Annotated in this window: 58 protein-coding genes (2 of these 58 cut by a window edge); 27 read left to right on the forward strand and 31 right to left on the reverse strand. The window is 59.2% G+C overall.

Annotation, left to right across the window (positions count from 1 at the left end):
• Together alaS and ASD46_RS09195 are read left to right on the forward strand one after the other, a co-directional pair.
• A protein-coding gene (gene alaS / locus ASD46_RS09190) for an alanine--tRNA ligase (RefSeq protein WP_025593920.1) crosses the window boundary here: on the forward strand, positions 1-84 show its end. The gene continues 2,580 nt to the left of window position 1, outside the view; 84 of the gene's 2,664 nt are visible here — the last part of the coding sequence; the start codon falls outside the window, past its left edge; the stop codon is at positions 82-84.
• A gap of 75 nt (positions 85-159) precedes the next feature.
• Entirely contained in the window at positions 160-543 is a 384-nt protein-coding gene (locus ASD46_RS09195; protein ID WP_013636406.1) for a VOC family protein, read from the forward strand.
• Positions 544-620: 77 nt separating this feature from the next.
• Here ASD46_RS09195 and ASD46_RS09200 read toward each other — a convergent pair whose 3' ends face one another.
• Both ASD46_RS09200 and ASD46_RS09205 read right to left on the reverse strand, forming a co-directional pair.
• Complete coding sequence (locus ASD46_RS09200) at positions 621-1,247, reverse strand: glutathione S-transferase family protein (RefSeq protein WP_003516054.1); 627 nt, start codon at positions 1,245-1,247, stop codon at positions 621-623.
• A 335-nt stretch (positions 1,248-1,582) separates the two neighbouring features.
• Positions 1,583-2,797, reverse strand: a complete 1,215-nt coding sequence (locus ASD46_RS09205; protein WP_003516051.1) for an NADP-dependent isocitrate dehydrogenase — start codon at positions 2,795-2,797, stop codon at positions 1,583-1,585.
• A gap of 216 nt (positions 2,798-3,013) precedes the next feature.
• Here ASD46_RS09205 and ASD46_RS09210 point away from each other — a divergent pair, with 216 nt between their 5' ends.
• The 7 genes from ASD46_RS09210 (at position 3,014) to ASD46_RS09240 (ending at position 9,640) form a co-directional block, all read left to right on the forward strand.
• Positions 3,014-3,544 carry a hypothetical protein gene (locus ASD46_RS09210; RefSeq protein WP_013636405.1) on the forward strand — a complete coding sequence of 177 codons (531 nt, stop codon included), beginning with the start codon at positions 3,014-3,016 and terminating at the stop codon, positions 3,542-3,544.
• A gap of 174 nt (positions 3,545-3,718) precedes the next feature.
• A complete protein-coding gene (locus ASD46_RS09215) occupies positions 3,719-4,561 on the forward strand; it encodes an RNA methyltransferase (RefSeq protein ID WP_003516049.1) in 843 nt (280 codons plus the stop codon).
• A complete protein-coding gene (gene murI / locus ASD46_RS09220) occupies positions 4,545-5,366 on the forward strand; it encodes a glutamate racemase (RefSeq protein WP_013636403.1) in 822 nt (273 codons plus the stop codon). Before ASD46_RS09215 ends, murI begins: the two co-directional genes overlap by 17 nt.
• Positions 5,367-5,746: 380 nt before the next feature.
• Complete coding sequence (locus tag ASD46_RS09225) at positions 5,747-5,986, forward strand: DUF1127 domain-containing protein (protein WP_025593918.1); 240 nt, start codon at positions 5,747-5,749, stop codon at positions 5,984-5,986.
• Positions 5,987-6,432: 446 nt separating this feature from the next.
• Positions 6,433-7,071 carry a LysE family translocator gene (locus ASD46_RS09230; protein WP_025593915.1) on the forward strand — a complete coding sequence of 213 codons (639 nt, stop codon included), beginning with the start codon at positions 6,433-6,435 and terminating at the stop codon, positions 7,069-7,071.
• Positions 7,072-7,108: 37 nt separating this feature from the next.
• Entirely contained in the window at positions 7,109-7,996 is an 888-nt protein-coding gene (locus ASD46_RS09235) for an EamA family transporter (protein ID WP_025593913.1), read from the forward strand.
• Positions 7,997-8,122: 126 nt separating this feature from the next.
• Complete coding sequence (locus ASD46_RS09240; RefSeq protein ID WP_025593912.1) at positions 8,123-9,640, forward strand: ATP-binding protein; 1,518 nt, start codon at positions 8,123-8,125, stop codon at positions 9,638-9,640.
• Positions 9,641-9,678: 38 nt separating this feature from the next.
• On the opposite strand, the gene ASD46_RS09245 is transcribed toward ASD46_RS09240, so the two are convergent.
• Positions 9,679-10,662, reverse strand: coding sequence for a TerC family protein (locus ASD46_RS09245; protein ID WP_003516041.1), 984 nt, complete (start codon positions 10,660-10,662; stop codon positions 9,679-9,681).
• A 451-nt stretch (positions 10,663-11,113) separates the two neighbouring features.
• Here ASD46_RS09245 and rpsD point away from each other — a divergent pair, with 451 nt between their 5' ends.
• The 5 genes from rpsD (at position 11,114) to ASD46_RS09270 (ending at position 15,407) form a co-directional block, all read left to right on the forward strand.
• Entirely contained in the window at positions 11,114-11,731 is a 618-nt protein-coding gene (gene rpsD, locus ASD46_RS09250) for a 30S ribosomal protein S4 (protein ID WP_003516040.1), read from the forward strand.
• Positions 11,732-11,800: 69 nt separating this feature from the next.
• A complete protein-coding gene (locus ASD46_RS09255) occupies positions 11,801-12,730 on the forward strand; it encodes a glutaminase (protein WP_003495341.1) in 930 nt (309 codons plus the stop codon).
• A 63-nt stretch (positions 12,731-12,793) separates the two neighbouring features.
• A complete protein-coding gene (gene ttcA / locus ASD46_RS09260) occupies positions 12,794-13,708 on the forward strand; it encodes a tRNA 2-thiocytidine(32) synthetase TtcA (protein ID WP_003516038.1) in 915 nt (304 codons plus the stop codon).
• 16 nt (positions 13,709-13,724) lie between these two features.
• A complete protein-coding gene (locus tag ASD46_RS09265; RefSeq protein ID WP_003516037.1) occupies positions 13,725-14,552 on the forward strand; it encodes an inositol monophosphatase family protein in 828 nt (275 codons plus the stop codon).
• Positions 14,553-14,582: 30 nt separating this feature from the next.
• On the forward strand, positions 14,583-15,407 hold the full coding sequence (locus ASD46_RS09270) for an inositol monophosphatase family protein (RefSeq protein ID WP_003516036.1): 825 nt from the start codon (positions 14,583-14,585) through the stop codon (positions 15,405-15,407).
• A gap of 74 nt (positions 15,408-15,481) precedes the next feature.
• Here ASD46_RS09270 and ASD46_RS09275 read toward each other — a convergent pair whose 3' ends face one another.
• From ASD46_RS09275 to ASD46_RS09285, 3 genes are all read right to left on the reverse strand, one after another.
• A complete protein-coding gene (locus ASD46_RS09275) occupies positions 15,482-16,690 on the reverse strand; it encodes a multidrug effflux MFS transporter (RefSeq protein WP_025593906.1) in 1,209 nt (402 codons plus the stop codon).
• A gap of 138 nt (positions 16,691-16,828) precedes the next feature.
• Positions 16,829-17,164: a Grx4 family monothiol glutaredoxin gene (gene grxD / locus ASD46_RS09280; RefSeq protein ID WP_003516034.1), complete on the reverse strand. Its 336-nt coding sequence runs from the start codon at positions 17,162-17,164 to the stop codon at positions 16,829-16,831.
• Positions 17,165-17,334: 170 nt separating this feature from the next.
• Positions 17,335-17,586: a hypothetical protein gene (locus ASD46_RS09285; protein ID WP_013636391.1), complete on the reverse strand. Its 252-nt coding sequence runs from the start codon at positions 17,584-17,586 to the stop codon at positions 17,335-17,337.
• 109 nt (positions 17,587-17,695) lie between these two features.
• Here ASD46_RS09285 and ASD46_RS09290 point away from each other — a divergent pair, with 109 nt between their 5' ends.
• Positions 17,696-18,844 (forward strand): hypothetical protein, encoded by a 1,149-nt coding sequence (locus ASD46_RS09290; RefSeq protein ID WP_025593903.1) that lies wholly within the window; start codon positions 17,696-17,698, stop codon positions 18,842-18,844.
• A 136-nt stretch (positions 18,845-18,980) separates the two neighbouring features.
• Here ASD46_RS09290 and ASD46_RS09295 read toward each other — a convergent pair whose 3' ends face one another.
• The 4 genes from ASD46_RS09295 to ASD46_RS09310 form a co-directional block, all read right to left on the reverse strand.
• Positions 18,981-19,214 carry a BolA family protein gene (locus tag ASD46_RS09295; RefSeq protein ID WP_003516012.1) on the reverse strand — a complete coding sequence of 78 codons (234 nt, stop codon included), beginning with the start codon at positions 19,212-19,214 and terminating at the stop codon, positions 18,981-18,983.
• 16 nt (positions 19,215-19,230) lie between these two features.
• The gene (purL, locus tag ASD46_RS09300; protein WP_025593900.1) at positions 19,231-21,465 is read right to left on the reverse strand and encodes a phosphoribosylformylglycinamidine synthase subunit PurL; all 2,235 of its coding nucleotides are present in this window, start codon (positions 21,463-21,465) and stop codon (positions 19,231-19,233) included.
• Positions 21,466-21,579: 114 nt separating this feature from the next.
• Positions 21,580-22,170 (reverse strand): acyloxyacyl hydrolase, encoded by a 591-nt coding sequence (locus tag ASD46_RS09305; RefSeq protein ID WP_025593899.1) that lies wholly within the window; start codon positions 22,168-22,170, stop codon positions 21,580-21,582.
• A 107-nt stretch (positions 22,171-22,277) separates the two neighbouring features.
• Positions 22,278-23,696 (reverse strand): PLP-dependent aminotransferase family protein, encoded by a 1,419-nt coding sequence (locus ASD46_RS09310; RefSeq protein ID WP_025593897.1) that lies wholly within the window; start codon positions 23,694-23,696, stop codon positions 22,278-22,280.
• A 93-nt stretch (positions 23,697-23,789) separates the two neighbouring features.
• Here ASD46_RS09310 and ASD46_RS09315 point away from each other — a divergent pair, with 93 nt between their 5' ends.
• Complete coding sequence (locus ASD46_RS09315; RefSeq protein WP_003516008.1) at positions 23,790-24,095, forward strand: DUF1127 domain-containing protein; 306 nt, start codon at positions 23,790-23,792, stop codon at positions 24,093-24,095.
• Positions 24,096-24,227: 132 nt separating this feature from the next.
• Here the strand turns inward: ASD46_RS09315 and ASD46_RS09320 are convergent, their stop codons facing one another.
• From ASD46_RS09320 to ASD46_RS09385, 14 genes are all read right to left on the reverse strand, one after another.
• The gene (locus tag ASD46_RS09320) at positions 24,228-24,635 is read right to left on the reverse strand and encodes a hypothetical protein (protein ID WP_019567095.1); all 408 of its coding nucleotides are present in this window, start codon (positions 24,633-24,635) and stop codon (positions 24,228-24,230) included.
• An 85-nt stretch (positions 24,636-24,720) separates the two neighbouring features.
• Positions 24,721-25,392: a phosphoribosylformylglycinamidine synthase subunit PurQ gene (purQ, locus tag ASD46_RS09325; protein ID WP_003516005.1), complete on the reverse strand. Its 672-nt coding sequence runs from the start codon at positions 25,390-25,392 to the stop codon at positions 24,721-24,723.
• A 19-nt stretch (positions 25,393-25,411) separates the two neighbouring features.
• On the reverse strand, positions 25,412-25,654 hold the full coding sequence (gene purS / locus ASD46_RS09330) for a phosphoribosylformylglycinamidine synthase subunit PurS (RefSeq protein ID WP_003495372.1): 243 nt from the start codon (positions 25,652-25,654) through the stop codon (positions 25,412-25,414).
• A gap of 55 nt (positions 25,655-25,709) precedes the next feature.
• Positions 25,710-26,474, reverse strand: coding sequence for a phosphoribosylaminoimidazolesuccinocarboxamide synthase (purC, locus tag ASD46_RS09335; protein WP_003516002.1), 765 nt, complete (start codon positions 26,472-26,474; stop codon positions 25,710-25,712).
• A 183-nt stretch (positions 26,475-26,657) separates the two neighbouring features.
• Complete coding sequence (locus ASD46_RS09340) at positions 26,658-27,221, reverse strand: alpha/beta hydrolase (protein WP_003516000.1); 564 nt, start codon at positions 27,219-27,221, stop codon at positions 26,658-26,660.
• A 69-nt stretch (positions 27,222-27,290) separates the two neighbouring features.
• Positions 27,291-28,598 (reverse strand): adenylosuccinate lyase, encoded by a 1,308-nt coding sequence (purB, locus tag ASD46_RS09345; RefSeq protein ID WP_025593893.1) that lies wholly within the window; start codon positions 28,596-28,598, stop codon positions 27,291-27,293.
• Positions 28,599-28,705: 107 nt separating this feature from the next.
• Positions 28,706-29,242, reverse strand: coding sequence for a hypothetical protein (locus ASD46_RS09350; RefSeq protein WP_025593892.1), 537 nt, complete (start codon positions 29,240-29,242; stop codon positions 28,706-28,708).
• A gap of 61 nt (positions 29,243-29,303) precedes the next feature.
• Positions 29,304-29,981 (reverse strand): ribulose-phosphate 3-epimerase, encoded by a 678-nt coding sequence (rpe, locus tag ASD46_RS09355; protein ID WP_003515995.1) that lies wholly within the window; start codon positions 29,979-29,981, stop codon positions 29,304-29,306.
• A 132-nt stretch (positions 29,982-30,113) separates the two neighbouring features.
• A complete protein-coding gene (locus ASD46_RS09360; RefSeq protein ID WP_003515993.1) occupies positions 30,114-31,241 on the reverse strand; it encodes a branched-chain amino acid ABC transporter substrate-binding protein in 1,128 nt (375 codons plus the stop codon).
• Between the two features lie 835 nt (positions 31,242-32,076).
• Entirely contained in the window at positions 32,077-32,496 is a 420-nt protein-coding gene (locus ASD46_RS09365) for an NUDIX domain-containing protein (RefSeq protein ID WP_003515990.1), read from the reverse strand.
• A 32-nt stretch (positions 32,497-32,528) separates the two neighbouring features.
• The gene (locus ASD46_RS09370; protein ID WP_019567097.1) at positions 32,529-34,043 is read right to left on the reverse strand and encodes a DEAD/DEAH box helicase; all 1,515 of its coding nucleotides are present in this window, start codon (positions 34,041-34,043) and stop codon (positions 32,529-32,531) included.
• 219 nt (positions 34,044-34,262) lie between these two features.
• The gene (locus ASD46_RS09375) at positions 34,263-35,579 is read right to left on the reverse strand and encodes a M23 family metallopeptidase (RefSeq protein WP_025593889.1); all 1,317 of its coding nucleotides are present in this window, start codon (positions 35,577-35,579) and stop codon (positions 34,263-34,265) included.
• A gap of 89 nt (positions 35,580-35,668) precedes the next feature.
• On the reverse strand, positions 35,669-36,499 hold the full coding sequence (locus ASD46_RS09380) for a ferritin-like domain-containing protein (RefSeq protein ID WP_025593888.1): 831 nt from the start codon (positions 36,497-36,499) through the stop codon (positions 35,669-35,671).
• A 14-nt stretch (positions 36,500-36,513) separates the two neighbouring features.
• A complete protein-coding gene (locus ASD46_RS09385) occupies positions 36,514-36,981 on the reverse strand; it encodes a peroxiredoxin (protein ID WP_025593886.1) in 468 nt (155 codons plus the stop codon).
• 118 nt (positions 36,982-37,099) lie between these two features.
• Here ASD46_RS09385 and ASD46_RS09390 point away from each other — a divergent pair, with 118 nt between their 5' ends.
• Complete coding sequence (locus tag ASD46_RS09390) at positions 37,100-40,483, forward strand: DUF3971 domain-containing protein (protein WP_035198544.1); 3,384 nt, start codon at positions 37,100-37,102, stop codon at positions 40,481-40,483.
• A gap of 45 nt (positions 40,484-40,528) precedes the next feature.
• On the opposite strand, the gene tyrS is transcribed toward ASD46_RS09390, so the two are convergent.
• Complete coding sequence (gene tyrS / locus ASD46_RS09395; RefSeq protein ID WP_003515978.1) at positions 40,529-41,782, reverse strand: tyrosine--tRNA ligase; 1,254 nt, start codon at positions 41,780-41,782, stop codon at positions 40,529-40,531.
• A gap of 151 nt (positions 41,783-41,933) precedes the next feature.
• Here tyrS and ASD46_RS09400 point away from each other — a divergent pair, with 151 nt between their 5' ends.
• Entirely contained in the window at positions 41,934-43,055 is a 1,122-nt protein-coding gene (locus ASD46_RS09400; RefSeq protein ID WP_035198543.1) for an anhydro-N-acetylmuramic acid kinase, read from the forward strand.
• A 114-nt stretch (positions 43,056-43,169) separates the two neighbouring features.
• On the opposite strand, the gene ASD46_RS09405 is transcribed toward ASD46_RS09400, so the two are convergent.
• Positions 43,170-43,847 carry an alpha/beta hydrolase gene (locus ASD46_RS09405; protein ID WP_003507952.1) on the reverse strand — a complete coding sequence of 226 codons (678 nt, stop codon included), beginning with the start codon at positions 43,845-43,847 and terminating at the stop codon, positions 43,170-43,172.
• Positions 43,848-44,058: 211 nt separating this feature from the next.
• Here ASD46_RS09405 and ASD46_RS09410 point away from each other — a divergent pair, with 211 nt between their 5' ends.
• From ASD46_RS09410 to sufA, 7 genes are all read left to right on the forward strand, one after another.
• Positions 44,059-45,228, forward strand: a complete 1,170-nt coding sequence (locus tag ASD46_RS09410; protein ID WP_025593882.1) for a cysteine desulfurase family protein — start codon at positions 44,059-44,061, stop codon at positions 45,226-45,228.
• Between the two features lie 200 nt (positions 45,229-45,428).
• Positions 45,429-46,898 (forward strand): Fe-S cluster assembly protein SufB, encoded by a 1,470-nt coding sequence (gene sufB / locus ASD46_RS09415; protein WP_003507956.1) that lies wholly within the window; start codon positions 45,429-45,431, stop codon positions 46,896-46,898.
• A 72-nt stretch (positions 46,899-46,970) separates the two neighbouring features.
• Positions 46,971-47,726: a Fe-S cluster assembly ATPase SufC gene (sufC, locus tag ASD46_RS09420; protein WP_003507958.1), complete on the forward strand. Its 756-nt coding sequence runs from the start codon at positions 46,971-46,973 to the stop codon at positions 47,724-47,726.
• Between the two features lie 24 nt (positions 47,727-47,750).
• On the forward strand, positions 47,751-49,022 hold the full coding sequence (sufD, locus tag ASD46_RS09425; protein WP_060642099.1) for a Fe-S cluster assembly protein SufD: 1,272 nt from the start codon (positions 47,751-47,753) through the stop codon (positions 49,020-49,022).
• Positions 49,015-50,265 carry a cysteine desulfurase gene (locus ASD46_RS09430; protein ID WP_025593877.1) on the forward strand — a complete coding sequence of 417 codons (1,251 nt, stop codon included), beginning with the start codon at positions 49,015-49,017 and terminating at the stop codon, positions 50,263-50,265. The genes sufD and ASD46_RS09430 overlap by 8 nt, the downstream gene beginning before the upstream one ends.
• Positions 50,266-50,288: 23 nt before the next feature.
• Entirely contained in the window at positions 50,289-50,672 is a 384-nt protein-coding gene (locus tag ASD46_RS09435; RefSeq protein ID WP_003515972.1) for an SUF system Fe-S cluster assembly protein, read from the forward strand.
• A 112-nt stretch (positions 50,673-50,784) separates the two neighbouring features.
• A complete protein-coding gene (gene sufA, locus ASD46_RS09440; RefSeq protein ID WP_003515971.1) occupies positions 50,785-51,174 on the forward strand; it encodes a Fe-S cluster assembly scaffold SufA in 390 nt (129 codons plus the stop codon).
• 21 nt (positions 51,175-51,195) lie between these two features.
• On the opposite strand, the gene ASD46_RS09445 is transcribed toward sufA, so the two are convergent.
• From ASD46_RS09445 to ASD46_RS09460, 4 genes are all read right to left on the reverse strand, one after another.
• Positions 51,196-51,477 carry a hypothetical protein gene (locus ASD46_RS09445; protein ID WP_019567106.1) on the reverse strand — a complete coding sequence of 94 codons (282 nt, stop codon included), beginning with the start codon at positions 51,475-51,477 and terminating at the stop codon, positions 51,196-51,198.
• Between the two features lie 62 nt (positions 51,478-51,539).
• Complete coding sequence (locus tag ASD46_RS09450; RefSeq protein WP_025593875.1) at positions 51,540-52,748, reverse strand: ABC transporter permease; 1,209 nt, start codon at positions 52,746-52,748, stop codon at positions 51,540-51,542.
• Complete coding sequence (locus tag ASD46_RS09455; RefSeq protein WP_025593874.1) at positions 52,738-53,457, reverse strand: ABC transporter ATP-binding protein; 720 nt, start codon at positions 53,455-53,457, stop codon at positions 52,738-52,740. Before ASD46_RS09455 ends, ASD46_RS09450 begins: the two co-directional genes overlap by 11 nt.
• Positions 53,458-53,471: 14 nt before the next feature.
• Positions 53,472-54,770 carry an efflux RND transporter periplasmic adaptor subunit gene (locus ASD46_RS09460; protein ID WP_035198968.1) on the reverse strand — a complete coding sequence of 433 codons (1,299 nt, stop codon included), beginning with the start codon at positions 54,768-54,770 and terminating at the stop codon, positions 53,472-53,474.
• 236 nt (positions 54,771-55,006) lie between these two features.
• Between ASD46_RS09460 and ASD46_RS27455 the strand changes: the two genes are divergently transcribed.
• Both ASD46_RS27455 and ASD46_RS09470 read left to right on the forward strand, forming a co-directional pair.
• A complete protein-coding gene (locus tag ASD46_RS27455) occupies positions 55,007-55,162 on the forward strand; it encodes a hypothetical protein (RefSeq protein WP_003515963.1) in 156 nt (51 codons plus the stop codon).
• Between the two features lie 64 nt (positions 55,163-55,226).
• Positions 55,227-55,976: a DUF429 domain-containing protein gene (locus tag ASD46_RS09470; RefSeq protein WP_060642096.1), complete on the forward strand. Its 750-nt coding sequence runs from the start codon at positions 55,227-55,229 to the stop codon at positions 55,974-55,976.
• Between the two features lie 148 nt (positions 55,977-56,124).
• On the opposite strand, the gene ASD46_RS09475 is transcribed toward ASD46_RS09470, so the two are convergent.
• A protein-coding gene (locus ASD46_RS09475) for a hypothetical protein (RefSeq protein ID WP_060642097.1) crosses the window boundary here: on the reverse strand, positions 56,125-56,427 show its 3' end. It continues 498 nt past the right edge of the window; 303 of the gene's 801 nt are visible here — the last part of the coding sequence; its start codon lies off the right edge, out of view; its stop codon occupies positions 56,125-56,127.

Here is a 56,427-nt window from a genome sequence, read left to right on the forward strand (position 1 = left end):
CCGGATATGGCGCAGGCCGGCGGCCCCGATGGCGCCAAGGCACAGGACGCCATCGACGCGGTGGCGGCAGCGCTCGCGGCCTGATCTGGATGAATTGAAAAAAGGCGGGGTTCTACCCCGCCTTTTTGATTCTGGATGTTGAATTCCGAAAGGAACGTGATGCGCTTTGTAAATCCCATCCCTTTCGTGTGCGATATCAACCGCTCCAGGGAGTTTTATCGTGACAGGCTCGGCCTGAAGGTTTTGGACGATTTCGGAAATTTCGTCCTCTTTGAAAGCGGCTTTGCAATCCATGAGGGGCGTTCGCTCGAACAGACGGTCTGGCGGACATCGCCGGACACGGACGAACCTTACGGCAGACGGAATCTGCTGCTCTATTTCGAACATGAGGATGTCGATGCGGCATTTCGGAATATTGCGCCGCATGTGGAGTTGATCCATCCCGTTGAGCGGCAGGCATGGGGACAGAGAGTGTTCCGTTTTTATGATCCGGACGGGCATGCAATCGAGATCGGCGAACCACTCGCCCAGTCCAACGAATAAGCCCGCTTCCTAAATCCGTTTTGTGACCCTTGCGAGAGCCGGTGCTCCGCTGTCAGGCGAAATGCCTGTCAGTTTCCTCAACCCGCCGCCTGCATATCCTTCGCTGCCGCTTCATCAAGCTGGGTGGCCCGCTTGAAGGCGGGGCGGTCGGTCAGATGCGCCATATAGTCCGTGAAGGCCGGACGTTTTTCGATTGTGCCGAACTGCAGGCCCCAGCCGACATGGGCACCTACATAGACATCCGCCGCAGTGAAGTGATCGCCGGCAATGAAGCGGTTTTCGCTGACGGCACGTTCGAGCGTGTTGATCGCATCCGCATAGCTGCCGCAGCCAGCCATACGCAGCTTTTCCTGCGGCACCTCGAAACCCATCGCCTTCATGCTGGTTGTCATTTCCAACGGACCGGCAGCAAAAAACATCCAGCGGTAATAAAGTCCGCGCGCTTTGGGCGTCGGCGCAAGGTTGGCGCCCGGAAAGGCATCCGCCAGATAGGCGCAGATCGCTGCCGCTTCGGTGACAATGGTGTCGCCGTGTTTGATGGCGGGCACCTTGGCCATCGGGTTGATCAGCCGATAGGCCGGCGATTTCATCGACGTCGAGAAGCCCAGTATCTCTGTCTTGTAGGGAACGCCCACTTCCTCGAGCATCCATCGCGCAATGCGTCCGCGCGACATGGGATTGGTGTAGAAGATCAATTCACTCATTGCTTTGCCTCCCCAAGCAAAATTGCAAAAGCATCATTGAAAACCCGCGCGCAGTTCGCGCTGACACGGTGCGTTTTTATAGTCCACAGCATTATCTGTTTTCCCGAAGGATCGCGCTGGTAACCACATGAATTTTTGACTGTGCCGGACAAGTTATGTGTCGTTTTATGCTGTTTCAGCTATATATTTTTATTTTTCTGACTGCGGCACGCTGTGGAATCGAAGTCTGCGCCTAGTGCAACATCTAAGCAAGATACTGTGAACAAAAAAAGAAACCCGGCGTTGCGGCCGGGTTTCCTTTTGTCGATATTTCAAACGGGCAGTGCCCCGTTCTTTTAAGCCGCCATCGCCGTCTTGAGGTTTTCATCGATCTTGTCGAGGAAGGCGGTGGTGGAGAGCCAGGGCTGGTCCGGACCGATGAGGAGCGCGAGGTCCTTGGTCATGAAGCCGCTTTCGACGGTGTCGACGCAGACGGTTTCGAGCGTTGCTGCGAACTTTGCGAGTTCTGCATTGTCGTCCAGCTTGGCGCGGTGGGCGAGGCCACGGGTCCAGGCGAAGATCGAAGCGATCGAGTTGGTCGAAGTTTCCTGACCCTTCTGATGCTGGCGGTAGTGGCGCGTGACCGTGCCGTGTGCCGCTTCAGCTTCAACCGTGCGGCCGTCCGGCGACAGGAGAACGGAGGTCATCAGGCCGAGCGAACCGAAGCCCTGGGCAACCGTATCAGACTGCACGTCGCCATCGTAGTTCTTGCAGGCCCAGACGTAACCGCCGGACCATTTCAGAGCGGAGGCGACCATGTCGTCGATCAGGCGGTGTTCATAGATGATGCCGATTTCATCGAACTTCGCCTTGAACTCGGTCTGGTAGACTTCTTCGAAGATGTCCTTGAAGCGGCCGTCATAGGCCTTCAGGATGGTGTTCTTGGTGGACAGGTAAACCGGCCACTTGCGCATCAGGCCGTACATCATGGATGCACGGGCGAATTCGCGGATGGATTCGTCAAGGTTGTACATTGCCAGCGCAACGCCAGCGCTCGGCGCGTCGAAGACGTCCTTTTCAATGACCTGACCGTCTTCACCGACGAACTTGATCGTCAGCTTGCCCTTGCCGGGGAACTTGAAATCGGTTGCCTTGTACTGGTCGCCGAAGGCGTGGCGGCCGACGACGATCGGCTTCGTCCAGCCGGGAACGAGGCGGGGAACGTTCTTGCAGATGATCGGCTCGCGGAAGATGACGCCGCCCAGAATGTTGCGGATCGTGCCGTTCGGGCTCTTCCACATCTGCTTCAGGCCGAATTCCTCGACGCGCTGCTCATCCGGCGTGATCGTCGCGCATTTGATGCCGACGCCGTGCTTCTTGATGGCATGTGCCGCATCGACGGTTACCTGGTCGTTGGTAGCATCGCGGTTTTCGACCGAGAGGTCATAATATTCGATGTCGAGATCGAGGTATGGCAGGATCAGCTTGTCCTTGATGAGCTGCCAGATGATACGGGTCATTTCGTCGCCGTCGAGATCGACGACTGGATTGGCTACCTTGATCTTTGCCATGAATTCCTCACCTTCGAAGCTGTGGCGCCTGGTGACGCCGGTATTCGGAAAAATATCCGGTGCGGCTATAGCATCGCGCGCGCCTGAGGCAAAGCCATGGGGGGCGCTTTTTTGGCGCGGTGCAATAACGCTTTGCGCATTGCCAAACCATATTGCCGGAATACAGTCAGGCGAATCGCTTCGCCCGCGCGTCGGGCCTACCTCCGGGATCACATCATGCGGAATATTCTGCTTCTGACTGCCGCCGTCCTCTTTTCCCACAGCGCCCTTGCGGCCGGCCCTGCCGATCCCGTCCAGAAGGTGATGGACATTACCGTCAAGAACTGGTCCGGCGATGCGGAAAACTGGAAATACATCTTCGACGAGGACATGCTGACCAGCCTGTTCAGCAGGGACTTCGTTGCCCAATACCGCGAAGCTTCCAAGAAGCCGGCTTACGAGGCGGAAAGCGGCGAGACCGGCGATCCCTTCGGCTACGATGTGGTGACCAACTCGCAGGATGGCTGTCCGCTGGTGGATGTTTCGGTAACGCCCGGTGAGGTGAAGGACGGCGTGACTGACGTGACGGCGAAGTTCAAGCTCTGGGCCTGCATGGATGAGGCAGAGATGAAGGCAACGGTCGACGAGGTGCATTTCGATGTCATCGAGGAAAACGGCCAGCCTGTCATCAGCGACATTCACCGGGTTGGAGACGAGGGCAGGGATTCGCTGCGCGCAGAGATGGCGGCGATCATCAAGGGCGAATAACAGGGCGTTCTGCCTGCCCCGGCTTTGATTTTGGCGCCGATCTGTGCCAGTGAAGCGCGCTTTAGAGCATTTTCAGGAAAAGCGGCGACCGGTTTTCAGTCTGGAAATGCGCGAAAACCATAAAACGCATCGGCCTGAAAATCGATGCGGCGCTTCAGAAACTGGAAAACGACGATGGCAGGCACAAACAGCGAGCTTGAACTTGTGGCGGAAGGCCCGGCGATCATTCTGGTCGAACCGCAGCTCGGCGAAAATATCGGCATGGTGGCACGGGCAATGGCCAATTTCGGTCTTGCCGAACTTCGCCTCGTCAAGCCGCGTGACGGCTGGCCGAACGAGAAGGCGCGCGCCGCCGCTTCCAAGGCCGATCATGTCATCGACGGGACGAAGGTGTTCGAGACGCTGGAAGAGGCGATCAAGGATCTCAATTTCGTCTATGCCACGACCGCGCGGGAGCGTTACGGTTTCAAACCGGTTCGTGCCCCCGTCACCGCAGCCGGCACGCTGCGCGCGAAGTTCAAGGCGGGTGAAAGAACCGGCATCCTGTTCGGGCGTGAGCGCTGGGGCCTTACCAATGAAGAAGTGGCGCTGGCCGATGAGATCGTGACATTTCCGGTCAACCCCGCCTTCGCCTCGCTCAACATCGCGCAGGCCGTTCTTTTGATGTCCTATGAGTGGATGAAATCCGGCATGGACGATCTGGACGAGACGCTTTTCCAGCCTATCGAGCAGCGGCCCTCGACCAAGGAACAGGTCTTCGGCCTGTTCGAACACATCGAGGAGGCGCTCGATGCGCGCGGATATTTTCATCCGCCCGAAAAAAAGCCGAAAATGGTGGACAATCTGCGTGCGGTGCTGTCGAGACGCGGCTTTTCCGAGCAGGAAATCAGTGTTTTCCGTGGCGTGATCAGGTCACTCGATCGTTTTCCCCGGCAGTGGCCTAAGCAGGCAGGCCGGGCCGGAACGGCGGAGGGACCATTGTCGGAGAGGGCTGGGGAGAATGCTGAAGACGACTGAGGCTCTGGCCGATGTTCTCAAACCGGTGCTGGTGTTCGATTCCGGCATTGGCGGGCTGACGGTACTGCGCGAGGCGCGCGTGCTGATGCCCGAGCGCGGTTTCATCTATGTGGCCGACGACGCCGGTTTCCCCTATGGTGGCTGGGAAGAGGAGGCGCTGAAAGCGCGCATTCTTTCGCTCTTCGAAAAGCTGCTTGAAGACTATAGCCCTGAAGTCTGCATCATTGCCTGCAACACCGCCTTCACACTAGCAGGCGCCGATCTTCGGGCGCGCTTTCCTGATATGACTTTCGTCGGCACCGTTCCAGCTATCAAACCTGCGGCCGAACGCACCCGTTCCGGTCTCGTTTCCGTGCTGGCAACCCCCGGCACCGTCAAGCGCGCCTATACGCGCGATCTCATCCAGTCATTCGCCACGCAATGCCATGTTCGCCTCGTGGGATCGGAAAATCTGGCGCGTATGGCCGAAAGCTGGATCAGGGGCGAGCCGATCTCCGATGAAGCCGTGCTGGCGGAAATCGAGCCCTGCTTCATCGATAGCGACGGCAAGCGCACCGATATCGTTGTTCTCGCCTGCACTCATTATCCCTTCATGGCCAATGTGTTTCGCCGGCTGGCGCCATGGCCGGTGGACTGGCTCGATCCGGCGGAAGCGATTGCCCGTCGCGCGCGCCACCTGGTGCCGCTGCCGCAGGATGCGGAGCATCCAGATGGTTTCGATTTCGCCGTCTTCACTTCCGGCAAGCCGGATTTCGCCACACGGCGGCTGATGCAGGGTTTTGGCCTCAGCGTCTCGCTGAGCTGAACGGCTTGTTGCATTTTTGCATCTATTCTGCCGGACTTTTGCAATTCGAGATTGCGACCTCTTGTCGCGTCCGGCATCTCGTGTAAGATGCATCTTGTCTGTAACCGCTATAAAAAGGAGGCGTGGAATGACTGACTATATGAATATGCGCCTTACCGGCATGTCTGGCTTTTCCGGCATGGTCATCGGCGGTTACATGTCCCGAGGCATCGACCTCCGATAAGGCTTCCTGCCTGATTTCCCTGCCGTTTGGCATCTTCACTTCGTCTGACAGCTGAATTGTGCGTCCGCGCTACCGCGTGTTGCGCCCGCCGTTCCTGCATGTCGTTTTATCATCGATAAAGGACCTGGCTGCTTCGCCGCGCCGGGACGGATTCCCTATGCAGAAAAATCAACCATTGGTAGCATATGCGCTGCCGGATGCGGTCGACCGCCTGTTCGTCACATTCGGCGTCTGGACAACCCTGAAAGCGGTTCTCGTCGCGGCAATGGTGCCGCGCCCGCCGCCGACCGATCTTTCCGATCTGCCGGAGCGTCTTCTGGACGATATCGGCCTGGAGCCGTCCGACCGCAAAATGCGGCGGGAGTGGGCCCCTCCTTACTGGGCGCCGCGGTTTTGATGGCGACAGTCTCTCCGGCGAGAAAATGCCGGGGAGGCTCCGTCGTCCGTTTCACACTTCGAATGATGTTCGAAATGCGCGCGTCCGCCATGCCGGACTTGACCCGGCATCCACCCACGGCGCGTCCGCGAGGAGTTCATCGCCGCACTTCAGTTTTCCGTAACGGAAGCTGTGGAAAGGCCTGGCATATAGCGCGTTGCACTATCCTCCTGAACGTCCGGGCGGGCGTTACCCCTGATCTTGCCCTGCGGCTGGAGCGGGCAGGGGTCAGCGCGGCGCGGCATGGCTTGCCATGCAGTCAAATTACGATCTTGCACAGGCGATGAAGCGGCAGCAGCAGCCCCTTCGTCCGCTGGATGACAAAGCGGCACAGCCTCCGAAAATTTGGCTTGATACCGGGCGCTTTTGGTGGCTTGCTCCAAAGACCGAACGGGGGAGATTGCATCATGCCACTGGAGAACTGGCTGGCCTTCGTGGCCGCATCCGCCATCATGCTTGCCATTCCGGGGCCGACGATCCTGCTGGTGATTTCTTATGCTCTGGGGCATGGCCGCAAGGCGAGCACCGCGACGGTGACGGGTGTGGCGCTTGGTGATTTCACTGCGATGACGGCCTCCATGCTGGGGCTCGGCGCGCTGCTTGCCACATCGGCGGCCCTTTTTACCGGTCTGAAATGGATAGGCGCGGCTTACCTCATCTATCTCGGCATCAAGCTGTGGCGTTCGCCGGTTGGCGTTGAAGGTGGTGAAGCCGCAGGCGTGACCGGCCGTGAAAGGCCGCTCAAAATCTTCCTGCATGCCTATGTCGTCACGGCGCTGAACCCCAAGAGCATTGTCTTCTTCGTCGCCTTCCTGCCGCAGTTTCTGGTGCCGACTCTGCCTTTCTGGCCGCAGGTGCTGATTTTCGAAGCGACATTCCTTGTGCTTGCCAGCTGCAATGCGGCGCTTTATGGACTTCTGGCAAGTGCCGCCCGCAATACGATCCGCAAACCCAAGGTTCAGCGCATCGTCAACCGCACGGGCGGCGGTCTCCTGATCGGCGCCGGTCTCATTACATTTGGCTGGAAGAGGGCGGTTTCGGCGTAAAACGCCCGTCGATCGCCTGAAATTCGGACATAACAAAATGGCGTTGCCGCATATTCTTCTTGCCCTGATCACCGTGTTTTTGTGGGGCTTCAACTTCGTTGCCATCAAGATCGGCGTCGCCGACATGCCGCCTCTGTTTCTGACGGGGGTGCGCTATCTGTTTGCAGCCGTGCCGTTGGTGTTCTTCCTGCCCAAACCTAATGTGCCGTGGCGGCATATGATCGTTTACGGCATGGCGATGGGTTTCGTGCAATTCGGCCTGCTTTACCCGGCCATCAAGCTCGGCCTGCCGGCTGGGCTTGCTTCGCTCGTCATGCAGTCGCAGGCCTTCTTCACGCTGGCGCTGGCCGTGGTGTTTCTCGGCGAGCGGCCGTTGCCGTCACAGATCGTCGGCGCAATCGTTGCCTTTGGCGGGCTGGCGGTCATCGGCGTGGAGCGCATGACGGCTGCAGCGTTGATACCGCTGCTGATGGGCGTCGGCTCGGCCATTGCCTGGGCCTGCGGCAACATCGTCAATCGCCGCATCGGCCAGGTGAATGCGGTCTCCTTTGTCGCGTGGACGAGCCTTGTACCCGTTCTGCCGTTGGTGCTGCTTTCGCTGGTGGTGGAAGGACCTGATGCGATTGCGGAAGGGCTGCGCAATGCGACGCCTACGATGGCTCTCGTGGTGATCTACATGGCCTATGGTGCGACCATCGTCGGCGCGGGTATCTGGAGTTACCTGCTTCTGCGTTATCCGGCCGGAACGGTGGCGCCGTTTTCGCTGCTGGTGCCGATTGTCGGTTTCGTCAGCGCCTATCTCGCTTTTGCGGAGCATATTACCGTCTTCGAAGTGGTCGGTGCCGCATTGGTCATCATCGGGCTGATGCTGAATGTGTTCGGCAGGCGGCTATCATTTTCGCGCGTCTCGTCCGGGGCCGCATAGATGTGGCGCAATTGCCTGTGCATTATCGGCACGGGGCAGACGCAATCGGTGATTTTTTGGTAAAGAGCATGTTCGGCCGCCGTTACGGGAATCGGCCGGATGACATGCAGCACGAGGAACGGAACATTGCAGGTCGGCATCGACATGGGAACCCTATCGGGCGGGCAGCAGGCCAAGCTCGATATTGAGGAATTGCTTGCAACGCGTTTGCTGGTGCAGGGCAATTCCGGGTCCGGCAAGTCACACCTTCTGCGCCGGCTCCTGGAGCAATCGGCGCAATGGGTGCAGCAGGTCATTATCGATCCCGAGGGTGATTTCGTCACGCTGTCCGACAAGTTCGGCCATGTGGTGGTGGATGGAGAGCGCACGGAAGCCGAGCTTGCGGGCATTGCCAACCGCATCCGCCAGCACCGCGTTTCCTGCGTGCTAACGCTTGAAGGTCTTGATATCGAACAGCAGATGCGGGCCGCTGCCGCTTTCCTCAACGGCCTGTTCGATGCGGATCGCGAATTCTGGTATCCCGTGCTTGTCGTTGTGGATGAGGCGCAGATGTTTGCGCCCTCCGTCGGCGGCGAGGTGACCGAGGATGCGCGCAAGGCGTCGCTGGGCGCCATGACCAATCTGATGTGCCGTGGGCGTAAACGCGGGCTTGCGGGCGTTATCGCCACGCAGCGCCTTGCCAAGCTTGCCAAGAACGTAGCGGCGGAAGCCTCGAACTTCCTGATGGGCCGCACCTTTCTCGATATCGATATGGCGCGCGCTGCCGATCTGCTCGGCATGGACCGGCGGCAGGCGGAAATGTTCCGCGATCTGCAGCGCGGCAATTTCGTGGCGCTTGGACCGGCGCTGTCGCGCCGCCCGTTGCCCATCGTCATCGGTGCGGTGGAAACCTCGGCGCGGTCTTCCTCGCCGAAGCTTATGCCGCTGCCGGATGCACCGCAGGATGTGGAGGATCTGATCTTCACGCCGGACCCGGAAGAGTTCACGCGACCCGCCACGCGCCGCACGCCGCCAGCGCCGCGCCCGACAACCGATATTCTCGCTGAACTCTCCCGCTCCACCCCCGCCGCCGCCGGTCCTTCACCGGAGCAGTCGGCGCGTGCAGGTCAGCCGGAGCTGACGCCGGAGGAGCGCGAAGAGAAGATCGCGGCAGTGCTGGTCGAAATTCTCGACGATCCGCAATCGGCCTATCGTACCGACGCCGTGCTGTACCAGGATTTTCTGGTGCGCGCGCGCATGCGCCGTATTCCCGGCACGCCGATGACGCTGGCGGATTTCCGCCGGCAGGTGGCGATTGCCCGCTCCGGCGTGGATGCGGCAATGGCGGCCAGCGAAGGCTGGGAGAAGGCGCTGGAATTGTCGATGTCGGTCTCCGACGATCTGCAGGGGGTTTTCCTGCTGTTGGTCAAGGCGGCGCTCAATGAGGAGCCTTGCCCATCCGACGCCCGTATTGCCCGCGCTTACGGTACCCATTCCGCCCGCCGTGCGCGCCGTCTTCTCGGTTATTTCGAGGAGAAGGAGCTTGTGGTGGTACACGCCGATTTCTCCGGCAAGCGCATCGTGGCGTTCCCCGATCTTGACGCGAAGACCGCACCCGGCGATGCGGATGCGGCTGAGGATGATGCGAGGCTGGCGGCGGAGTAAGTTGGGGCAGGGTTTCCTGCCGCCAACATTTTCAGGTGTTACTCGATAGCCTTTGTTTCCTTGCGCGTTGCAATCAGCGAGCCGATGATGCCGGTTGCGAGGATGGCGACGGTGACGCCGAGCGAGACGGCGGGCGGGATCTTGGCGATGCCGAGCATATCCGCGACGAAAATCTTCGAGCCGACGAAGACCAGAACCGCAGCCAGCGCGTATTTCAGATAGGCAAAGCGGTGGATCAGGGCGGCAAGTGCAAAATAGAGGGCGCGCAGGCCGAGGATCGCGAAGATGTTAGAGGTATAGACGATAAACGGATCGGTGGTGATCGCGAAGATCGCCGGGATCGAATCGACCGCGAAGATGAGGTCGGCGATTTCGACCATGATGAGCGCCAGAAACAGCGGCGTCACAAAGGTCTTAAGCTTGCCTGTGGCAGCATCGGTCTCCTTGACGAAGAATTTCTCGCCATGCAGCTTCTCCGTTACCGGAAGGCGGCTGCGCAGGAATTTCAGGATGCGGTTATTGCCGATGTCGTTCTCGTCATGGTCGGATGAAAACAGCATCTTGAGGCCCGTGAAGACGAGGAAGGCCGCAAAGAGATAAAGCACCCAGTGGAAGTTTTCGACAATGGCGGCGCCGCCGGCAATCATGATGCCGCGCAGAACGATCACGCCGAGGATGCCCCATAGCAGCACGCGGTGCTGATATTGGCGGGGAATGGCGAAATAGGAGAAGATCATCGCGATGATGAAGATATTGTCCATGGCGAGGCTTTTTTCGACCACGAAGCCGGTGACATATTCCATCGCTGACTGTTCACCGGACTGGTACCAGATCCATCCGCCGAAGGCCAAGCCGATGGCGATATAAAAGCCGGACATCAGCAAGCTTTCACGGATGCCGATTTCCTTGGAATTCTTGTGCAGCACGCCGAGATCGAGCGCCAAGAGGCCAAGGACAAGAGAAATGAAGACCGCCCACATCCATGTGGGGGTACCGAGAAAATCGTTGAGGAGGAACTCCATCAGTCAACCTTTAGCCGGACGAGGTTGGCTTTGCGGATGGGGACGCGTATCAGGAATAAACGTGGGCCCCAACCTTCAAGAGACTCGACATCGCGTGTTGTCCGGTAACACGCCAGAGGGGCCCGAGTCCTGATTACGGCTTAGAAGTGGGTGGGCCTTCCAGCTTTTCAAGGGGTGGATCGAGAAAAAAGCGGCGGGCTTTGTTTGACAAATTTGTAAAACGTGTTTAGAAGCCGCCCCAACGCCGGGCAGTCATGTCCGGTGTGTTTCGTTGACTGCCTTGCAGTTTATAAGCTGACGTTCGGCGGTCAACATCACCGACATGTCCCGTGGTCTCTCCATTCGCATGTGAGAAACCTGTCAGAGGTCCTGAAACGGGCTTCAGAGGAGGGCGTGTTTCCTCAAACCGGTTTGGCAACAAACCGGCATAACCTATTGAGAAGGAAATACGATGAGCAAGCGCGAATCGGCTAAGTATAAAATTGACCGCCGTATGGGCGAAAACATCTGGGGCCGTCCGAAGTCCCCGGTAAACCGCCGCGAATACGGCCCGGGCCAGCACGGTCAGCGCCGCAAGGGCAAGATGAGCGACTTCGGCACGCAGCTGCGCGCCAAGCAGAAGCTCAAGGGCTACTACGGCGAACTGCGCGAAAAGCAGTTCCGCGCCACCTACGACGAAGCAAACCGTCGCAAGGGCGATACCTCCGAGAACCTGATTGGCCTGCTCGAGTCGCGTCTGGACGCCATCGTCTACCGCGCCAAGTTCGTTCCGACCGTTTTCGCATCGCGTCAGTTCATCAACCATGGCCACGTCACGGTTAACGGCGTTCGCGTCAACATCGGTTCTTACCGTTGCAAGCCGGGCGACGTTATCGAAGTTCGCCAGAAGTCCAAGCAGCTGGTGACCGTTCTCGAAGCTGTTCAGCTCGCAGAACGCGACGTTCCTGATTACATCGAAGTCGATCACAACAAGATGGTTGCGACCTATGCTCGCATCCCGGCTCTGTCTGACGTTCCGTACCCGGTCGTCATGGAACCGCATCTGGTCGTCGAATTCTACTCGCGTTAATCGGCGCGTTTCAGTATTGAGAAAGCCGCCCCTCGGGGCGGCTTTTTTGTTTGCTGGGGAAGGCTTTGCATGCAGGACATTCAGGCGATCGTCGATTCCATTTACGACAGCATGGTGCCGCGCCTGGGCGAGGGCAAAGTTGCGGATTACATTCCGGAACTCGCCAAGGTCGATCCGAACCAGTTCGGTATCGCCATCACCACTGTCGACGGAACCACCTATACGGCCGGCAATGCGCTCACGCCGTTTTCGATCCAGAGCATCTCCAAGGTCTTCATGCTGACGCTGGCGCTCGGCAAAGCGGGCGAGACGGTATGGAACCGGGTGGGGCGTGAGCCGTCGGGGTCGTCCTTCAACTCCATCGTCCAGCTGGAGCATGAGCACGGCATTCCGCGCAATCCCTTCGTCAATGCCGGTGCCATCGTGGTGACGGATATCGTTCTTTCCGGCCACCAGCCGCGCGAGGCGATTGGCGAGCTTCTGCGTTTCGTCCGTTATCTCGCTGATGATGACACGATCAGCATTGATGACACCGTGGCGAAATCCGAGCAGGCGACGGGTTTCCGCAATTTCGCGCTTGCCAATTTCATGCGGTCCTTCGGCAATCTGCATCACCCCGTTGAATATACGCTGGGCGTCTATTTTCATCAGTGCGCGCTGTCCATGACCTGCGCGCAGCTTTCACGGGCCGGTCTTTTCCTTGCCAATCGCGGCCGCAATCCGCTGAGTGGTCATACGGTTGTGTCAGACCGACGCGCGCGGCGCATCAATGCGCTGATGCTGACCTGCGGCCATTATGACGGATCGGGCGATTTCGCCTATCATGTCGGCCTGCCGGGCAAGAGCGGCGTGGGCGGCGGCATCATGGCAGTGGCGCCGGGCAAGGCGTCGATTGCGGTCTGGTCGCCGGGTCTGAACAAGGTCGGCAATTCGGCGCTTGGGTCGCATGCGCTGGAAATGCTGGCGACGAAAACCGGCTGGTCGGTATTCGGGGCTTGATATTGCGGGCGGATGCGGGCATTTCCTGCATTGAAAATGGCTGAACGCCAGAGCGGGCTAATCATGAACATTGTCACCAGCATCGCAGATGAGGTCGAGGCCGATCAGGACCTGGCCGGAGAAAATGGCGCTTCGCATCCGCTGTTCGACGCGGCGCCCCGTTCCGTCTCCTTCAACAAGCTGCGCAAGCGGCTGTTGCGCAATGTACGTCAGGCCTTCGGGGATTTTGGCATGCTGAACGGCCAGAAGCGCTGGCTGGTAGGCCTTTCCGGCGGCAAGGACAGCTACGGTCTTCTGGCGCTGCTGCTTGATCTGAAGTGGCGCGGCCTTTTGCCCGTGGAACTCATTGCCTGCAATCTGGATCAGGGCCAGCCGAATTTCCCCAAGCACGTCCTGCCGGAATATCTGGCGAAAATCGGCGTCGCACATCGCATCGAATATCGCGACACTTATTCCGTTGTGAAGGAAAAGGTGCCGGCGGGTGGCACCTATTGTTCGCTCTGTTCGCGGCTGCGGCGCGGCAATCTCTACCGTATTGCGCGGGAAGAGGGCTGCGACGCGCTCGTGCTCGGCCATCACCGCGAGGATATTCTCGAGACCTTCTTCATGAACTTCTTCCATGGCGGCCGTCTGGCTGGCATGCCGGCAAAGCTGATGAACGACGAGGGCGACCTGATGGTGCTGCGCCCGCTTGCCTATTGCGCCGAAGAGGATATGGCGAAATTCGCGGCGGCGATGGAATTCCCGATCATTCCCTGTGACCTCTGCGGCTCGCAGGACGGGCTTCAGCGCAATGCCATGAAGGAGATGCTGGCTGACATCGAAAGGCGTATGCCGGGCCGCAAGGACGTGATGCTGCGGGCGCTTGCCCATGTCAATCCATCGCATCTGCTCGACCCGAAGCTTTTTGATTTCTCGGCGCTTTCTGTCACCGGGGCGTCACCTGAAGAGCGTACGGAGGCCAGCCCTCCCTTATGAAGAAGTGCCCTTAGCGATGACCCTTTCCGATAAAGATATCGACTTTCTGATTTCCACCGTTGCCGCTGCCGGCCGCCAGGAAATCATGCCCCGCTTCCGCAATCTCGACGCAGGCGCGATTTCCGAAAAGACCTCTGCCGTCGATCTCGTCACCGAGGCGGATATTCTGACGGAAAAGGCGATAACCGCCGCTCTTCTGCAACGGTTTCCGAAGGCCCATATTGTCGGCGAAGAGGCCTATGACGCGGATCAATCCGTTATTCCTGCCCTTGCCGATGCACCATTTGCCTTCGTGATCGATCCAATCGACGGCACTTTCAACTATGCTTCCGGTTTTCCAGCTTTCGGCACGCTGCTCGCCGTCACCGTCAAGGGTGAGACGGTCGCAGGCATCATCCACGATCCTGTCATGGGTGATACCATCCTTGCTCTCAAAGGCGAGGGCGCTTATCTCCACCGCAAGGACGGCTCACAGGCAAGGCTCAAGGTTGCCGATCCCCTGCCATTGTCTGAAATGGTCGGCATATTTTCCTGGGGTCACAGCCATGAAGATCGCCGCCCGGTGATCGCCGCCAATATGGCCAAGATCAAGATGGCGCTTTCAATCAATTGCTCGGCTCATGAATATTGGCTTGCCTCGACTGGCAAGCTGCACTTCATTGGCCACGAAAAGCTGATGCCCTGGGATCATCTCGCCGGCGTTCTCATTCATCAGGAAGCGGGCGGCTACACGGCCCGTTTCGACAATACGCCCTACCGGCCAGGACAGACGACAGGCGGCATCCTGTCGGCACCCGACAAGGAAAGCTGGAAGATGCTGCGCCGGGAAATCGTGGCCTTATAATATTGATGCTTAAATAGAAGGATATCGCCCATGGCTATCGAACTCGACATCGCCTCTCTCGCCAATGCGCTTCAGGAGGCGGCGGCAGTGGAAATCCTGCCGAGGTTCCGTAATCTGGGTGAGGGCGACGTCAGGATAAAGAGCGAGGCGATAGACCTCGTAACCGAGGCTGACGAGGCTGCTGAGCGGCTGATCCGCGCCCGCGTGCAGGAAATCATGCCGCAGGCGCTGTTCATCGGTGAAGAGGCGGTTGCGGCGGATGCTTCGCTGCTTGGCAAGCTTGCGGATGCGGATCTTGCGGTGGTGGTCGATCCGATCGACGGCACCTACAACTTCGCGTCGGGCCTGCCGCTGTTTGGCGTGATGATGAGCGTCATCTCCAAGGGCGAGACCGTTGCCGGTCTCATCTTCGATCCGATGGGCAATGACTGGGCGATTGCCGAAAAGGGTTCCGGCGCATGGCTTTGTGCCGCCGATGGTTCGCAGACGCAGATGTCCGTCGTTCCGGCACCGGCACTGTCGCAGATGGTCGGCATCGCCAACACCGGTTATTTTGACGTGGAGACCCGCCGCAAGATTCTCATGAACCTCGCGGATGTGCGGCTCTTCACCAGCTACCGTTGTGCTGCGCATGAATACCGCGTGTTCTGCGGCGGCCACATGCATTTCCTGATGTACAACAAGCTTATGCCCTGGGATCATCTCGCTGGCACCCTGCTTTCGCAGGAAGCGGGCGCCTACGCCGCCCGTTTCGACGGCTCGCCTTACCTGCCGCGCCACCTTGAGGGTGGCCTGCTGCTTGCGCCTGATCAGGAAACATGGGAATTGCTGCGCGAGAAGATTTTCACGGTTTGAGTGAAGTTCGGCTTTGATCAACAAAAAAGGGCGCGGAACCGAGTTCCGCGCCCTTTTTATTTGTCTGTCCGCCCTTAGTGCGTCGGCTTGTTGTGGGCCTGAAACAGCACGCCCTTTTCTCCGATCAGCACGAAGACGAGGCCGATAATGGAGACGGCGAAGAAGCCGGCTACCATTGGCAGCGCCGTGCCATCGAAAGCCTGACCGATAACGGCACCGATCAGCGAACCGCCGACGGTTCCCATGAAGCCAATGACGGACGAGGCCGTGCCGGCGACATGGCCGAGCGGCTCCATGGCGAGCGAGTTGAAGTTCGAGCCGATCCAGCCGAACTGGAACATGGCAAGCGCGAAGAACACGATGAAGATCGCAAAGGGCATCGGTTCCGGCCCAACCATCTGTACCACCAGCCACACGAAGGTGATGGCGATGAAGCCGAGCAGCGATCCGTGCGACAGCTTGCGCATGCCAAACCTGCCGACAAGCCTCGCATTGATGAAGGACGAGAAGGCCATGAACAGGGCGACGCCCGCAAAAGCGGCCGCAAACCATGCGCCCAGCCCGTAGATGCCCTTATAGACCTGTTCGGCGGAATTGATGAAGCCGAACAGCGCACCGAAGATAAATGTGCTGGAGAGCGTGTAACAGAGCGCGATACGGTTGGTGAGCACGATCTTGAAGCCACCGAGGATCGAACGAACCGTGAAAGGCCTGACGTCATCGGCATGGAGGGTTTCCGGCAGGCGGAAATACATCCAGGCGGTTACGACGGCGGCAATTCCGGCCATGAAGGCGAAGATAAGGTGCCAGTCACCGAAAAACAGCACGATCTGGCCAGTGCCGGGTGCGATGACCGGAACGACCATGAATACCATCATGATCAGCGACATGACTTCCGCCATCTGACGGCCGCCATAGATGTCGCGCACGATCGAAATGGTGATGACGCGCGTCGCCGCAGAGCCGATGCCCTGAATGAAGCGCAGAACCAGCAGGCCAGTGAATGACGGTACGAAGACGACGGCAATGGCCGAGACGATGTAGATTCCCAGCCCGACGAGCATCGGCTTGCGGCGCCCGAAACGGTCCGAGATCGGTCCGTATAGAAGCTGGGCAATGCCGAAGCCTAGAAGATAGCTGGAAATGACGTATTGACGGTGGTTTTCATTCACGACGCCAAGTGACGCGCCGATTTCCTGAAGGCCGGGAAGCATGATGTCGATGGCAAGCGCATTCAGCGCCATCAGCATCGCGGCAAGCGCGATGAATTCCGTGCGCCCCATCGAAACGGCGCGCGAAGTGGTGGATTGTGAAAGTTCTGTCACAGGATTGCCCCAAAAAGAACGGCAAAGGCGTTGCATGAAGCAACGCCTGGCATAAGTTTTCTGACAATCAGGGTGGGCCGGATGAACCGGCCGAAATCAGGCCGCGCCGCGGACGCTGATACCCTGTTCTTGGAAGTGATTTTGAAGTTCACCGGACTGGAACATCTCTCTTACGATGTCACAGCCGCCGACGAATTCGCCCTTGACGTAGAGCTGCGGGATGGTCGGCCAGTTGGAATAATCCTTGATGCCCTGACGGATGTCGGCATCGGCGAGCACATTGACGCCCTTGTAGTCGACGCCGAGATAATCGAGGATCTGTACGACCTGACCGGAAAAACCGCACTGCGGGAATTGCGGGGTGCCCTTCATGAAAAGAACGATGTCGTTGCTCTTCACTTCGCTGTCGATCATATCGTGAATGCCGCTCATAGGCCTATTCCTTTCACATGCGGTTCAAGGCCGCTGCTTTGACTTTGTCCCTAAATAACATGTCGCGGCGCGATTTCCACCCGGGAAGCGTAAAAAATACGCTGCTGTGTAGTCGCAAAGTGAGGGCCGAAACCTTGGCTACCAGGTTGGAAGCACGCTGAGGTGATGCATCATCGAAGCCGCTGTCTGCTGCGGGCGGCGGCGGTGCGTCTTTTGCTCACCTGTTTTTTGGCCGGCTTGGGTTTGACGGCTGCTTTGATTGCCGCTTCCAGCACGGAGCCGACGATGCCGCCTGCGAGGGACGTGTTGCTTTTGGTCCGGCGGCGGATGCGGCGGGTTTTGCGAAGGCCTGTCTTGGCGAGGACTTCGGACAGAGCGCCTTTGACGACGCCGTTTAGCAATTGATCGACGATCCCAGACAAAATTCCCTCGCAACAAATAAATCATATTTCCGTCGCGTTTTTTACTATACGTGCATCGCCCACTGTATCAAGCGATCCTTTCGGGTGTCTCCAGCCCGAGGGTTTATGCATGCCGACCGTCAAGTCACGACTTGTTCTTTATTTCCCGGGCTTCGATCCGCTCGATGCGGCTGCGCATCATCTGCGCTATCAGCGGGCGGCAGCGCTTGCTGGCAAGACGTGGGATGTCAATTATGCCGTGGGTGCGCTGGAGAACTCGCCGGCTGGCGAAACATTCACGGTGGAGGCCTCGGCGGGCGATTGGCGGACGCGTTCCACCATCTTCGTCTACGACCACAATGCGGTGATATCGCGCCTGCGGGATGCGCCACTCTGGCGGCAGATCGCACTAGGCTTTGCGGCTGCGGCCGGTATCGTCGCGGAAGGTGGGGCAGGGCGTTACCTCCGTCACGCCTGGCGTTTCGGCCTGTTCTTCATTTTCCCGTTTCTGCTGATGCTGGTGGGTGGTGCACTTGCGGCGGGGATCGCGCTCTCGCCATGGCTGTTCGGTTTGCCGCTCTGGCTGCTTGCGATCAGTCTTCCCGCTGCGGTCTTGTTCTTCGTGAAGGCGTTTCTGCCTTTCGCCGAACGGTTTCATACGTTGCATCTTTATGCCGACTGGCGCTTTGCGCTGGCCGTCGGGCGGGATGAGCCGATTGCCCGCAACTGGATCGAAGAGAAGGCAGCCCTCGTTCTCAAGGCGCTGGAGCAGCCGTCTGAGGAGGTTCTGGTCGTGTCGCATAGTATGGGCGCCAGCCTGGCGCTCGCCGTGATAGGCCGTGTGCTGGAACTGCGGCCAGATGCGCTGGATGGCCGGAAGCTGTCCTTTGCGACGCTCGGTGGCGCTGCGCTGCAATGCGCGCTGCTGTCGAGTGCGGACAGGCTTCGCCAGAGCGTCGGCGTGATTGCGCGTCACCCTGAAGTGACATGGTTCGATATCCAGTGCCTGACGGATCCGATCCACCTCTACCGCTGCAACACCGTGGCGCTGACTGGGCATAAGGATGCGCCGCAGCCGAAGATCGTGCCGATCCGTTTCAAGCACTCGCTTTCACCCGAACGCTACAAAAAGAACAAGCGCAACTTCCTGCGCATGCACCGGCAATATGTTCTGGGGCCGGACCGCAAGTCCGGTTACGATTTTACCCTGCTGACGGCTGGGCCGTTGCCGGCTGCCTCCTTTGCCGATCTGGAATCGCAGCAGCCACCTGTTTTGTAAGCGGCACGCACCATTTGCCGGAAAAGAAAAGGCCCGCGTGACAGTCTCACGCGGGCCTTTTTCAATCCATGGCTTCAAGCGTTGCCGCGGCAAGGACAGTGAAACCGTCCTGCCGGAGACGCTTTTCCGGGCGCAGTCATTCGGGAGCCGAGGTCTGCAGGGCAAGGGCGTGCAGAACACCGCCCATATTGCCCTTCAGCGCGTCATAGACCATCTGGTGCTGCTGCACGCGGGTCTTGCCCTTGAAAGCATCCGCGACGACTTCCGCCGCGTAATGATCGCCATCACCGGCCAGATCGCGGATCGTGACCTTTGCCCCGGGAATTCCCGCCTTAATCATGTCTTCAATGTCGCCGGGTTTCATGGGCATGGTGTATCTCCTTAATTCATTCTGCGGCGATTAGAGTTTCGCCATCCATGAATTGAGGGAACCACGATTCATAGGCCAAGTGCAATTCTTTAATCTCGATAGCGCGTGCCGTGCCCAGCTTTACGCTTGAGCCGCCGGTGACGCCGATCGCCGGGCAGGAAACGCCCGCTGCCTTCGCTGCCGCGCGCACTTCATCCAGATCGCTCTTCTTGACGGTCAGCACATAACGGCCCTGATCTTCGCCATAGAAGGTGAGGACGGGGTTATGGCCCTCGACCGCGTCGATCGTCGCGCCGATGCCGGAGGAAATTGCCATTTCGGCAACTGCGAGAGCCAGGCCGCCCGAGGAGCAGTCGTGAACCGCTGTGGCAAGACCGTCTGCGATAAGGGCGCGGACGAAATCGCCATTTCTCTTTTCAGCTTCCAGATCGACATGCGGTGCGGGGCCATCGATGCGGCCATGCACGTCGCGCATGTAAACGGACTGGGCAATATGGGTGCCAAGACCGGCAGGCGCGCCCGCCAGCAGCACGACTTCGTCCGCGGCGGCAAAGCGGATGCGCGCCATACGGCCCCAGTCCTTCAGCAGGCCAACGCCGCCAATGGTGGGGGTGGGCAGGATCGCCTGACCGTTGGTCTCGTTGTAGAGCGAGACGTTGCCGGAAACGATCGGGAATTCCAGTACGCGGCAGGCTTCGCCGATGCCCTTGATGGCATGGACGAGCTGGCTCATGATCTCGGGCTTTTCCGGATTGCCGAAATTGAGGTTGTCGGTGGCCGCGAGCGGCAAAGCGCCGGTTGCGGTGATGTTGCGCCAGCATTCGGCCACGGCCTGCTTGCCGCCTTCAAAGGCGTCGGCCTCGACATAACGCGGTGTCACGTCGGAGGAGAAGGCGAGCGCCTTCTTGTCATGGCCTTCAACGCGGACAACGCCGGCATCGCCACCCGGCAGCTGCAGGGAATTGCCCTGGATCAGCGTGTCATACTGTTCGTAGACCCAGCGGCGCGAGGAGTTGTTGGCAGAACCGACCAGGGACACCAATGCGTCGGCAATGTCTGTATTAGGAACGTCGTTCTCCGCAAGCGGAGCCTGAACCTTTGCGGGCGTCCACGGGCGGTCGTATTCCGGAGCCTGATCACCGAGATCCTTGATCGGAAGGTTGGCGACTTCCTCGCCATTGTGCAGCACGCGGAAACGCAGGTCGTCGGTGGTCTTGCCGACGATGGCGAAGTCCAGGCCCCATTTGACGAAGATCGCCTTGGCGACTTCTTCCTTGGAGGGCTCGAGAACCATGAGCATGCGCTCCTGGCTTTCCGATAGCATCATTTCGTAGGCCGTCATGCGCTCTTCGCGCACCGGTACGGCGTTGAGATCAAGTTCGATGCCGAGATCGCCCTTGGCGCCCATTTCGACGGCCGAGCAGGTAAGGCCGGCGGCACCCATGTCCTGAATGGCGATGACCGCGCCTGTTTTCATCAGCTCGAGGCAGGCTTCCAGCAGGCACTTTTCGGTGAAGGGGTCGCCGACCTGAACGGTTGGGCGCTTTTCTTCGATCGACTCATCAAATTCGGCAGAGGCCATGGTCGCGCCGCCGACGCCGTCGCGGCCGGTCTTCGCACCGAGATACACCACCGGCAGGCCGACGCCCTTGGCTTCCGAAAGGAAGATCGCATCGGACTTGGCAAGTCCGGCGGCAAAGGCGTTGACGAGGATGTTGCCGTTATAGCGGGGATCGAATTCCACTTCGCCGCCGACGGTCGGCACGCCGAAGGAGTTGCCGTAACCGCCGACACCGGCGACGACGCCAGCCACGAGGTGGCGGGTCTTCGGATGGTCGGGTGCGCCGAAACGTAGCGCATTCATGGCTGCGATCGGGCGTGCGCCCATGGTGAAGACATCGCGCAGGATGCCGCCGACGCCGGTTGCCGCACCCTGATAGGGCTCGATGTAGGACGGATGGTTGTGGCTTTCCATCTTGAAGACGACGCAGTCGCCATCATCGATATCCACCACGCCGGCATTTTCGCCGGGGCCTTGAATGACACGCGGGCCCGTGGTGGGCAGGGTCTTCAGCCATTTCTTGGAGGACTTGTAGGAGCAGTGCTCGTTCCACATGGCCGAGAAAATGCCAAGCTCGGTAAAGCTCGGCTCCCGTCCGATCAGGTCGAGGATACGCTGGTATTCGTCGGGCTTCAGCCCGTGGGATGCAACGAGTTCCGGGGTGATCTTGATGGAGTTTGGAATCGACATAGGTCTCACGCGGTTCGAGCCGAGGAAAGTTTCCGGTTCTTTAGCGCAAGAGGCCTCTCCGTGCGACAGGAAAATGCGCAGTTTTGCCAGCAAAACGCTGCTTTGTTGGGTTATTCAGAACTTGTAGCCGACCATAAGTCCGACACGCGTCAGCCCGTCATTGGGGCCGTCGCACAGATTGGCATGGGAGGCATGTTCGATCTGGGTCGAAATATTCCAGTTGCTGTTGAAGCGATATCCGATGGCGGCATATTCATGAAAAAGCACGCGGCAACCGAATTCCGCGCCAGTTTCGCCCGGACCATTTATCAGCCTGCCGTCATGCCACAGCCCGCCAAAGCCGAGGTCGACGAAGATCTTCGGATTGAGGTCGAAGGTCCAGTTGATACCGCCGTAAATGGTATTTGCTTCGCCCTCGGTGCCGATTTCCGCACCCAGATGCAGACGTGGTCGGGCAAGTTTTTCGCCAAAGGTGACCGCCGAGGCGCTCGCGAAAGGATCGAAATAGGCAGTGAAGGCCGGGAATACACCATCTTCGCCGCCACCATTGCGATCGGCGAGCGAGGTTGTGACCCCGAAACGCAATTCATCGAACACCGTGCCGTCTGCGGCGGCGGCCGGCGTCATGTCACTCAACACACATGCTGCGAAAACCATCGCGAGAGCAACAAATGCCCTGGCGGATATGGAACTGAATGCTGCCATCGAATCATTCCCCGCTCCGAAGTAGGGAAAGGATGGCAGATTCGTCGACGTGGTAAATAATGAGTTACTGAATTAGGGGGCGTGTTGCAGGAAAGACTCGTTCCCGCTCACGCCTCGCTTTCGTAGCCGGCTGAACCATTGTCGAGCAGATGCCGCAGGATACCCAGGGCATGCTTCAGTTCTTCCTGGTTTGACGGCCCAGAAAGGCTGATGCGGACACGGTGGTAAACCTTCTCCGTGCGCCCGGCCTTAAACTCGTCCTCGTCGTCTATCAGCACACCTTCCTTCATGGCAGCGCTGCGGAAGGTTCCAGACAGCCACGGTTCAGGCAGCCTCAGCCACAGAAAGGCGATGTCTGGCAGGGCGTTGAATTCCAGCCCCGCAAAGATGCGTCTGGCGAGGGCCTCGCGCTGGTTGATCTCGGCGATACAGTCCTTGCGGATGTCGTCTGCGTCGCCGCTGTTGACGAGGCGTGCATTCAGTTCGGCCAGCATGAACGGCAGTCCGCCGGTTATCATCGAATGCGAAATGCGAATTCTCGAGGCGAATTGCGCCGGGCAGGCGACCCAGCCACCCCTGACGCCGGCGGAAACGGATTTCGACAGGCCGCCGACAACGAAGGTAAGATCGGGCGCGAATTCCGCAATGAGTGGGATCGCATCCCGCGTCATGGCGCCATAGAGATTGTCCTCCACGATCCATACGCCGTATCTGCGGGCGATATCGGCGATCGCCCGCCGCCGCTCCTCGGGCAGGGTGGCGCAGGTCGGGTTCTGGCCCGCCGACATCAGGAAGATCATCTTTGGATGCTGTTGGGCGCAAACGCGCTCGAAATCATCGGGGATAATGCCTTTCTCATCCACTTCCACCAGTGTCACCCGCCGTCCGGCAAGGGCGGCACTGCGGCTGATATGGGAATAGGTGAGGGGTTCGAAAACGATACGGTCGCCCGGCGCGGTCATTGCCGTTACCACACTCATCACCGCAGCATGGGCGCCAAGCGTCGAAACGATGTTTTCCGGTTTCGGCGACCAGCCATTCTGGGAAAGCCAGCGAACGCCCGCCATGCACCAGTTGTCGGGAAAGGAGCGGGTGTAGTTGGAAATTTCGAAGGGATGCTCTCTCGTCACGGCCTCGACGTGTTTGCTGACCAGCGCGCTCTGCCCGACATCGGGAGCAGCCGTGGTGTTCAGGCGGAATTCGGCGCTGGTGTCCACCGCGTAGCGCGTGCCGCCGAATGCCGATGCCGTCGGTTCCACGCGTGATAATGGGGCGGCAGCCTTACGCTCGTTGACATAGGTGCCACGGCCGACTTCGCCGCTGACGAGGCCGCGTTCGTGGATGAGGGCATATGCCCGGCTGATTGTACCGATTGTAACGCCCAGATCGAAAGCGAGATTGCGTTGCGGCGGCAATTTCGACCCGGCCTGCAAGATGCCATCCGAAATTGCGCCTTCGATCTTGTCCGCGAGGCGAAGGTAGATGGGGCCGTTGCCCTCGGTGATATCGGGAAGCCAATTTGTCATGGTGACAATTTATGCATTGTATCTATCCGCAAGTCAATTGTATTTATCGGATGCAGTCAATGAGATCAAACGCACGGAGACAATAGGTGCAATATGCGCAAGATGGATCAATACCTTTCGACAGCGGATACGCTTTATCCTGACGGCTACGAACGGGAACGCGTGTTCCGCGATACCGGCGACATGGTCGCACCGTCGCCCTTTCCGGCCCGGATCGCTCACACGCTTATTGGCCGCCTGATTGCGGGATTGTCCAACTGGCATGGCAAACGTCAGGGACGGCTTGCCTTGCGGGAATTGTCCGACGATCTTCTGGACGATATCGGCGTTACGCGGGACGAGGCCTTGAAGGAGGCCGCGAGATCGCAGCTGTTTTCATGGCCGTCGCGGCCGCTTTGATTTTCTGCCGGAGAGCGGCGCCATCTTTCCCCGGTGCCTGAACAGCCATTCGGCAGGCCCGCCACGCCAGTCCCAACCGGCGTCGGCGGGTCTTTTTTGTATTTGGCCGGCTTTTAGCGCAGTTTTGCCCGATCAGCAGCCCTTGCCGCCATTCGCCCAGCGTTTGACGTCGGTTGCGATGCGGCCGGAGATGGCTTCGTTCATAACGGGGCCGAAGGCGTCGAGCTTTGCCGGGTTGCCTTCTGCCTGAATAACCAGCATCGGGCGCGATTCCGGGCTGTTGCGCGGTACGAGCAGAATGCGCGGACGGCCCGAGAAGGAGTTGAGTTCGGGCGCCAGGCGATAGGCCTTGAACGCCGGATCGCCCGATTTGAACCAGCAAGCATTGGCGCCAAGCGCGATTCGCTCCATCGTCGGCAATGCCGCACGGGATGCGGAGGACGATGCCGGTTGCGGCTTGGGCTGGCACGCAGCAAGCGCTGCTGCGGCGAGAAGCAATCCAGCGGCCTTCGGGGCGTGGGAACGGAGCAGGCGTTTCATCGCGTCATCCAAGGTAAGGGCCAAAAACTGGAGCCATAAAAAGCATCATCGGGAAGAGGGCAGGCGGGGATGGCCCGCCCGCTTGTCAGGCTGCGATAACGCCAAGCGCCGAGGCGAAGAGGCCACGGCCGTCATTGCCGCCATGGGCAGCTTCGATCAGGTTTTCCGGGTGCGGCATCATGCCGAGAACGTTGCCCTTGGCGTTGATGACGCCGGCAATGTCGTTCAGCGAACCGTTCGGATTGGTGCCATCTGCATAACGGAAAACGACCTGACCGTTGTCTTCGACGGACTTAAGCTCATCCGTATCGAGGAAATAGTTGCCATCGTGGTGGGCGACGGGGCAGCGCAGAACCTGGCCCTTGTCATAGGCGCGGGTGAATTCGGTGTCGTTGTTGACGACTTCGAGTTTCACTTCGCGGCAGACGAATTTCAGTGAGGCGTTGCGCATCAGCGCGCCCGGCAGCATGCCCGCTTCGACCAAAATCTGGAAGCCGTTGCAGACGCCGAGAACCTTGACGCCCTGCTCAGCCTTTTCGCGAATGGCCTGCATGACCGGCATGCGTGCAGCAATTGCGCCGCAACGCAGATAGTCGCCATAGGAAAAGCCGCCCGGAATGACGATCAGGTCGACATCCGGGATAGTCGTCTCCGTCTGCCAGATGGTGACGGGCGCCTTGCCGGAGATTTTCGTGAGTGCCGCGATCATGTCGCGATCGCGGTTGAGGCCGGGAAGTTGGACGACAGCGGATTTCATGGTCGGCGGCTCCTGCGGCTTAGAGAATGGCGATAGAATAGTTTTCGATAACCGTATTGGCCAGGAGCTTTTCGCACATCGCCTTCAGGTCGGTCTCGGCCTTGGCCTTGTCTGCACCTTCCAGTTCCAGATCGAAGACCTTGCCCTGACGGACATGGCCGACGCCACCGAAACCGAGGCTGCCGAGTGCGCCTTCGATTGCCTTGCCCTGCGGATCGAGAACGCCGTTCTTCAGCGTAACAGTCACCCGTGCCTTGATCACCTGATCTTCTCCTGATTTTACCTTGCTAGGCCGATATTATTTCACGAGGCCGAAATTACTTTACCAGGACAGGGCCGGTGCCGCGGATCGGTTCGTTTTCATTGATGATGCCGAGACGGCGTGCCACTTCGGAATAGGCTTCCACGAGGCCGCCCATGTCGCGGCGGAACAGGTCCTTGTCCATTTTTTTCTGGGTCTCGATGTCCCACAGGCGGCAGCTGTCGGGCGAAATCTCGTCGGCGAGGATGATGCGCATCATGTCGCCTTCAAACAGGCGGCCGCATTCGATCTTGAAGTCGACCAGCTGGATGCCGACGCCCAAGAACAGGCCGGACAGGAAGTCGTTGACACGGATCGCCAGCGCCATGATGTCGTCAAGCTCGGCAGGGTTGGCCCAGCCGAAGGCCGTGATGTGCTCTTCGGAGACCATCGGGTCTTCAAGCTCGTCGGACTTGTAGTAGAACTCGATGATGGAGCGCGGCAGAACCACGCCTTCATCGATGCCGAGTCGCTTCGACAGCGAGCCGGCGGCGACATTGCGCACGACGATCTCGAGCGGGATCATCTCGACTTCCTTGATCAACTGCTCGCGCATGTTGAGGCGGCGAATGAAGTGTGTGGGAATGCCGATCTTGTTCAGATGCGTGAAGACATATTCACAAATCCGGTTGTTCAACACACCTTTGCCGTCGATGACTTCGTGTTTTTTCTTGTTGAAGGCAGTCGCATCGTCCTTGAAGAACTGGATAAGCGTGCCTGGCTCCGGACCTTCGTAGAGGATCTTGGCCTTGCCTTCGTAAATACGGCGGCGACGGTTCATAATGGCAGGTCTCTTGGTTCACGCCGATTCTGGTGGCGTTGCGTTTCTGTCTTTGAGCGGTCCCATAAAGGAAAAGAGTGCATTCTACAATGCGGCTCGCATATCTTCCCTTCAATTCTTGTGTCGGGCGGAAGAATGTTGCCCGGCCGAAAATCGACCGGCTTCAGCGGCTGGCCGCGATGGTCAGGGCTCGTTCACCTTGAGGCGGCTCAGGAACTGGGCAAATACCATGCCACCCTCGGGCCAGGGGCCATGGCCAGACTCGGCGTTGATATGGCCGGACATGCCTGCATCCACCAACATCGCACCCCAGGCGGCGGCAATATCGTCGGCATGCTCGTAGGATCCGAAGGGATCGTTGCGGCTGGCAATTGTGATTGCCGGAAACGGCAAGGGATCGCGCGGATAGGGACCGAAGGTCATCAGATGTTTCGGCCTGATATCGGGATTGGCGACATCCGGCGGCGCCACCAGAAGCGCGCCTGCAACCTTCTTGCCGATTTCCGGAAGGGCGTGGATGACGGTCGGCACACCCAGCGAATGAGCGACGATGACAACTGGCTTGGTCGAGGCGTTAACCTCTTCCACCAGCCGCGCGATCCAGTCTTCCTTCACCGGTTTTGACCATTCAGCCTGCTCGACGCGGCGCGCTGTCGAAAGCTTGCGCTCCCAGCGTGTCTGCCAGTGGTCAGGACCGGAATTGGTGTAACCCGGTACGATGAGAATATCTGCTTCTGAAACTTTCATGGGCCCATATCTGTGGTTTCATGCCGTCACGATCAAGGTCGCGACGGCATTAACTTCGGGAGCCTCGCCTCAGGCGTTGCCGAAGACGCGGGCGAAGATCGTGTCGACATGCTTGGTGTGGTAACCGAGGTCGAATTTTTCACGGATGACGCTTTCGGGAAGGGCGGCGCGCACTTCCTCGTCGCCCAGCAGTTCCTCAAGGAAATCCGCACCCTGTTCCCAGACCCTCATGGCGTTGCGCTGCACCAGACGGTAGGCGTCCTCGCGGGAAACGCCGGCCTGCGTCAGCGCCAGAAGAACGCGCTGCGAGTGCACGAGGCCGCGGAACTTGTTCATGTTCTTCAGCATGTTGTCGGGATAGATCACCAGCTTTTCGATGACGCCGGCAAGGCGGTTCAGCGCAAAATCGAGGGTGACTGTGGTGTCGGGGCCGATGGCGCGCTCCACGGAGGAGTGGCTGATGTCACGCTCATGCCAGAGCGCCACGTTTTCAAGCGCGGGAACGACCGACATGCGCACCAGGCGGGCAAGGCCCGTGAGGTTTTCGGTGAGAACCGGGTTACGCTTGTGCGGCATGGCCGACGAACCCTTCTGGCCGGGAGAGAAGAACTCTTCCGCTTCCAGAACCTCGGTGCGCTGCATGTGGCGGATTTCGATGGCGACGTTTTCGATCGACGAGGCGATGACGCCGAGGATGGCGAAGAACATGGCGTGGCGGTCACGCGGGATGACCTGCGTGGAGACCGGCTCGGGCACGAGGCCGAGCTTTGCGCAGACATGTTCCTCGACGCGCGGATCGATATTGGCGAAGGTGCCGACAGCACCGGAGATCGCGCCCGTGGCGATTTCCGCGCGCGCATTGACGAGACGCTCGCGGTTACGATGCATCTCGGCGTAGAAGCGGGCGAAGGTCAGGCCCATCGTGGTCGGCTCGGCGTGGATGCCGTGGCTGCGGCCGATGCGTACCGTGTTCTTGTGTTCGAAAGCGCGGGTCTTGAGCGCCGCCAGCACGCGGTCCATATCGGCCAGCAGCAGATCGGCGGCGCGGACGAGCTGGATGTTGAGGGTTGTGTCAAGCACGTCGGACGAGGTCATGCCCTGGTGGATGAAGCGGCTGTCGGGACCGACGAATTCCGCAAGGTGGGTGAGGAAGGCGATGACGTCGTGTTTGGTGACGGCCTCGATCTCGTCGATGCGGGCGACGTCGAAAGTCGCGCTGCCGCCTTTTTCCCAGATGGTCTGTGCGGCCGATTTCGGAATGACGCCGAGCTCGGCCAGCGCGTCACAGGCATGCGCCTCGATCTCGAACCAGATGCGGAATTTTGTTTCCGGCGACCAGATGGCGACCATTTCCGGCCGGGAGTAACGAGGGATCATGGCAATGACTTTCTTTGTGGAGGAATTTTGCTGCCCGTTTAGCAAAGTGTTCCGCGAATCTCAATCTATCAAGCCTGCGCATCGGCTCGATGCGTACATTCAAAATGCTAGAGCGTCCGTTGTACGTCCGAACGGACGCGTGGCGCTCTGTGCGCACGGCGGCAAAGGATTGCGCCTGCCAGCGCAAGCGGAATGGCGGCAAACGGAAAATAGAGGCCGAGGCCGAGAATGCAGAACTGGTAGATCGCGCCAAGCGAGGTGAAAAATTGCTGGAAAAACCAGATGCGGGAAAATGCCGGCGCATGCCATTGCGCATAAAAGATGCGGTACTGGAGCGCGAAAAATGCCGCCGCGACCGCGATCGTGAAAAAAGCGATGGCAAGGCAGCTTGCCGCAAAGCGCAGCGGCAGGCTGGTGGATGCGGGCAGGAAGCGCAAGGCAACCATGGCCAGCGGCCAGCCCAAGAGACCGCCGAAGAAGAACAGCACGGCGATATCGGCGGCATGGTCGGTTTCCAGCCGGTTGCGGAGATAGAGGCCGAGGGTAGCGGTGGCTGCCGAGATGGCGGCCCAGACAAGCGGAGCGAGGAGCGAAAACAGCGCTGCCGGGATGACGTTGTGGAAATTCCGCCTGCCGCTGTTCATCAAAGCCCCCACCCAAACGCCCTGCCGTCCCGTCTCCGGTGTATCCGGCTGCTGTGGCGGGTCAGGACCGGGCGGCTTCCGACACCGAGCGCAACAACGAAACCGTCTTGCGATAGTCTGCGACACCATCGCCCTTGAAGACGGCCGAACCGGCCACGAGTGCGTTGGCACCGGCTGCGACGATGGCGCCGGCTGTCTCCGCCGTCACGCCGCCGTCCACTTCAAGTTCGATCGGCCGGTCGCCGATCATGGCCTTTGCCGCACGGATCTTGTCGAGCATGGCCGGAATGAATTTCTGTCCACCGAAACCGGGATTGACGCTCATGATCAGCACGAGATCGACATCGTCAAGCACGTTTTCGATGACCGAAAGCGGCGTGGCGGGGTTGAGCGTCACGCCGGCCTTCCTGCCGAGCGTGCGGATGGTCTGGAGTGAGCGATGGAGATGCGGGCCTGCCTCCGCATGGACGGTAATGCCGTCGCAGCCGGCCTTGGCGAAGGCTTCGAGGTAGGGATCGACGGGGGCAATCATCAGGTGGCAGTCGAAAAAGGCATTGCTGTGCGGGCGGAGCGCCTTGATGACGTCAGGACCGAAGGAGATGTTTGGCACGAAATGGCCGTCCATGACATCGAGGTGGATCCAGTCTGCGCCCGCTTCCGTCACATCGGCGACTTCCTGTCCCAGCTTGGCGAAATTGGACGCCAGAATGGAAGGTGCAATCCGGATGGGCAGGGACATGGGGCAAACTCCTCTCGACGCGTTGCGTAAGCTGCCTTTAGCATCAAGTATCAGGGTTTGAAACGGCTTGTCGCGCGGTTGCCGCCGGTTTTCAGCCGCGGCTTACTGAATTTCCAGCGATACCGGCTTCACCTATTGTCTTTCGGCCTTGTCCGCCTGTTCGAAACGCTGGCCGTTCCAGCGCTGCAGGCGATAGGGATTGTCTGCAAGTTCATGCGAAGGGTTGAAAGCGATATCGCCGAGCACGGTTTTGAAGACGGTACCGTTCGCCAGTATCTCCGGTGCGGGTTTACCTTGGGATTGGGCTGCTTCGGCAAGCGCCGCGGTCAGTTCCGCAGCCGCATAGGAGGGCAGGACGTAACCTTCCGGCTCGATATTGGCGGCACGCAATTCGCCGGCGACGGCCTGTGCCGAAGGTAATGTGTCATAGGCCGGGCGCGTGACCGCTAGCACATTTGCTGCAAGTGGCACGGGGTTGTTTGCCGCATTCATGGCGTCGCCGCTCATGATGGTGAGCGGAATGTTTTCGGAGCCGGCGTCTCTGGCGACAATCGCGACGTCGTTGCGTTCCGCGCCGATGAAGACATGGGTGATGCCGGTGCGCCCCAGCCGGCGCACAAGCGCCACCTGTTGCTCCTGTGCCGGGCGCAGCGTATCGGTGAGTGTCGGTTTCAGCCCGTTCTCCTCCAGCGCCGAACGGATGCGATCTACCAGATCGCGACTGAAGATCGTGCCATCATCCACGAGGCCAATGGAATGTCCCTTCCAGTCGCGCAGAATGATTTCTGCGGCCCGGTCCGATTCGGCCTTGTCCGATGGCGCTAGGCGGAAAAGCGGCCAGCTATATTTCAGAGCGTCTTCCATCAGGATCGGGGCACGGCTGGAAAGCGTGATTGCTGGAATGGCGGCTGACTTCAGAGGCGGCAGAACGCCCTGAAGCGTTTCCGTGCACAAAAAACCGATTGCCGCGCTGACCTTGGCGGCCACGAGACCATCGGCAATCGCGCCGCCGCTGCCGTCTTCGCAGCTTTCATGGATTTCGACGACATCTAGCCCGAGCTTGGCGGCCGCGGCCTTCGCGCCCTGCCTGACCTGTTGCCCCAGCAGTTCATATGGGCCGTTCTGTGGGGCAACGATGCCGATCGACGCCGCGCATGCTGAGCCCGCAAAGGCAAAACCGGCGATGATCGTTAGCAGGCGAAGTGAAAGCATGACGTGCGCGAAATCCTGTTGTCCCGGTTTGATGTTTATCGGCAACAACTGGTTTTCCAAAGGAAAAATCGCTGATACCCATCATAATCGCACATCATCGTTCACTGCACGGCGGTTTTGATCGCAACTCATCCAATTTGAAACAACAGTCTGCAATGACGCGTTATGGTTGTATATATTCAATGTGATCGCGTGCGATTGTTTTTTGCCGAGATTCATCTTTTTAAGGTCGGCAATTCACTCTGTAATTTCATAAGAGCGGAAGTACTGCTCGTCATGGTTTAGAGCATTTTTACTTTATAAAACTGTAACATGCAGTGCGTATAAGCACAGTTTTATAAGGGCGGGTTTGCGATTTTGCCTTTTATAGTGCACCCCAATAAAATGCACATTTTATTTCCACTCATCTAATTTATTGATATAAAAAGAGAATATACATATTTCCCTGCGCTTTATTTGTGCTTTGCCATGTTTTTTTCGCATTTGCGAGAAGATCTGCTTGACGAAAAGTAAATGGTTAGATTAGATATAGGTGTTTCAGGGGACGACTGAAATTGGCTGTAACAAGCCTCGGAAGTGTTCCGAACGTAAGCACTGCCAAACTATATTACATTCTATATTCTATTATTTTCATTACGTATAAACCGCTTCGGGCAACCGGGGCGGTTTTTTATGTGATGCTAATTTAGGCAATTTTAAATTGCATTCAAAACGCTTCCCGAAAAGATATTCTTCCAGCATTGGGTTTTCCGAAAGCAAATCGCGCAGGAGCGTCGCGTCTGTCGCAGGCGAGGCCTGTTTTTAGTGTAGCTCAAGGCGCCGTTGAAAGCCGCGAAAAGCCCACGCCGGTCAGCGCTGATGCTGCTTCCGTCTGCTAGCGGCTTTATTTCGTCAGAGCAGCCAGCGCGTCTTTTGCAAATGCAGAGATGGGTTCGGGAAGGTTATCGGGGTCGAACCAGCCGATATCGGAAAGCTTGTCCGGTTCTGTCAGTACCGGCTCACCCTGCGTGTCGCGGGTGACGAAGATCAGCGAGACCCAATGGTGCCGGTCTGCGACATTGATATATTCGCTATGACAGAGAAATTCGACCTTGCCGATTGTCAGCCCGGTCTCTTCTTCAGCTTCTCGCCGTGCTGCGGCGAGGGATGATTCAAGGTGATCGACTTTGCCGCCCGGAATATTCCAGTATCCGGCTTCCGGCGCTTTCAAGCGCCGGCATAAAAGCAGGCGGCCATCACGCAATATGGCAAGCCCAACGCCGACGCCCGGAAAATCTTGTCCTGGCTTGATCGTCGGCGTCATGCGTATTGTTTCCTGCGTCAGGCCGTCGGGGCTCAGCCCTTGGCGTTGGCCACGATCAGCATGAAAGCGGGAATGTCATCGCCGAAACCAACAGGCGTCGGACCATCGTCATGGTCACGGTAATGGCGGCGACGGTCGCGGTTGTCGTCATTGGCGTGCAGCGGGTTCAGGTTGCGGCTGTTGCGCTCGGAATTGCGCGGGGTCTTTTCCGGTCTGCGTTCTGCCTTCACCTTGTCTTCTCCGTGAGCCGCGATGTCCGTATCCACAGTGGTGGATTGTGCACCCTGATTGATGTTTTCGACCGGCGATGCAGGTGCATCGCGACGGTTTCTGTCGCGGCCTCTGCCGCCACGTTCCTTGGTGCCCCGGCGGCCGGTATTGCTTTCAAAGCTTTCCATGGGCGCGGGGAGGGAGGACAGGTCACCGTTCAGCCATTCGACCTTCTCGGTGATCAGCTTTTCGATCGCGTCGAGATATTTCGCATCGCTCTTGGTGACGAGGGTGAAGGCCTTGCCCGAACGGCCAGCACGACCGGTACGGCCAATGCGGTGGACATAGTCTTCGGCATGAATGGGAACGTCGAAGTTGAAGACGTGGCTGACATCGGGAATATCAAGACCGCGGGCTGCAACGTCGGAAGCGACCAGCAGCGTCAGCTGACCGTCCCGGAAGTTCTGCAGCATGGTCGTGCGCGAACGCTGGTCCATGTCGCCATGCAGCGCGCCAACGGAAAAGCCGTGACGATCCAGCGAACGGAAGAGGTCGGCAACGTCCTTTTTGCGATTGCAGAAAATGATCGCGTTCTTGAGTTCGGCTTCTTCGGCACGGACGAGATCGCGCAGGACAGCACGCTTCTCATAGTCCTTGTTGTGCGAAGCGACGATGCGTTGGGTAACGGTTTTTGCCGTGGAGGAGGGCTTGGCAACCTCGATACGGGTCGGGTTCTGCAGGAACCTGTCGGCAAGCTTCTGGATTTCCGGCGGCATGGTGGCTGAGAAGAACAGGGTTTGCCGGGTAAAGGGAATCATCTTGGCGATGCGTTCGATATCGGGAATGAAGCCCATATCCAGCATGCGATCGGCTTCATCGATCACGAGGATTTCAACGCCGGTCATCAGGAGCTTGCCGCGCTCGCAATGGTCGAGAAGGCGGCCGGGCGTGCAGATGAGAACATCGGCGCCGCGCTCAAGCTTGCGGTCCTGATCTTCAAAAGAAACGCCACCAATCAGAAGGGCGACGTTCAGCTTGTGATTCTTGCCGTATTTCTCGAAGTTTTCGGCTACCTGAGCCGCCAGTTCGCGGGTCGGCTCGAGGATCAGCGTGCGCGGCATTCTTGCGCGTGCGCGGCCTTTTTCCAGCAGTGTGAGCATCGGCAGAACGAAGGATGCGGTTTTCCCCGTGCCGGTCTGTGCGATACCGCAGATATCACGCTTTTCGAGAGCGGGCGGAATTGCGCCAGCCTGAATGGGTGTCGGCGTCGTGTAGCCGGCATCTGCAATAGCGGAAAGAACTTTTTGGCTCAGGCCAAGATCAGAGAATGTTGTCAAAGGAAGAACTTTTTCCGTTCTGGTTCGGTAAGAATACCTGCGTGCCGCTGCGACACTTGCAAAGACTTGGCGCGGGGATATGCCCAAATTGCCAGAAAGTCAAGGAAACAACCGGAAATGCGCGCGAAACGGCGAGACGTTGGCGAGGCTTTTGAGCCTTGGACGCGGTTTCGGGCGATTTATCGCAAAAAGGGCGAAAAAAGCGTTAAAATCGTACTGCTATTTGAGATAGGTTTTAAGCTCGGCCCCAGCGACCAGAAACCGCATCGGATCAACAGGCGTGTCGTTGCGGCGGACCTCGTAATGTACGTGCGGACCGGTGGAGCGGCCGGTGCTGCCAGCACGGCCAACGATGTCGCCGGCCTCCACCTTGTCGCCGGCTTTGACCAGAATGGTGGAGAGATGGCCGAATCGCGTCGATACGCCCTGGCCGTGATCGATCTCGACCATATTGCCGTAGCCGCCGGAGTTTTCCGCAACCGTTACCTTTCCAGCGCCCGTCGCCTTGACGTCGGCGCCTGTTTCGGCGCGAAAATCGATGCCGGTATGTAAGGCAGGCCGTCCAAGGAACGGGTCGAGCCGGTTTCCGAATCGGCTGGTGATCGCCCTGCCGGGGGCCGGATTGCCGAAGGGCAGGGCGGTTGCGGTTTCCTTCACGATATCCAGCCGGTTGAGCGCATTGTCTAGATTGGTCAGAGACATATTGAAGGGATCGGTTTCATTCCCTTGCGGATCCGCATAGGGGCCGCCGACACTGTCCGTGCCACTTTCGTCGATTTTCAGACCCGCCTGCCGGATGATATCCTGCATCGCGCTTGCCTTGTCCTCGGCGTCGCTGGTCAGTCTGGCGATCCGTGATATCTGCTGGCGTTCGATATCCTTCAACGACAGCGTGACCTTGGAAAACACGCGGTCGGCGCGGTCGGAAGGCGTTTCGCCGTTTTCGGGCACATAGGACGCCCGCTTGTCGGTTCCGGCTGGCTTTTCCGGCTGCGACGGGCGGGGCGCCATCAGATTTTCTATGGCGGAGAGGCCACCTGTCAGATCGGCGCGTTTTTCCGGTGCCATCGCGTTCGAGAGCGAGGAGGGCGCGGTTTGAATGGGGGCCGTGGCCGTGGAGGCGGCGATGCCGGAATTTTCCGCGCGCTCCAGCAATTCGCTCATCCGTCCGTGTCTGGACGTGAGTGCCGCCTGCTGTTGGAGCAGCTTTTCCACTTTCTTTTCAACCACCTGCTGGTCGAGCAATTGTCTTGAGGTAACGCGGTCCACCTGCGCCCTCAGCGCGGCGATACGGTCTTCGTAATCGTGCTGCATGCGGGTCTGGCGCGCCATGGTCGCGCCGATCAGGTCGTCACGCAGGATGAGATAGCCGGTGGCGCCCAGATAACCGAGCGAGAAAAGGCCGATCGTGCAGCCGGCAAGCGCCGTCATCCAAGGCCGGATCGTCATGTGCCGGACCTTGTCACCGCTTGCCAGCACCAGAACGTGCTGCTGCCGCTTTTTGCCGAATACCCGGTTTTCCGCTGTATCAGTCAAAATCTCTCTCCGGACTGGCCGATTTCTCACAGGAAATCATACTTCGTTAAGGTTAACGAAGTTTTGCACCATGCGCCGGGCTGCGGGCGTCAGCCGCTGTTGCTGACAGCGGTGAGGGAGCGGTAAAAGGATGGCGTCAACCCGGCTTCGGCGCGGGCGAGGTCGTTGAAGGGCGGTTTCAGCGGTCCCCGGAAATTGGCACGCACCAGTTGCCTGAAGGTTGCTGCCGGGTCCTTCTTTTCACGGGCGCACAGGAAGCGAAACCATTTGGCGCCGATGGCGACATGGCCCTTTTCGTCATTGTAGATGACATCGAGAACGGCGGCGCTTTCAAGGTCTCCGGTTTCGCGCATCTTCGCCTGCAGGGAGGGCGTCACGTCCAGTCCGCGCGCCTCGAGGATGAGCGGCACGACTGCGAGCCGCGCGGTGAGGTCGTTGCGGGTTGAATGCGCCGCCTGCCAGAGCCCGTCATGGGCGGGCAGATCGCCGTAATCCGCGCCGAGGTTTTGCAGCCTTTCCCGCACCAGCCGGAAATGTTTCGCCTCCTCGAAGGCAACCTGCATCCAGCCGTTGAAAAAGGAATGCGGCACCGGCTCGCTGGCATAACGGGCGACGATGTCGAGCGCGAGGTCAACGGCGTTCAGCTCGATATGGGCGATGGCGTGCAGCAGCGCTATGCGACCCTTGACGCTGTGGAGGGAGCGGCGCTCCACGGCGGTCGGCGGAACGAGTTCCGGTTTATCCGGCCTGCCCGGACGTTCGGGCAGGGGTGGATCTAGGGGGGAGCGCAGCGACAGGCGGCGCTCGAACCATCGTGTCGCCGTTTCCTGCGCCAGTGCGGTTTTTCTGTCGAGATCGGCGCAGGCAATCGCCTCGGTGGCGCCGCCGCGCAGCGAGATGATCCTGAAGGTGGGCGTCACGACAGGGGCGTCTCTCAGAGCTTCCGTGCGGCGTCGAGAACGGCCTGTGCGTGGCCCGGAACCTTCACCTTGTTCCAGATTTCCGCGACCGTACCGTCAGGTGCTACGAGGACGGTGGTGCGTTCGACACCCATGTATTTTTTGCCATACATGCTTTTTTCCTTCCAGACGCCGTAGGCCTCAAGAGCCTTCCGTTCCTCGTCGGCGGCCAGCATCACCGAAAGCTTGTGTTTTGCAGCAAACTTGTCGTGGCTTTTGACGCTATCAGGGGAAATGCCGATGACGACAGTATTGGCGGCCTCGAATTCCGCGCCAAGGGCACTGAAATCTATCGCTTCGGCGGTGCAGCCGGATGTGTCGTCCTTCGGGTAGAAATAGAGAACGACCGCCTTGCCTCGCAGGCCGGACAATGTCACCGTTCCTTCACCGTTGCGGGGCAAAGTAAAATCCGGTGCAGGGCTGCCAATCGTCAGTTCTGTCATAATCATCTTTCTTTCGCCGGGATGTTGAGTGAAAGTCGCCACATTCGATATATAGCGAAACCGGGCGTCGTCCAGTGTTGAGGCGAAACAAAAGCTATTCAGGGGCAAACACGGGCGTATGGCTGAAGTAAGGGGTGAAAAGGTCAAGTTCAGCAAGCGCGATATCGTTGCGCTGCATGATCTTCCTTCGGCGCAGGCCGAAGATCCTCTCATCGTGCATTGCCCGGCGCCGCGCTCCATGGCGCGTGCTCTCATCAAGATTTTCGCTGCTCTTTTCGTTCTGGCCTTCCTGTCCATCGGCGGCATCATTGTCTCCGTCGAAACCGGATCGATCGACAATGCCCTTTCCAGCCAGGCGCAGCAGGCGCTCGAACGGGCGCTCGGACCCCACTACAGCGCGCGAATCGGTTCGTCCGCCATCAGGTTCTCGACCGGGCTGCGGCTTGCGCTGGTGGCCGAGGATGTGGATATCGTCGAGAAGGAATCCGGCCAGCATTTGAGCCGGGCAAGGGCTATCGGTATGGCGCTCGATCCGCTAGCGCTTTTGACCGGACGCGTCTCCGTGCAAAGTCTCGAGGCCGACGGGATGGAACTCGATACGGCCCTTTTGCCGAAGGGTAACGGTTTCGACCTCGCCAGCATCCGGCTGGACGCGGTGCCGCAGCAGTTGCAGGCGGCGTTTTCCCAGCTGGACAAATTGGCGCAGGCGTTTTTAAGCAGCGGAACCGAGGAAATCGATATTTCCAGCGTTTCGATCCACTTGCCACCGAGCGAAGCCGGCAAGCCACGCGTCGTTGAAGTGCGTGAACTTTCGTTGACCCCTGACCAGCAGGGCGGATATTCGCTTGAGGGTGAAACGCTGTTTAACGGCGAAATCGCCAGCCTGTCGCTAAAGACATCGGGATCAGGCGGTGTGATAGACGGTTTCGACGCGCGCATCGACGGTTTCGACATCGGTCCTTTTCTGGAAAAATTCGATCCTGAAGGCAATCTTCATGAGGGGCTGAACGTCAAGACCGGTGTCAGCATCCTCGCCCGGCGTTCCATGCCCGGACATGAGCCGCGGCTGGAAATCTCGCTCGGCATGGGCAATGGAATGCTTCTTATCGGCGGCGAGGCTCAGCCCTTCACGGCCGGCACCGTCAATGCGCGCTACGATTTTCAGAAAAGCAGTCTTGTCATTGCGAATTCGCGGATCGACCTTGGGCGAACGGCTATTCCGGTCACTGGGGAAATCACGGATACCCAAGAGGGCTTCGGTCTTTCGCTGCAGATCGACAATGCGGTTGCCTCGGCTGAAGCCTCTGGCGAAGACCCCGTTCCTTTCAGCTTGAAGGCGGATGGGCAATTCAATGTCGCGACCAGGCAGCTCGAGGTTCCCTCGCTATACGTTACCGGCCCTCTTGGAGACATGGCAGGCTCGCTGAAAATCCGCTTCGGCCAGGGCTCGCCTGAAATCAGTTTCGCCGGACAGATTCCCAAGATGGAGGCCACGGCGGTCAAGCAGCTCTGGCCGTTCTGGATGGCGCACAAGCCGCGCGAGTGGGTGGTCTCCAATCTTTATGGCGGCACGGTCACGAACGGCTCGATTGCGATCTTCATTCCGCAGGGACGGATGTGCGGTCCCGGTTGCCCGCTGGTGCTGGGCGAGAGCGAAATGCAGATCCGCTTCGATATCGACGGTACGCGTCTCAATACCACCGGCGACATTCCGCCGCTGCGCGACGTTGATGCGCATTTCAATCTCGTCGGCGGCCGGATGAATGTCGATCTCAAGAACGCGACATCCTATTTCGCCTCCAATCGGTCGCTTGCGCTGGAGGACAGCCGGTTCTCCATGTCCGACGTCTATGCAAAGCCCCTGCTTGGGAATCTCGAGCTGAACGTTTCGGGCTCGGCCGATGCCGTGGCGGAGCTTGCGACGCTGAAGCCTATCAATGCGCTCAAGGATACGCAGTTCAAGCCGGATGACTTCACCGGCGACGTGACGGCGAATGCAAAGCTGACCGTCGGCATGCTTTCCAGCCAAAATCCACCGCCGCCGGTGTGGACGGCCGATCTCGATCTGAAGAACCTGTCGCTGACAAAGCCGTTTGCCGGCCGCAAGGTGACCGCGCTTGACGGTTTCATGTCCATCAACGACCGGCAGCTCAAGCTTGAAGGCAAGGGCCGGGTGGACGATGTGCCGATGTCTATCGAGATGACGGAGCCGGTGCGCAAGAACAGCGACGTTGCTCCAACGCTGTCGCTGAAAGCAACCCTGAACGAGACGCAGGTCGCCAAGCTTGCACCGGAGCTTTCCACGGTTCTTGGCGGCACGACCGTTGTGGAAATCGATGGCGCGGATACGAAAAGTCAGGAGATACAGCTCGATCTGGCGAAGGCGTCTATCATTCTGCCGGGGCTTGGATGGAGCAAGGGCGTCGGTATTCCGGCAAAAGCGACCTTTACCCTGGAAACCAGCGATGGCCGCACGACGATCAGTGATTTCTCCCTAACCGGGGACGGCTTCGGCGCGGCCGGAGATGTCACCTTCACCAAGAACGGGCTGATTTCCGCCGATCTCAGCCGCGTGCAATTGTCACCTTCCGACAATTACGCCGTCGCCGTCACTGCCTCCAAAAACGGATATAGCATCAACGCTTCGGGAAAATCGGCCGATCTCCGGCCTTTCCTCTCAAAGCTTCGCAGTTCCTCAGGGGCAGGTGACGGCACATCGCGTTCGCAGCCGTCCCTTGCCATCAAGGCGCAACTCGACAAGGTCTACGGCTTCAATGACGAGATCCTTTCCAATGTCAGTGCCGATGTCAGTGTGCGTGACGGCAAGGTCCGTTCGGTTGATTTTCGCGGCGTCACCGGCAAAGGTCAGGCGGTTGTGGCGCAGACGACCAATCGCGGCGCGACGGGAACCGTGACGCTTACCAGCAGCGACGCCGGTTCTCTTGCCCGTTTCACCAATATCTACACCCGCATTCGCGGTGGTCTTCTCAATCTCGCACTCTCGACCGTCAACGGCAGCGACTGGAGCGGTTCGCTCGATCTGCGCAATTTCGCCGTTGTCAACGAAGCGAAGCTTCAGGATATCGTCGCCACGCCGACGGGCGATGACGGCCGGAGCCTCAACACGGCGGTCCGCCGTAACATCGATGTCAGCTCGGAGAAATTCCAGCGCGGTTTTGCCCGGCTCGTTTACGTCAACGGCTCGGTTGCGGTGGAAAACGGCGTGGTGCGCGGCGAACAGATCGGTGCGACCTTCCAGGGCCTGCTGAAAGACCAGAACGGCCGTATGGACATGACCGGCACCTTCATGCCCGCCTATGGCCTGAACCGGCTGTTCGGCGAGCTGCCCTTTATCGGCATCTTCCTCGGAAACGGCCGCGACCGGGGGCTGCTCGGCATCACCTTCAAGCTTTCCGGCCAGACGGACCAGCCGAAGCTGACAATCAACCCGCTGTCGCTGATAGCGCCGGGCGTCTTCAGGCAGATTTTCGAGTTTCAATAAAAAGGGCCGCTTCCGCGGCCCTTCATCTGATGATTTGCGCGGGTGTTACGCCGGGCGAACGAGAACGTGCTTCTTCTTGCCAACCGAAAGCTTGATGATGCCATCGCCGGTGATCTCGGCGGAACCGATCATCTGGCGATCGTCGGATACGCCCTTGTCGTTGATCTTTACCGCGCCGCCCTGAACGTGACGGCGGGCTTCGCCATTCGAGCCGGCAAGGCCAGCGCGGACGATGAGCGACAGGACGCCGACGCCGGCATCGAGTTCGGATGCCGGAACCTCGATGGAGGGCAGGTTTTCAGCAAGCGCGCCTTCCTCGAAAGTCTTGCGCGCCGTTTCGGCAGCTTCTTCGGCAGCGGCACGGCCATGCAGGATAGCCGTCACTTCCGTTGCGAGGATTTTCTTCGCCTCATTGATCTCAGATCCGCCAAGGGCGGCGATGCGTGCGATCTCATCCATCGGCAGCGTGGTGAAGAGCTTCGCGAAGCGAACCACGTCCGCGTCTTCCGTGTTGCGCCAGTATTGCCAGAAATCATAGACCGGTAGCAGGTCCTTGTTGAGCCAGACGGCACCAGACGCGGACTTGCCCATCTTCGCACCCGAAGACGTGGTCAAAAGCGGGGAGGTCAGCGCATAGAGCTGCGGTGTCCCCATGCGGTGACCGAGGTCGATGCCGTTGATGATGTTGCCCCACTGGTCAGAGCCGCCCATCTGCAGGCGGCAGCCGGTACGCTGGTTCAACTCCACGAAATCGTAGGCCTGGAGGATCATGTAATTGAATTCGAGGAAGGACAGCGACTGCTCGCGGTCGAGGCGCGTCTTCACGCTGTCGAAGGACAGCATGCGGTTGACCGAGAAGTGGCGGCCGACGTCGCGCAGGAATTCGAGGTAGTTGAGCCCACGCAGCCAGTCGGCATTGTTGATCATCAGTGCCGGATTTTCCGCGCGATCGTAATCGAGGTAGTTGGCGAAGACGTGCTTGAGCGAGGTGATGTTGTCCTCGATCATGTCGATCGTCATCAGCTTGCGGGCCTCCTCCTTGAAGGATGGATCGCCAACCATGCCGGTGCCGCCGCCCATCAGAGAAATCGGCTGGTGACCGGTCTTCTGCATCCAGTGCAGCATCATGATCTGGGTGAGGTGGCCGACATGCAGGCTGGAGGCCGTCGGGTCATAGCCGATATAGGCGGTCACGGTTTCCTTGGCGAACAGTTCGTCGAGACCCGACTCGTCGGAGATCTGGTGAATGAAGCCGCGCTCATCGAGCGTGCGGAGGAAATCGGACTTGAACCTGGACATAACCTTTTTCTTTCTGGTTGGACCTTTGCCGTCATTGTCTGTCAATGAACGCGGGGGGGCTTTACCATTGTTTTTTGAAAAGTGCACCCGTTTCGGCCATGAATAACGGCGATTCATCTCCGCATGATTCGATATTGAAAGGGAGCAGCGCGTGGGCGAGGTCAAAACGGCAATCGGGCTGATGAGCGGGACGTCGATGGACGGCATCGATATCGGCCTGTTGCGCACGGATGGCGAAAACGTGGTCCGGCATGGGCCGAGCGGTTATTTCCCCTATGATCCGGGCCTGCGCGCCACGTGGCAGAAGGCGCTGGTTACGGCCAAAGCCATTCGCGAACGGCGCGAGCGTCCGGGTGACCTCGCGGATGCGGAACGCAAGCTGACGCTTGCCCATGCGGCGGCAGTCAAATCCTTCCTCCACCGCCACCGGCTTGAAGCCAGCGATATAGACGTGATCGGTTTTCATGGCCAGACGGTGCTGCATCGGCCGGATGAGGCGTTGACCGTGCAGATCGGCGACGGCGCGCTTCTGGCCGAGGAAACCGGTATCGATGTGGTTTACGACATGCGTGCCAACGACATGGTGCATGGCGGGCAGGGCGCACCGCTCATTCCTGCGTACCACATGGCGCTCTCCGTCAATCTGCCTGATGGCTTCGAAACGCCCGCCGTCTTCGTCAATATCGGCGGCATATCCAATCTCACCTATATCGGCGAGGGAGGGCGGCTTGCGGCTTTCGACAGCGGTCCCGGCAATATGCTGATCGACCAGTGGATCGAGGCGCATACGGGCAAAGCCTTCGACAAGGGCGGCAGGACGGCGGCGGGCGGCAGCGTCGTTGCCTCGCTAGTGACGCGCTACATGGAAAGCCCGTTCTTCTCGGCCAATATCCGCCGCTCGCTTGACCGCAGCGATTTCGTGCCGCCGCAAAAGGGCGAGGTTTCGCTGGCGGACGGCGCACGCACGCTGTCGCATCTGACGGGTGCCGCGATCCTCAAATCGGCGAGCTATCTGCCGGAAGCGGCTAAGACCTATGTGATCTGCGGCGGCGGGCGACTCAATCCTGTTATCATGGAAGAGTTTGCGAGCCTTGCTGCCAAGCAGGGTGCGCGGGTAATCGCGGCGGAAGAGGCGGGGTTCGACGGCGGGGCGATGGAGGCGGAGGCCTGGGCCTATCTGGCGGTGCGATCGCTGAAGGGGCTGCCGCTAACCTATCCAGGGACGACGGGGGTGAATGAGCCGGTTACGGGTGGGGTTTTGGTCAGGGCGTAATAGACGACGGCGGGCTTGGCTCACCCCCTCTGCCCTGCCGGTCAGAGGGGGTGAGCCAAGCCCGCCGTCGATCATTGTAGGTAGATCAACACTGACCTAAGCTGCGCTCCTAAATCACCGAATGCGCTTCGCTGCCGGTTCCGGAACCAGTTCGCCATTCAGGCGGCGGTCGAGGTAGTCCTCGCATTCGCTCATCAGCTCATCAACCTTGCCGTTGAAGAAGTGGTTGGCGCCGGGAAGGGTGCGGTGGGTGATGAGGATGCCCTTCTGGGTCTTCAGCTTTTCGACCAGACCGTTGACGTCCTTCTCAGGCGCGACCTTGTCGGCGTCGCCATTGATGATGAGGCCGGAAGACGGGCAGGGGGCGAGGAAAGAGAAGTCGTAGGTGTTGGGCTGCGGCGCAATCGACATGAAACCTTCGATTTCCGGGCGACGCATCAGAAGCTGCATGCCGATCCAGGCGCCGAAGGAATAACCGGCGACCCAGCAGCTTTTCGAATCGGGATGCAGACTCTGCACCCAGTCGAGAGCGGACGCGGCATCGGAAAGCTCGCCGGCGCCATGGTCAAACTCGCCCTGGCTGCGGCCGATGGAGCGGAAGTTGAACCGGAGCGTCGTGAAACCGCGCTTCTGGAAAAGATAGAAGAGCTGATAAACGATCTGGTTGTTCATCGTGCCGCCGAACTGCGGGTGCGGATGAAGGATGATCGCTATCGGCGCGCTCTTTTCCTTGGAGGGTTGATAACGGCCTTCGAGGCGACCCGCAGGGCCGTTAAAAATGACTTCGGGCATTGGTACTCCGGTCGTGTTTTTTCATTCTCCAACCGCATTCTTCCGACGAGAAGACTTGACGAACTGTGTCATCTTTTCTAGAACGCAGTTTAGAATAATTCGAAACTTTGCGTGTGCTTAAGCACTCGGACCGTGTCATAAGGCAAGCGCAACTGTAATTTCAAGAAAAATGCGTTTTGGCGCATGGAAGATTGAGCGAAGCTTTTCCGCGATGACGGTTTTGACGCGCACATATATGGACTGGAACGCCACGGCGCCGCTTTTGCCTGCGGTGCGGGATGCTCTTGTCCGCGCTCTCGATATCACGGGTAATCCGTCCTCCGTACACCGGGAAGGGCGCGCAGCCCGTGCGGCCGTCGAGGCCGCGCGTCGTGACGTTGCTGTGGTCTGCGGCGCCCAGGCGTCGCACGTGACCTTTACGAGCGGTGCGACCGAAGCGGCCAATCTGGTGCTTTCGCCTGAATTCAAGATGGGGCGCGCTCCCGTACGCTATGGTCGTCTTTACGTTTCGGCGATCGAACACCCGGCTTTTCGCGAAGGGGGCCGGTTCGACAAGGCTGACGTTACGGAAATTCCCGTTACGTCAGCGGGTGTCATCGATCTTGCGGCCCTTGAGGCGCTGCTGTCATCGCACGACAAGTCCACTGGTCTGCCGATGGTCGCCTGCATGCTGGTCAATAATGAGACCGGCATTCTTCAGCCGGTGGCTGAAGCGGCGCGGCTTGCACATGCAGCTGGGGGATTGATGGTCGTCGATGCCGTGCAGGCTGCCGGCCGCATCCCGCTCGATATCAATGCATTGGATGCCGATTTCCTTGTGATCTCGTCCCACAAGCTTGGTGGCCCGAAGGGTGCTGGGGCGCTGGTGTCCCGCGGCGAGGTGATGATGCCGAAGCCGCTGATCCATGGTGGCGGTCAGGAAAAGGGACATCGTTCCGGTACTGAAAATACCCTGTCGGTCATCGGTTTCGGTGCCGCCGCCGCTATTGCTGCGCAAAACCTCGAGACCGAAGCGACGCGTCTTGCAGCGCTGCGCGCAAGGCTGGAAGACGGCATGCGGGCAGTCGCGCCTGACGTGATCATCTACGGTGAGGATGTCGGCCGTGTCGGCAATACCACGTTTTTCACCTTGCCCGGTTTGAAGGCGGAAACGGGCCAGATTGCATTCGATATCGAAGGCATTGCGCTCTCGGCCGGTTCGGCCTGCTCGTCCGGCAAGGTGGGTGAAAGCCATGTGCTGACGGCGATGGGACGCGATCCCAAGCTTGGCGCACTCAGGATTTCCCTTGGTCATGCGACTGATGAGGCGGATATCGAGCGCGCGCTCGCAGCCTTTACGAAAATTGCCGGGCGGCGCAGGCTGACCGGTCAGGCCGCTTAAAATGCGGCAAAGAATTGCGGAATAGCAATTTTCCGCTTGCCGGGATGTGTGAAAAGCGCCATCCCGCACTTACATGGGTATTAGCTCCGCCCCGTTTATACGGGCCCGGATTATTTGCCCGAAGATGGATGAAGGCGGCTATCCGCCTTGATACGTTGACAAGCCACCGGACCTTGGCTCCGGCGAGATTGGAGAACGACATGGCAGCGGTTCAGGAAACGATCGATCAGGTTCGCCAGATCGATGTGGACCAGTATAAATACGGCTTCGAAACCGAAATCGAAGTCGACAAGGCCCCGAAGGGCCTTTCGGAAGAGGTGATCCGCTTCATCTCGGCCAAGAAGCAGGAGCCGGAATGGATGCTGGAATGGCGTCTTGAGGCTTACAAGCGCTGGCTGACGATGGAAGAGCCGACATGGGCGCGCGTCAGCTACCCCAAGATCGACTTCAACGATCTCTATTATTATGCCGCACCGAAAAGCACGCCCGGCCCGAAGTCGCTGGACGAAGTCGATCCGGAGCTGCTGAAGGTTTACGAGAAGCTGGGTATCCCGCTGAAGGAACAGGAAATCCTGGCCGGCGTGGAAAACCGTCGTGTGGCCGTGGATGCGGTGTTCGACAGCGTCTCCGTTGTCACCACCTTCAAGGCGGAACTGGCAAAGGCCGGCGTGATCTTCATGTCGATCTCCGAAGCCGTGCGCGAATATCCTGATCTGGTGAAGAAATATCTCGGTTCGGTCGTGCCGCAGACGGACAATTTCTACGCAACGCTGAACTCGGCCGTCTTTACCGATGGTTCCTTCGTGTTCGTGCCGAAAGGCGTTCGGTGCCCGATGGAGCTTTCCACCTATTTCCGCATCAACGAAAAGAACACCGGCCAGTTCGAGCGCACGCTGATCATCGCCGAAGAAGGCGCCTACGTCTCCTATCTGGAAGGCTGCACGGCACCTCAGCGCGACGAGAACCAGCTTCACGCCGCCGTGGTGGAACTGGTGGCACTCGACGATGCCGAAATCAAATATTCCACCGTCCAGAACTGGTATCCGGGCGACAAGGACGGCAAGGGCGGCATCTACAACTTCGTGACCAAGCGCGGCGATTGCCGTGGCAACCGTTCGAAGATTTCGTGGACGCAGGTTGAAACCGGCTCGGCCATCACTTGGAAATACCCGTCCTGCATTTTGCGCGGCGACGACAGCCGTGGCGAATTCTATTCGATCGCGGTTTCCAACGGCCATCAGCAGATCGACAGTGGCACCAAGATGATCCATCTCGGCAAGAACACGTCGAGCCGCATCATCGCCAAGGGCATTGCCGCCGGTTTCTCGGAAAACGTCTATCGCGGGCAGGTCTCGGCTCACCGCAAGGCGACCAACACGCGCAACTTCACGCAGTGCGACTCGCTTCTGATCGGTGACAAGTGCGGCGCGCATACCGTGCCCTATATCGAGGCGAAGAATTCGTCTGCTCATTTCGAGCATGAGGCGACCACGTCGAAGATTTCCGAAGACCAGCTGTTCTATTGCCTGCAGCGCGGCATTCCCGAGGAGTCGGCCATCGCACTGATCGTCAACGGCTTCGTGAAGGATGTCATCCAGCAGCTGCCGATGGAGTTTGCGGTTGAAGCGCAGAAGCTGATCGGCATTTCGCTGGAAGGTTCGGTCGGCTGATCGTCATACGAATACGCACTTTGAGTGCGCGGTTTCGCGCACCTTCGCTCACACTATTCTTAGGATAAAACCATGCTTGAAATCATCGACCTGCACGCAAAGATCGCCGATACCGAAACCGAGATCATCAAGGGCCTCAACCTTAAGGTTGCTGCCGGTGAAGTTGCGGCCATCATGGGCCCGAACGGTTCCGGCAAGTCGACGCTGTCCTACATCCTGTCGGGCCGCGAAGACTATGAAGTCACCTCCGGTGACATCCTCTATAACGGCGAAAGCATTCTGGAACTGGATGCCGCCGAGCGCGCTGCCAAGGGTATTTTCCTGGCCTTCCAGTATCCGGTCGAAATTCCGGGTGTTGCCACCATGCAGTTCCTCAAGGTTGCTATGAACGAGCAGCGCAAGGCGCGCGGCGAGGCCGAGCTGACGACGCCGGACTTTATCCGTCGCGTCAAGGAAGCTGCCGGCGATCTTAAGATCGACATGGACATGCTGAAGCGTCCGCTGAACGTCGGTTTCTCCGGCGGTGAGAAGAAGCGCGCCGAAATCCTGCAGATGGCACTGCTGGAGCCGAAGCTGTGCGTTCTCGACGAAACCGATAGCGGCCTCGACATCGACGCGCTGAAGATTGTGGCTGATGGCGTCAATGCGCTGAAGTCGCCGGATCGCGCCACTGTCGTCATCACCCACTACCAGCGCCTGCTCGATTACATCGTGCCTGATAGCGTTCACGTTCTTTACAAGGGCAAGATCATCCGTTCGGGCGACAAGGCCCTGGCGCTGGAGCTGGAAAACAATGGTTACGCCGACATCATCGGTGAAGCGGCCTAAGCCAGAGGCCAGGAGGTGATGTCCATGAACATTCAAACGACCAATCGGCTGACGCCAGCGGAAACCGCGCTGATCGACGCCTATACCGCCAAGTTCAGCGAATTGCCGGGCAATGGTGCGGTTGTCGCCGCCCGTGACGTGCTGTTCGACGATCTGAAGACCGGCGGTCTTCCGACCCGCCGCATCGAGGCGTGGCACTATACCGATCTCAAGAGCCTGTTGCGTGCCATTCCCGAGGACCAGCCCGCACCTGTTATCGACAAGCAGGCGTCTGTTGTCGCCGGCTCGTCCGTCGCCTACGTGCTGCATGGCACGGCCAATGTCGGCAAGATCGAAGACATCAGCGTTTCCAGCTTTGCCGAGAGCCTGCTTGACGGCTCGGCCGCCACAGGCCTTGCGGAAGCCAGCAAGGACGACGTGATCGGCCGTATCAACGGCAGCTTCGTGCGCGACGGTCTGATGCTCGACATTCCCGCCGATGCCGAGATCGAAAAGCCGATCGAATTGCAGGCGATCCATGGCGCAGGTCAGGTTCACAGCCGCTTCCCGGTGCGCTTCGGCAAGGGTTCGAAGGCGACCGTCATCGAGCGTCACCTTTCGGTGACTTCGGATGCCGCCCTTGTCTCCTCCGTCACCGACATCGTTGTCGAAGACGGTGCGGAAGTGACCTGGATCATCCTGCAGCAACAGGGCGCGGCCGATATTCATCTTGGCCAGCTGCGCATGAAAATCGGTGCGGACGCCAAGATTCGTCTATTTGTCATCAATGCCGGCGGTAAGCTGGTGCGGCAGGAACTGCGCATCGACGTGGACGGCGAGGGTACTGACCTCATCGTTCGCGGCGTCAACCTGTTGGGCGGCGAAACCCATACCGACGTGACGATGGTTCTTGGCCACAACGTGCCGAACACGACCTCGACGGAAGTGTTACGCAACGTGGTCTTCGACCGTGCAAAGGGCATTTTCCAGGGCATGATCCGGGTTGCCCCCGATGCCCAGAAGACCGATGCGAAGATGGCGTGCAATACGCTGCTGATGTCTGACGATGGCGAGTTCTCGGCAAAGCCGGAGCTTGAAATCTTCGCCGACGACGTTCAGTGCGGTCACGGTGCGACGGTTGCCGATATTGACGACAACCATCTCTATTATCTGATGGCGCGCGGCGTGCCGCGGGCAAAAGCGCGGGCGATGCTCGTCAATGCCTTTGTCGCTGAGATCGCCGAGGAACTGGAAGAAGAAAATCTGATAGAGGCGCTGGAGACGATCATCTCCGGCTGGCTGGAACATCATGCCTGAGAGCGAACGCGCCGCATTGGCGGCCCCTTATGACGTTGAAGCCGTGCGGAAGGATTTCCCGATCCTGTCGCGCGAGGTCTATGGCAAGCCGCTGGTCTATCTCGACAACGGCGCGTCCGCTCAAAAACCGCAGGTGGTCATCGACGCCGTTTCGCATGCTTATTCCAATGAATATGCGAATGTGCATCGTGGCCTGCATTTCCTCTCCAATGCCGCAACCGACGCCTATGAGGCGGCGCGCGAAAAGGTGCGCCGTTTCCTGAATGCCGGTTCGGTGGACGAGATCGTCTTCACCAAATCCTCCACCGAGGCGATCAATACGGTTGCTTACGGTTACGGCATGCCAAAGATCGGCGAGGGCGACGAGATCGTCATTTCGATCATGGAACATCACTCCAACATCGTGCCGTGGCATTTCATTCGCGAGCGGCAGGGCGCCAAGCTTGTCTGGGTGCCTGTCGATGATGACGGCGCGTTCCATATCGAGGCTTTCGAAAAAAGCCTGACGGAGCGCACCAAGCTCGTTGCCATCACCCATATGTCGAATGCGCTGGGCACCATCGTGCCGGTCAAGGAAATCTGCCACATCGCCCATGAGCGCGGCATTCCGGTGCTTGTCGATGGCTCTCAGGGCGCGGTTCACATGCCGGTCGACGTGCGCGATATCGATTGCGACTGGTACGTCATGACCGGCCACAAGCTTTACGGTCCCTCGGGCATCGGCGTGCTCTACGGCAAGGCTGACCGCCTGAGCGAGATGCGGCCGTTCCAGGGCGGCGGCGAGATGATCCTCGACGTGTCCGAAGACAATGTGACCTATAACGAGCCGCCGCATCGTTTCGAAGCGGGAACGCCGCCCATCGTGCAGGCTATCGGTCTTGGCTATGCGCTTGATTACATGGACAATCTCGGCCGTGCCGCGATTGCAGCCCACGAGGCTGATCTTGCGGCCTATGCTGCCGAGCGGCTGCGCGAGGTCAACTCACTGCGAATCATCGGCAATGCGCCTGATAAGGGCGGTATCTTCTCCTTCGAACTCGAGGGCATCCATGCCCATGACGTGTCGATGGTGATAGACCGGCGCGGCGTTGCCGTGCGTGCCGGCACCCATTGTGCCATGCCGCTCTTGAAACGGTTCGGCGTCACCTCCACATGCCGGGCATCGTTCGGCCTTTACAATACCCGCGCCGAAGTAGATCGTCTTGTCGAGGCGCTTGACTATGCGCGCAAATTTTTCGCCTGATATCAGGATTGAGGTTCAGGACCATGACTGCCGAAGCCACTGCAAAGACCCATGATGTGACCGAAGACGCTGCAAAGCCGTCTTCCATTGCGCCCGACGAACTGGCGCGTCTTAGCGACGACGTGATCGCGGCGCTGAAAACCGTGTACGATCCGGAAATTCCGGCCGATATTTTCGAACTCGGTCTCGTTTACAAGATCGATATCGAGGACGACCGGATGGTCAAGATCGTCATGACGCTGACAGCGCCCGGCTGCCCGGTGGCCGGCGAAATGCCTGGCTGGGTGGAAAATGCCGTCGGCGCGGTCGAAGGTGTTTCCGGTGTCGAAGTGTCGATGACCTTCGATCCGCCGTGGACGCCGGACCGCATGTCGGAAGAGGCTCAGGTCGCCGTCGGCTGGTATTGAGACTGACGTGATTTTGACAGTCGTCATCCCTTGATGGCGCCTTCAAGCGCTATTAAATTGAAATCCATAAACATCGAGCCTTGAACTCGATTGTCGAAGGAGAATTAAGCCCATGGGCTTTGCGATCATGACCATGACCGGCGCTGCTGCCTCGCGCGTTAAAGCAATCGTCGAGAATTCCGGCCCGGACGCCAAGGGTGTGCGCGTCGGCATCAAGAAGGGCGGCTGCGCGGGCATGGAATATACCATCGACCTCGTGACGGAAGCGGATGCGAAGGACGATCTGGTCGAATTCGATGGAGCCAAGGTGTGGGTTCAGCCCTCCGCCGTGCTCTATCTGCTCGGCACCCAGATGGATTTTGAAGTGACCAAGATGCGCTCCGGCTTCACCTTCAACAACCCGAACCAGACGTCCGCTTGCGGCTGCGGTGAGTCGGTGGAACTGAAGCCTGCCGATCTGGCGGCGCTGGCGAAGCAGCGCGAGGCTGAAGCCAGCGTTTGATTGGCTGCGCCATTTTGCCGATCAGCGGGATGTTTGCTGTTTCAACGTATCGATAAAATCCGCCAGCGGATGAATCGATGGCGTCGTTGTCAAAAGCGGCTCGAGAGCTGCTGCGATCTTCCCGCAATCCTCCTCGGCAAGTGGTCGAAGGCTGGAGCTGACTTTGTTGTAGTCGGGCGTTCCGCGTGACGCGAGGGAGCGATTGATCACAAACAGTTCCGTTTGTCCGTCAATTCGTTCCACGAAGAGCGCAAGCGAACCGCCGTCTGCAGCAGCGGCGCTATCCGATACCGATTTGAACATCGAAACTCTCCGTAAATCATGAACCTTTTCCGTTGAGGCCGTTGCAGCCTCGACGGCTCGTCTCACTCGTGCCGCAGCGCCTCGATCGGGCTCAAACTCGCTGCCCGCCGCGCCGGGAAATAGCCGAAAATCACGCCGATGGCAGCCGAGAAGACGAAGGCGAGGAAGATGATCGACGGGCTGGTGACGAAGGGCACGTTGAGGAAGCTGACGACGCCATAGGCAAGGCCAAGGCCCGTTAATATGCCGACCGTGCCGCCCAGGGCAGAAAGCATGACGGCTTCCACCAGAAACTGCGTCAGTACCTGTTTTTCCAGTGCGCCGATGGCGAGGCGAATGCCGATCTCGCGGGTGCGCTCGGTTACCGAAACCAGCATGATGTTCATGATGCCGATGCCGCCGACCAGCAGGCTGACGGCTGCAACCGCACCCAGAAGCCCGGTGAGCAGCGTCGTCGTGCCGGTCATGGCAGAGGCGATCTGCGTCATGTCGTTGACGGTGAAATCATCCTCGCGGCCAATGTTGATGCGCCGCCGTTCCCGCAGCAGGTTCTGCAGGTCGCTTTGCACCTTGGCGGTGGAAACGCCGTCCTGCGCGGAGACCATGATCGAGGAAATGGTGGTGGTGCCGCCGATGCGCCGCTGGTGGATTTTGAGCGGCATGATGATCGTATCATCCTGATCGTCACCGAGGCCGGATTGGCCTTTTCGGGCGAGAACACCGATGACGGGGCAGGAGATGTTGCTGACGCGGATCGTTTGTCCGACCGGGTTTTCAGCGCCAAAGAGTTCCTGCCGCACCGTTTCGCCGATGATGCAGCCTATCTGCCCTCCGCGATCTTCGGCCGGCTGGAAGTCACGGCCCAGCGCAAGCGTCCAGTCCTGTGCCAGAAGATAATCATTGGTGGTGCCGATGACGCTTGTCTGGTGGTTCTTGCCGCCGAAAATGACCGTTGCGGCGGAGCTGCGGTTTTGAGGAGCAACGGCGCGCAGGCCGCTGATCTGGTTGCGGATCGCCTCGACATCGCGATCATCGAAACGTTTGGCTTCCGTGCTGGCGCGGCCGGGCCCGAACTGGCCGGGGCGCACGAACAGCATGTTGGTGCCGAGCCGCGACAATTCCGATTTCACCTGTTCGGTTGTGCCGTTGCCGATGGTTACCATGGCGATCACTGCGGCAACACCGATGACGACGCCGAGCACGGTGAGGAAGGAGCGGAGCAGGTTGCGGCTGATGGCGCGCAGCGCGAGACGCGACGTTTCAAAGAACATCGGAAGTCTCCTTGTTTTCCGCTGCGCTGTCGGAGGCGAGATGGCCGTCCACGAAACGCAGGAGGCGTCCCGCATGGGCAGCGATATCCTCTTCATGCGTGACCATGACGACCGTAATGCCCTTGTCGCGGTTGAGCGTGGTGATCAGCTCCATGATCTCGGCGCTGGTTTTGGTGTCGAGGTTGCCTGTGGGTTCGTCGGCCAGAAGCAGAGCGGGGCGGGTGACGATGGCCCGTGCAATGGCCACACGCTGCTGCTGACCGCCGGAAAGCTCCTGCGTCGTGTGGTGCTCGCGGCCATTCAAACCCACCTGTGCAAGCGCCTCCATGGCGCGCGCGCGCCGTTCCGAGGCTTTCATGCCCCGGTACACGAGCGGCAGCTCGACATTTTCCACCGCCGAGGTTCGCGACAGGAGGTTGAAGCCCTGAAACACGAAACCCAGCATGTGGCGGCGCAGCAGCGTCAGATGTTCATTGTCGAAACCGCTGGTCGGCACGCCCTGAAACAGATATTCGCCCGATGTCGGCACATCCAGGCAGCCGATGATGTTCATTGAGGTGGATTTGCCGGAGCCGGATGGCCCCATGATAGCGACGAATTCCTTCTCGTGGATCGACAGGCTGACGCCGTCAAGCGCGCGGATCGTCGCTTCGCCCCGTCCATATTGCTTGACGACATCGCGGAATTCTATGAGCGGCGGCTGTTGCATGCGGTTTTCCTCCGTCAGCCGGCGTTGCGGGCTGAGGCATCGGTAATCACCAGATCGTCGGCCTTCAACTCGCCCGATTTTACCACGGTATGCTGGCCATCGGTGGAGCCGGTTTCGATCGAAACCGAGACGGGTGTGTTGTTACGCAGCACCCACACCGTTCTTTTGCCTGTCGCGGCCGGACCGGCATCGCGGTTCTGCGACCGGCCCATGCGGGGAGAGCGGAACAGGCTCATCAAGCCACCGCCACGGGAGGCGGATTCGCGCGGCGGCGTATATCGGAGCGCGGAATTCGGCACCAGCAGCGTATCCTTGATCTCCTCGACGACGATATTGGCGGTTGCCGTCATGCCGGGGCGCAGCAGCAACTCCTCATTGTCCACCGTCAATATGCCCTTGTAGGTCACTACGTTAGACACGGTCTCGGAGGCGAAACGCACGGTCTCTATTTCAGCCGGGAAGCTACGGTCGGGATAAGCATCGACGTTGAAGGTGGCCTTCTGCCCGGTTTCAACCTTGCCGACATCCGCCTCATCCACCGACACCTGCAATTCCATATGGCGCAGATCGCCAGCAATGGTGAACAGCACGGGAGCGTTGAGCGAGGAGGCAACGGTGGCGCCGGGATCGACACTGCGGGTGAGGATGACACCATCGATGGGCGAGACGATCTTCGCCTTGCCGAGATTGACCTCGGCCAGCCGCAAATCCGCTTCCGCCGAAAGCACGGTCGCCTCGTTGACCTGCAGCGTGGCGCCGGCGGCATCGTGGTTGAACTGCGCGGCATCCAGATCCTGCTGGCTGGAGACCCGGCTCTGGACGAGGGACCGCAGACGCTCCATCGATGTTTTTGCCGAGCCGAGATCGGCGCGCGCCTTCAGCACATTGGCCTTGGCGGAGGCAAGCTTGGCGCGGGCGCTCTGCACGTCGGCCTCCAGCTTGTTGGTGTCCAGTTCCGCCAGAATATCGCCTGATTTGACCGGGCTGTTATAGGTAACGTTGACCTTGCGAATGGTGCCGGACAATTCGCTCGATATGTCGACCTGATCGGTCGGCTGGACTGAGCCGGTGGAGGTTACGATGACGGAAAGGTCGCCCTGTCTCGCCGCTTCCGTAGTGTAGGTATAGGCGACGCCTGCGGCACGCGACTGGTAATAATAACCAAGGCCCCCACCGATCAGCACCACGGCTGCTGCGGCATAGAGATAGCGGCGCGACTTCTTCTTTCTACCTGACCTGCTGGTACCCAGAATGTCCCGCAGATCGGGCTGGCTGTTTTCCGTGTCGCGGCCATTGGTGTTGGCGTCATTCATTTTCGTCACCCGCAAAATTCAAAATACCACAGAGGATTGTTTCCACCCCCTGTTTCCGGTCCGTCTGTCGCTGTTTGTATTCCTCTGATTGTGGGAAGTGACATAGCTTGCCTAAAGGGGGAAGTGAAAACTTGGTAATATTTATGATAGCTCTGGTCTGCTAGAGATAAATCCGAAAAGGCCGATGCCACTGATGTGGCGCCGGTTTCAGCAGCGACATGCAGGACGATGATATAATGAACGACAATGTGGTGAAGTTCCGCAAACCGGCGCCCCCGAAAAAGCCGCGCCAGCCGCTTGGGCCAAAATCGAAAAAAGCCCTGACGATCGCCGCCATCATCGCTTTTTTTGCCGCCGCCTGGGGGTATTTTACGCTGTTCGGGCAGGGGTGACGCTCTGAAAGCCGTATTGGGTATAGACGCCGCATGGACTGTTACCCAGCCAAGCGGGGTCGCCTTGGTCATCAACGATGGAACAGGCTGGACGCTGCGTGCCGCCGCATCTTCCTACGTTGGCTTCCTTGCCTGTGGAACCGATATCCCGGTTCTCGCTGATCGCCCAAGGGGATCAGTTGCCGAAGCATCGGCGCTTCTGGCGGCCGCAGAAGCCCTTGCAGGATGCAAGATCGATCTCGTTACGATTGACATGCCGCTCTCGCATCAACCGATTACTGCCCGCCGTGCTTCTGACAATCTGGTGTCTTCCGCCTATGGTTCCCGGCAATGCGGCACCCACACCCCAAATGCAATCAGGCCCGGCAAGGTCAGTGATGATCTTAAAATGGGGTTTGAACTTGCGAGATATCCGTTATTAACCAGGGAAATCAGCAGTCCTGGTCTGCTCGAAGTCTACCCGCACCCTGCGCTTGTTGAACTGACCAACGCCGCGAAACGGCTTCCGTATAAGCAGGGAAAAGTCGGCAGCTACTGGCGGTCGGATACGTCCGCAGACCGTCGCGCCAAACTCCTCGAGGTCTGGTCGTTCATCATCGCACATCTGGATCGACGGATAGGTGGGGTTGCCGATGCACTCATCATCCCTGCGACGAACGCAAAGGGATGGGAGATGAAGGCTTTTGAGGACAAGATGGATGCCGTCGTGTGCGCCTGGGTCGGGATTTGTGCTTTGGAGAGTGAGGCAGTGCCGTATGGCGACGACATTTCCGCGATGATTACGCGGTCGTGGTTTGTCCATTTTGCAGATTGAGACATTGAAATCGTTACGAATTTTTTGGGCCTCCAAAACGTCTTGGGCGTCTTGCGGCGTTTGATTTGGGCACATTCTGAAGCAAGACAAAGAAAAACCCGCCGGAGCGGGTTTTGTAAGCCGGTCTTTACCCGATTTGGGGTCGATCTTACCCAATCCAGGTAAGCTCTGATCTCCTGTAGAAGCGGGCGATGAACCCCTCGGGTTCGAAGATCGGCGAGATTCCAGCTCGGTCGAGTTCTGCCTTGATCGCGGCCCTGTGGCCTTTGCGAGTTTTCGCGATCTCCGTCAGGGAAACATAGGCGGCCTGAAACTCTGCCAGAGACTGCCGCTCAACAAACTTCACCTCCCGGCCATTCTCACGACGGAGGGTTCGCTGACGGAGATAACCCCGCTTGATCAAATCCGCGACCGTGAACGTCGCCGTACCAAGCACGCGTTCCGCTTCCCT

Source organism: Rhizobium sp. Root491, assembly GCF_001427205.1.
GTDB classification, from domain to species: Bacteria; Pseudomonadota; Alphaproteobacteria; order Rhizobiales; family Rhizobiaceae; genus Agrobacterium; species Agrobacterium tumefaciens.

Bases quoted from the DNA above. Each gene is read 5' to 3' on its own strand.
- ASD46_RS09195 (WP_013636406.1), top strand. From the start codon at position 160: ATGCGCTTTGTAAATCCCATCCCTTTCGTGTGCGATATCAACCGCTCC.
- ASD46_RS09200 (WP_003516054.1), bottom strand. From the start codon at position 1,247: ATGAGTGAATTGATCTTCTACACCAATCCCATGTCGCGCGGACGCATT.
- ASD46_RS09205 (WP_003516051.1), bottom strand. From the start codon at position 2,797: ATGGCAAAGATCAAGGTAGCCAATCCAGTCGTCGATCTCGACGGCGAC.
- ASD46_RS09210 (WP_013636405.1), top strand. From the start codon at position 3,014: ATGCGGAATATTCTGCTTCTGACTGCCGCCGTCCTCTTTTCCCACAGC.
- ASD46_RS09215 (WP_003516049.1), top strand. From the start codon at position 3,719: ATGGCAGGCACAAACAGCGAGCTTGAACTTGTGGCGGAAGGCCCGGCG.
- murI (WP_013636403.1), top strand. From the start codon at position 4,545: ATGCTGAAGACGACTGAGGCTCTGGCCGATGTTCTCAAACCGGTGCTG.
- ASD46_RS09225 (WP_025593918.1), top strand. From the start codon at position 5,747: ATGCAGAAAAATCAACCATTGGTAGCATATGCGCTGCCGGATGCGGTC.
- ASD46_RS09230 (WP_025593915.1), top strand. From the start codon at position 6,433: ATGCCACTGGAGAACTGGCTGGCCTTCGTGGCCGCATCCGCCATCATG.
- ASD46_RS09235 (WP_025593913.1), top strand. From the start codon at position 7,109: ATGGCGTTGCCGCATATTCTTCTTGCCCTGATCACCGTGTTTTTGTGG.
- ASD46_RS09245 (WP_003516041.1), bottom strand. From the start codon at position 10,662: ATGGAGTTCCTCCTCAACGATTTTCTCGGTACCCCCACATGGATGTGG.
- rpsD (WP_003516040.1), top strand. From the start codon at position 11,114: ATGAGCAAGCGCGAATCGGCTAAGTATAAAATTGACCGCCGTATGGGC.
- ASD46_RS09255 (WP_003495341.1), top strand. From the start codon at position 11,801: ATGCAGGACATTCAGGCGATCGTCGATTCCATTTACGACAGCATGGTG.
- ttcA (WP_003516038.1), top strand. From the start codon at position 12,794: ATGAACATTGTCACCAGCATCGCAGATGAGGTCGAGGCCGATCAGGAC.
- ASD46_RS09265 (WP_003516037.1), top strand. From the start codon at position 13,725: ATGACCCTTTCCGATAAAGATATCGACTTTCTGATTTCCACCGTTGCC.
- ASD46_RS09270 (WP_003516036.1), top strand. From the start codon at position 14,583: ATGGCTATCGAACTCGACATCGCCTCTCTCGCCAATGCGCTTCAGGAG.
- ASD46_RS09275 (WP_025593906.1), bottom strand. From the start codon at position 16,690: ATGGGGCGCACGGAATTCATCGCGCTTGCCGCGATGCTGATGGCGCTG.
- grxD (WP_003516034.1), bottom strand. From the start codon at position 17,164: ATGAGCGGCATTCACGATATGATCGACAGCGAAGTGAAGAGCAACGAC.
- ASD46_RS09290 (WP_025593903.1), top strand. From the start codon at position 17,696: ATGCCGACCGTCAAGTCACGACTTGTTCTTTATTTCCCGGGCTTCGAT.
- ASD46_RS09295 (WP_003516012.1), bottom strand. From the start codon at position 19,214: ATGCCCATGAAACCCGGCGACATTGAAGACATGATTAAGGCGGGAATT.
- purL (WP_025593900.1), bottom strand. From the start codon at position 21,465: ATGTCGATTCCAAACTCCATCAAGATCACCCCGGAACTCGTTGCATCC.
- ASD46_RS09305 (WP_025593899.1), bottom strand. From the start codon at position 22,170: ATGGCAGCATTCAGTTCCATATCCGCCAGGGCATTTGTTGCTCTCGCG.
- ASD46_RS09310 (WP_025593897.1), bottom strand. From the start codon at position 23,696: ATGACAAATTGGCTTCCCGATATCACCGAGGGCAACGGCCCCATCTAC.
- ASD46_RS09315 (WP_003516008.1), top strand. From the start codon at position 23,790: ATGCGCAAGATGGATCAATACCTTTCGACAGCGGATACGCTTTATCCT.
- ASD46_RS09320 (WP_019567095.1), bottom strand. From the start codon at position 24,635: ATGAAACGCCTGCTCCGTTCCCACGCCCCGAAGGCCGCTGGATTGCTT.
- purQ (WP_003516005.1), bottom strand. From the start codon at position 25,392: ATGAAATCCGCTGTCGTCCAACTTCCCGGCCTCAACCGCGATCGCGAC.
- purC (WP_003516002.1), bottom strand. From the start codon at position 26,474: ATGAACCGTCGCCGCCGTATTTACGAAGGCAAGGCCAAGATCCTCTAC.
- ASD46_RS09340 (WP_003516000.1), bottom strand. From the start codon at position 27,221: ATGAAAGTTTCAGAAGCAGATATTCTCATCGTACCGGGTTACACCAAT.
- purB (WP_025593893.1), bottom strand. From the start codon at position 28,598: ATGATCCCTCGTTACTCCCGGCCGGAAATGGTCGCCATCTGGTCGCCG.
- ASD46_RS09350 (WP_025593892.1), bottom strand. From the start codon at position 29,242: ATGAACAGCGGCAGGCGGAATTTCCACAACGTCATCCCGGCAGCGCTG.
- rpe (WP_003515995.1), bottom strand. From the start codon at position 29,981: ATGTCCCTGCCCATCCGGATTGCACCTTCCATTCTGGCGTCCAATTTC.
- ASD46_RS09365 (WP_003515990.1), bottom strand. From the start codon at position 32,496: ATGACGCCGACGATCAAGCCAGGACAAGATTTTCCGGGCGTCGGCGTT.
- ASD46_RS09385 (WP_025593886.1), bottom strand. From the start codon at position 36,981: ATGACAGAACTGACGATTGGCAGCCCTGCACCGGATTTTACTTTGCCC.
- ASD46_RS09390 (WP_035198544.1), top strand. From the start codon at position 37,100: ATGGCTGAAGTAAGGGGTGAAAAGGTCAAGTTCAGCAAGCGCGATATC.
- tyrS (WP_003515978.1), bottom strand. From the start codon at position 41,782: ATGTCCAGGTTCAAGTCCGATTTCCTCCGCACGCTCGATGAGCGCGGC.
- ASD46_RS09405 (WP_003507952.1), bottom strand. From the start codon at position 43,847: ATGCCCGAAGTCATTTTTAACGGCCCTGCGGGTCGCCTCGAAGGCCGT.
- ASD46_RS09410 (WP_025593882.1), top strand. From the start codon at position 44,059: ATGACGGTTTTGACGCGCACATATATGGACTGGAACGCCACGGCGCCG.
- sufB (WP_003507956.1), top strand. From the start codon at position 45,429: ATGGCAGCGGTTCAGGAAACGATCGATCAGGTTCGCCAGATCGATGTG.
- sufC (WP_003507958.1), top strand. From the start codon at position 46,971: ATGCTTGAAATCATCGACCTGCACGCAAAGATCGCCGATACCGAAACC.
- sufD (WP_060642099.1), top strand. From the start codon at position 47,751: ATGAACATTCAAACGACCAATCGGCTGACGCCAGCGGAAACCGCGCTG.
- ASD46_RS09430 (WP_025593877.1), top strand. From the start codon at position 49,015: ATGCCTGAGAGCGAACGCGCCGCATTGGCGGCCCCTTATGACGTTGAA.
- ASD46_RS09435 (WP_003515972.1), top strand. From the start codon at position 50,289: ATGACTGCCGAAGCCACTGCAAAGACCCATGATGTGACCGAAGACGCT.
- sufA (WP_003515971.1), top strand. From the start codon at position 50,785: ATGGGCTTTGCGATCATGACCATGACCGGCGCTGCTGCCTCGCGCGTT.
- ASD46_RS09445 (WP_019567106.1), bottom strand. From the start codon at position 51,477: ATGTTCAAATCGGTATCGGATAGCGCCGCTGCTGCAGACGGCGGTTCG.
- ASD46_RS09450 (WP_025593875.1), bottom strand. From the start codon at position 52,748: ATGTTCTTTGAAACGTCGCGTCTCGCGCTGCGCGCCATCAGCCGCAAC.
- ASD46_RS09455 (WP_025593874.1), bottom strand. From the start codon at position 53,457: ATGCAACAGCCGCCGCTCATAGAATTCCGCGATGTCGTCAAGCAATAT.
- ASD46_RS09460 (WP_035198968.1), bottom strand. From the start codon at position 54,770: ATGAATGACGCCAACACCAATGGCCGCGACACGGAAAACAGCCAGCCC.
- ASD46_RS27455 (WP_003515963.1), top strand. From the start codon at position 55,007: ATGAACGACAATGTGGTGAAGTTCCGCAAACCGGCGCCCCCGAAAAAG.